Source organism: Methylorubrum populi, from assembly GCF_002355515.1.
In the GTDB taxonomy this organism is placed as follows: domain Bacteria; phylum Pseudomonadota; class Alphaproteobacteria; order Rhizobiales; family Beijerinckiaceae; genus Methylobacterium; species Methylobacterium populi_A.
Genome location: NZ_AP014809.1, coordinates 3377972 through 3433455, shown reverse-complemented (window position 1 = coordinate 3433455; position 55484 = coordinate 3377972). Strand labels below are relative to the sequence as shown.

General features: G+C 70.4%; 54 protein-coding genes and 1 pseudogene (1 of these 55 cut by a window edge). 27 read left to right on the top strand and 28 right to left on the bottom strand.

Translation table 11 applies throughout. From position 1 onward, the window contains the following. Positions 1 to 70 precede the first annotated feature (70 nt). Entirely contained in the window at positions 71 to 976 is a 906-nt protein-coding gene (locus MPPM_RS15760; RefSeq protein ID WP_096485852.1) for a cell wall hydrolase, read from the top strand. 36 nt (positions 977 to 1012) lie between these two features. On the opposite strand, the gene MPPM_RS15755 is transcribed toward MPPM_RS15760, so the two are convergent. The 3 genes from MPPM_RS15755 to MPPM_RS15745 form a co-directional block, all read right to left on the bottom strand. Next, positions 1013 to 2293, bottom strand: a complete 1281-nt coding sequence (locus MPPM_RS15755) for a hypothetical protein (protein WP_096485851.1) — start codon at positions 2291 to 2293, stop codon at positions 1013 to 1015. Then, positions 2290 to 3921: an alpha-D-glucose phosphate-specific phosphoglucomutase gene (locus tag MPPM_RS15750; RefSeq protein ID WP_096485850.1), complete on the bottom strand. Its 1632-nt coding sequence runs from the start codon at positions 3919 to 3921 to the stop codon at positions 2290 to 2292. The genes MPPM_RS15755 and MPPM_RS15750 overlap by 4 nt, the downstream gene beginning before the upstream one ends. A gap of 103 nt (positions 3922 to 4024) precedes the next feature. Continuing rightward, complete coding sequence (locus MPPM_RS15745) at positions 4025 to 4705, bottom strand: MgtC/SapB family protein (protein ID WP_096485849.1); 681 nt, start codon at positions 4703 to 4705, stop codon at positions 4025 to 4027. 153 nt (positions 4706 to 4858) lie between these two features. Between MPPM_RS15745 and lgt the strand changes: the two genes are divergently transcribed. The 5 genes from lgt (at position 4859) to MPPM_RS15720 (ending at position 9884) form a co-directional block, all read left to right on the top strand. Continuing rightward, positions 4859 to 5749 (top strand): prolipoprotein diacylglyceryl transferase, encoded by an 891-nt coding sequence (gene lgt / locus MPPM_RS15740; protein WP_096485848.1) that lies wholly within the window; start codon positions 4859 to 4861, stop codon positions 5747 to 5749. Between the two features lie 2 nt (positions 5750 to 5751). Continuing rightward, positions 5752 to 6837, top strand: a complete 1086-nt coding sequence (locus tag MPPM_RS15735; RefSeq protein ID WP_096485847.1) for a class I SAM-dependent methyltransferase — start codon at positions 5752 to 5754, stop codon at positions 6835 to 6837. A 27-nt stretch (positions 6838 to 6864) separates the two neighbouring features. Then, positions 6865 to 7632, top strand: coding sequence for a peptidoglycan editing factor PgeF (gene pgeF / locus MPPM_RS15730; protein ID WP_096485846.1), 768 nt, complete (start codon positions 6865 to 6867; stop codon positions 7630 to 7632). A gap of 396 nt (positions 7633 to 8028) precedes the next feature. Then, on the top strand, positions 8029 to 8919 hold the full coding sequence (locus tag MPPM_RS15725; RefSeq protein WP_096485845.1) for an outer membrane protein: 891 nt from the start codon (positions 8029 to 8031) through the stop codon (positions 8917 to 8919). 221 nt (positions 8920 to 9140) lie between these two features. Beyond that, on the top strand, positions 9141 to 9884 hold the full coding sequence (locus MPPM_RS15720) for a DUF2076 domain-containing protein (RefSeq protein WP_096485844.1): 744 nt from the start codon (positions 9141 to 9143) through the stop codon (positions 9882 to 9884). Positions 9885 to 9959: 75 nt separating this feature from the next. Here the strand turns inward: MPPM_RS15720 and MPPM_RS15715 are convergent, their stop codons facing one another. Then, positions 9960 to 10679, bottom strand: a complete 720-nt coding sequence (locus tag MPPM_RS15715) for a L,D-transpeptidase (RefSeq protein ID WP_096485843.1) — start codon at positions 10677 to 10679, stop codon at positions 9960 to 9962. Between the two features lie 228 nt (positions 10680 to 10907). On the opposite strand from MPPM_RS15715, the gene MPPM_RS15710 reads away from it, so the two are divergent. The 4 genes from MPPM_RS15710 to moaD all read left to right on the top strand — a co-directional run bounded on the left by MPPM_RS15710 (position 10908) and on the right by moaD (position 14741). Then, positions 10908 to 11633, top strand: a complete 726-nt coding sequence (locus MPPM_RS15710; protein WP_096485842.1) for a protein phosphatase CheZ — start codon at positions 10908 to 10910, stop codon at positions 11631 to 11633. Between the two features lie 56 nt (positions 11634 to 11689). Then, positions 11690 to 13747, top strand: coding sequence for an excinuclease ABC subunit UvrC (gene uvrC, locus MPPM_RS15705; RefSeq protein ID WP_096485841.1), 2058 nt, complete (start codon positions 11690 to 11692; stop codon positions 13745 to 13747). Positions 13748 to 13831: 84 nt separating this feature from the next. Next, positions 13832 to 14431, top strand: coding sequence for a CDP-diacylglycerol--glycerol-3-phosphate 3-phosphatidyltransferase (gene pgsA / locus MPPM_RS15700; protein WP_096487880.1), 600 nt, complete (start codon positions 13832 to 13834; stop codon positions 14429 to 14431). A gap of 58 nt (positions 14432 to 14489) precedes the next feature. Next, positions 14490 to 14741, top strand: a complete 252-nt coding sequence (moaD, locus tag MPPM_RS15695; RefSeq protein WP_096485840.1) for a molybdopterin converting factor subunit 1 — start codon at positions 14490 to 14492, stop codon at positions 14739 to 14741. A gap of 4 nt (positions 14742 to 14745) precedes the next feature. On the opposite strand, the gene MPPM_RS15690 is transcribed toward moaD, so the two are convergent. Then, complete coding sequence (locus tag MPPM_RS15690; protein ID WP_096485839.1) at positions 14746 to 15672, bottom strand: metal ABC transporter substrate-binding protein; 927 nt, start codon at positions 15670 to 15672, stop codon at positions 14746 to 14748. A 186-nt stretch (positions 15673 to 15858) separates the two neighbouring features. Between MPPM_RS15690 and MPPM_RS15685 the strand changes: the two genes are divergently transcribed. From MPPM_RS15685 to MPPM_RS15665, 5 genes are all read left to right on the top strand, one after another. After that, entirely contained in the window at positions 15859 to 16416 is a 558-nt protein-coding gene (locus tag MPPM_RS15685; RefSeq protein ID WP_244573324.1) for a Spy/CpxP family protein refolding chaperone, read from the top strand. Positions 16417 to 16508: 92 nt separating this feature from the next. Then, the gene (locus MPPM_RS15680; protein ID WP_096485837.1) at positions 16509 to 18299 is read left to right on the top strand and encodes an ABC transporter ATP-binding protein; all 1791 of its coding nucleotides are present in this window, start codon (positions 16509 to 16511) and stop codon (positions 18297 to 18299) included. A gap of 64 nt (positions 18300 to 18363) precedes the next feature. Then, positions 18364 to 19404: an aldose epimerase family protein gene (locus MPPM_RS15675; RefSeq protein WP_096485836.1), complete on the top strand. Its 1041-nt coding sequence runs from the start codon at positions 18364 to 18366 to the stop codon at positions 19402 to 19404. A gap of 52 nt (positions 19405 to 19456) precedes the next feature. Next, a complete protein-coding gene (locus MPPM_RS15670; RefSeq protein WP_096485835.1) occupies positions 19457 to 20017 on the top strand; it encodes a GbsR/MarR family transcriptional regulator in 561 nt (186 codons plus the stop codon). Positions 20018 to 20085: 68 nt separating this feature from the next. Then, the gene (locus MPPM_RS15665) at positions 20086 to 20784 is read left to right on the top strand and encodes a DUF4166 domain-containing protein (protein WP_096485834.1); all 699 of its coding nucleotides are present in this window, start codon (positions 20086 to 20088) and stop codon (positions 20782 to 20784) included. Positions 20785 to 20787: 3 nt separating this feature from the next. On the opposite strand, the gene rsfS is transcribed toward MPPM_RS15665, so the two are convergent. The 4 genes from rsfS to proB all read right to left on the bottom strand — a co-directional run bounded on the left by rsfS (position 20788) and on the right by proB (position 24464). Next, on the bottom strand, positions 20788 to 21204 hold the full coding sequence (rsfS, locus tag MPPM_RS15660) for a ribosome silencing factor (protein WP_432419819.1): 417 nt from the start codon (positions 21202 to 21204) through the stop codon (positions 20788 to 20790). A 72-nt stretch (positions 21205 to 21276) separates the two neighbouring features. Then, entirely contained in the window at positions 21277 to 21837 is a 561-nt protein-coding gene (locus MPPM_RS15655) for a nicotinate-nucleotide adenylyltransferase (protein WP_096487878.1), read from the bottom strand. A gap of 55 nt (positions 21838 to 21892) precedes the next feature. Further along, a complete protein-coding gene (locus MPPM_RS15650) occupies positions 21893 to 23191 on the bottom strand; it encodes a glutamate-5-semialdehyde dehydrogenase (protein WP_096485833.1) in 1299 nt (432 codons plus the stop codon). Positions 23192 to 23330: 139 nt separating this feature from the next. Continuing rightward, on the bottom strand, positions 23331 to 24464 hold the full coding sequence (gene proB / locus MPPM_RS15645; protein WP_096485832.1) for a glutamate 5-kinase: 1134 nt from the start codon (positions 24462 to 24464) through the stop codon (positions 23331 to 23333). Between the two features lie 270 nt (positions 24465 to 24734). Here proB and MPPM_RS15640 point away from each other — a divergent pair, with 270 nt between their 5' ends. Beyond that, the gene (locus MPPM_RS15640) at positions 24735 to 25109 is read left to right on the top strand and encodes a response regulator (RefSeq protein WP_096487877.1); all 375 of its coding nucleotides are present in this window, start codon (positions 24735 to 24737) and stop codon (positions 25107 to 25109) included. Between the two features lie 36 nt (positions 25110 to 25145). On the opposite strand, the gene MPPM_RS15635 is transcribed toward MPPM_RS15640, so the two are convergent. The 3 genes from MPPM_RS15635 to ftsE form a co-directional block, all read right to left on the bottom strand. Continuing rightward, on the bottom strand, positions 25146 to 25850 hold the full coding sequence (locus MPPM_RS15635) for a YdcF family protein (protein WP_096487876.1): 705 nt from the start codon (positions 25848 to 25850) through the stop codon (positions 25146 to 25148). Between the two features lie 238 nt (positions 25851 to 26088). Beyond that, complete coding sequence (locus MPPM_RS15630) at positions 26089 to 27066, bottom strand: cell division protein FtsX (RefSeq protein ID WP_096485831.1); 978 nt, start codon at positions 27064 to 27066, stop codon at positions 26089 to 26091. Continuing rightward, a complete protein-coding gene (gene ftsE / locus MPPM_RS15625; RefSeq protein ID WP_017486121.1) occupies positions 27063 to 27764 on the bottom strand; it encodes a cell division ATP-binding protein FtsE in 702 nt (233 codons plus the stop codon). Before ftsE ends, MPPM_RS15630 begins: the two co-directional genes overlap by 4 nt. A gap of 167 nt (positions 27765 to 27931) precedes the next feature. Here ftsE and MPPM_RS15620 point away from each other — a divergent pair, with 167 nt between their 5' ends. Continuing rightward, the gene (locus MPPM_RS15620) at positions 27932 to 28693 is read left to right on the top strand and encodes a zinc-ribbon domain-containing protein (protein ID WP_096485830.1); all 762 of its coding nucleotides are present in this window, start codon (positions 27932 to 27934) and stop codon (positions 28691 to 28693) included. A 15-nt stretch (positions 28694 to 28708) separates the two neighbouring features. Here MPPM_RS15620 and MPPM_RS15615 read toward each other — a convergent pair. Both MPPM_RS15615 and MPPM_RS15610 read right to left on the bottom strand, forming a co-directional pair. Then, positions 28709 to 29034: pseudogene (locus MPPM_RS15615) on the bottom strand (type II toxin-antitoxin system RelE/ParE family toxin). Further along, positions 29021 to 29311 (bottom strand): ribbon-helix-helix domain-containing protein, encoded by a 291-nt coding sequence (locus MPPM_RS15610; protein ID WP_096485829.1) that lies wholly within the window; start codon positions 29309 to 29311, stop codon positions 29021 to 29023. The pseudogene MPPM_RS15615 and the gene MPPM_RS15610 overlap by 14 nt, the downstream one beginning before the upstream one ends. A gap of 221 nt (positions 29312 to 29532) precedes the next feature. On the opposite strand from MPPM_RS15610, the gene hpt reads away from it, so the two are divergent. The 4 genes from hpt to MPPM_RS15590 all read left to right on the top strand — a co-directional run bounded on the left by hpt (position 29533) and on the right by MPPM_RS15590 (position 33577). Continuing rightward, entirely contained in the window at positions 29533 to 30102 is a 570-nt protein-coding gene (gene hpt, locus MPPM_RS15605; protein ID WP_096485828.1) for a hypoxanthine phosphoribosyltransferase, read from the top strand. Between the two features lie 162 nt (positions 30103 to 30264). Then, a complete protein-coding gene (locus MPPM_RS15600; RefSeq protein ID WP_003600588.1) occupies positions 30265 to 30630 on the top strand; it encodes a response regulator in 366 nt (121 codons plus the stop codon). A gap of 281 nt (positions 30631 to 30911) precedes the next feature. After that, positions 30912 to 32162 (top strand): phosphoglycerate dehydrogenase, encoded by a 1251-nt coding sequence (gene serA / locus MPPM_RS15595; protein WP_096485827.1) that lies wholly within the window; start codon positions 30912 to 30914, stop codon positions 32160 to 32162. Between the two features lie 17 nt (positions 32163 to 32179). Beyond that, positions 32180 to 33577 carry an FAD-binding oxidoreductase gene (locus MPPM_RS15590; protein ID WP_096485826.1) on the top strand — a complete coding sequence of 466 codons (1398 nt, stop codon included), beginning with the start codon at positions 32180 to 32182 and terminating at the stop codon, positions 33575 to 33577. 80 nt (positions 33578 to 33657) lie between these two features. Here MPPM_RS15590 and MPPM_RS15585 read toward each other — a convergent pair whose 3' ends face one another. Further along, complete coding sequence (locus tag MPPM_RS15585) at positions 33658 to 34173, bottom strand: TspO/MBR family protein (protein WP_096485825.1); 516 nt, start codon at positions 34171 to 34173, stop codon at positions 33658 to 33660. A 96-nt stretch (positions 34174 to 34269) separates the two neighbouring features. Here MPPM_RS15585 and MPPM_RS15580 point away from each other — a divergent pair, with 96 nt between their 5' ends. Both MPPM_RS15580 and MPPM_RS15575 read left to right on the top strand, forming a co-directional pair. After that, the gene (locus MPPM_RS15580; RefSeq protein ID WP_096485824.1) at positions 34270 to 35511 is read left to right on the top strand and encodes a trans-sulfuration enzyme family protein; all 1242 of its coding nucleotides are present in this window, start codon (positions 34270 to 34272) and stop codon (positions 35509 to 35511) included. A 92-nt stretch (positions 35512 to 35603) separates the two neighbouring features. Beyond that, positions 35604 to 36065 (top strand): hypothetical protein, encoded by a 462-nt coding sequence (locus tag MPPM_RS15575; RefSeq protein WP_096485823.1) that lies wholly within the window; start codon positions 35604 to 35606, stop codon positions 36063 to 36065. Between the two features lie 24 nt (positions 36066 to 36089). On the opposite strand, the gene mdoH is transcribed toward MPPM_RS15575, so the two are convergent. After that, positions 36090 to 38021, bottom strand: a complete 1932-nt coding sequence (mdoH, locus tag MPPM_RS15570) for a glucans biosynthesis glucosyltransferase MdoH (RefSeq protein WP_096487875.1) — start codon at positions 38019 to 38021, stop codon at positions 36090 to 36092. 34 nt (positions 38022 to 38055) lie between these two features. Between mdoH and MPPM_RS15565 the strand changes: the two genes are divergently transcribed. Together MPPM_RS15565 and MPPM_RS15560 are read left to right on the top strand one after the other, a co-directional pair. After that, a complete protein-coding gene (locus MPPM_RS15565) occupies positions 38056 to 39735 on the top strand; it encodes a glucan biosynthesis protein G (protein ID WP_096485822.1) in 1680 nt (559 codons plus the stop codon). A gap of 67 nt (positions 39736 to 39802) precedes the next feature. Further along, on the top strand, positions 39803 to 40447 hold the full coding sequence (locus tag MPPM_RS15560) for a PRC-barrel domain-containing protein (RefSeq protein ID WP_096485821.1): 645 nt from the start codon (positions 39803 to 39805) through the stop codon (positions 40445 to 40447). 102 nt (positions 40448 to 40549) lie between these two features. Here MPPM_RS15560 and MPPM_RS28545 read toward each other — a convergent pair whose 3' ends face one another. The 4 genes from MPPM_RS28545 to MPPM_RS15540 form a co-directional block, all read right to left on the bottom strand. Continuing rightward, positions 40550 to 40741, bottom strand: a complete 192-nt coding sequence (locus tag MPPM_RS28545) for a hypothetical protein (protein ID WP_173807918.1) — start codon at positions 40739 to 40741, stop codon at positions 40550 to 40552. 271 nt (positions 40742 to 41012) lie between these two features. Then, entirely contained in the window at positions 41013 to 41840 is an 828-nt protein-coding gene (locus MPPM_RS15550) for an ABC transporter substrate-binding protein (protein WP_096485819.1), read from the bottom strand. Next, entirely contained in the window at positions 41813 to 42529 is a 717-nt protein-coding gene (locus tag MPPM_RS15545; RefSeq protein WP_096485818.1) for an ABC transporter ATP-binding protein, read from the bottom strand. Before MPPM_RS15545 ends, MPPM_RS15550 begins: the two co-directional genes overlap by 28 nt. Next, positions 42526 to 43221 carry an ABC transporter permease gene (locus tag MPPM_RS15540; RefSeq protein ID WP_096485817.1) on the bottom strand — a complete coding sequence of 232 codons (696 nt, stop codon included), beginning with the start codon at positions 43219 to 43221 and terminating at the stop codon, positions 42526 to 42528. The genes MPPM_RS15545 and MPPM_RS15540 overlap by 4 nt, the downstream gene beginning before the upstream one ends. A gap of 107 nt (positions 43222 to 43328) precedes the next feature. On the opposite strand from MPPM_RS15540, the gene MPPM_RS15535 reads away from it, so the two are divergent. After that, entirely contained in the window at positions 43329 to 44339 is a 1011-nt protein-coding gene (locus tag MPPM_RS15535) for a substrate-binding domain-containing protein (RefSeq protein WP_244573322.1), read from the top strand. Between the two features lie 135 nt (positions 44340 to 44474). On the opposite strand, the gene MPPM_RS15530 is transcribed toward MPPM_RS15535, so the two are convergent. Genes MPPM_RS15530 through MPPM_RS15515 form a run of 4 tightly spaced genes read right to left on the bottom strand, consistent with a single transcriptional unit; the run spans position 44475 to position 49349 of the window. Next, the gene (locus MPPM_RS15530; RefSeq protein WP_096485815.1) at positions 44475 to 45725 is read right to left on the bottom strand and encodes a molybdopterin molybdotransferase MoeA; all 1251 of its coding nucleotides are present in this window, start codon (positions 45723 to 45725) and stop codon (positions 44475 to 44477) included. A 17-nt stretch (positions 45726 to 45742) separates the two neighbouring features. Further along, positions 45743 to 46279 carry a molybdopterin-guanine dinucleotide biosynthesis protein B gene (gene mobB, locus MPPM_RS15525; RefSeq protein ID WP_096485814.1) on the bottom strand — a complete coding sequence of 179 codons (537 nt, stop codon included), beginning with the start codon at positions 46277 to 46279 and terminating at the stop codon, positions 45743 to 45745. Next, the gene (locus MPPM_RS15520) at positions 46276 to 48252 is read right to left on the bottom strand and encodes a molybdopterin biosynthesis protein (RefSeq protein WP_096485813.1); all 1977 of its coding nucleotides are present in this window, start codon (positions 48250 to 48252) and stop codon (positions 46276 to 46278) included. Before MPPM_RS15520 ends, mobB begins: the two co-directional genes overlap by 4 nt. Next, complete coding sequence (locus tag MPPM_RS15515) at positions 48249 to 49349, bottom strand: molybdopterin-binding protein (RefSeq protein WP_096485812.1); 1101 nt, start codon at positions 49347 to 49349, stop codon at positions 48249 to 48251. Before MPPM_RS15515 ends, MPPM_RS15520 begins: the two co-directional genes overlap by 4 nt. A gap of 219 nt (positions 49350 to 49568) precedes the next feature. Between MPPM_RS15515 and MPPM_RS15510 the strand changes: the two genes are divergently transcribed. Then, positions 49569 to 50870: a c-type cytochrome gene (locus MPPM_RS15510; protein ID WP_096485811.1), complete on the top strand. Its 1302-nt coding sequence runs from the start codon at positions 49569 to 49571 to the stop codon at positions 50868 to 50870. A gap of 29 nt (positions 50871 to 50899) precedes the next feature. Here MPPM_RS15510 and MPPM_RS15505 read toward each other — a convergent pair whose 3' ends face one another. From MPPM_RS15505 to cheB, 4 genes are all read right to left on the bottom strand, one after another. Continuing rightward, on the bottom strand, positions 50900 to 51073 hold the full coding sequence (locus MPPM_RS15505) for a metallothionein (RefSeq protein WP_096485810.1): 174 nt from the start codon (positions 51071 to 51073) through the stop codon (positions 50900 to 50902). 176 nt (positions 51074 to 51249) lie between these two features. Next, the gene (locus tag MPPM_RS15500) at positions 51250 to 53118 is read right to left on the bottom strand and encodes a response regulator (protein WP_096485809.1); all 1869 of its coding nucleotides are present in this window, start codon (positions 53116 to 53118) and stop codon (positions 51250 to 51252) included. Further along, a complete protein-coding gene (locus MPPM_RS15495) occupies positions 53115 to 54851 on the bottom strand; it encodes a response regulator (RefSeq protein WP_096485808.1) in 1737 nt (578 codons plus the stop codon). Before MPPM_RS15495 ends, MPPM_RS15500 begins: the two co-directional genes overlap by 4 nt. Further along, positions 54848 to 55484 carry the 3' portion of a chemotaxis-specific protein-glutamate methyltransferase CheB gene (gene cheB / locus MPPM_RS15490; protein ID WP_096485807.1) on the bottom strand. Its footprint extends 449 nt past the window's final position, so only the last 637 of its 1086 coding nucleotides appear in the window; its start codon lies beyond the right edge, outside the window; it ends in the stop codon at positions 54848 to 54850. Before cheB ends, MPPM_RS15495 begins: the two co-directional genes overlap by 4 nt.

Genomic DNA, 55484 nt, shown 5'->3' with positions numbered 1-55484 from the left:
TTGAGGAACGGTCGCTCCCGCTTGGCTTAAGCTGGTGCTTCCGGCCGCTCGTGAGTGTGGAGTGTCGGCGTTGCGTACGAGGCGCGTGCGAGGCCTGGGGCTCGGCCCCCGCTGGATCGTCTCGGCCGTGGTGCCGTGGATGCTGGCAAGCGGCCTGCTGGTTTCCTTCACTGCCACCGCAGGAACCGACGCCACGCTCGGGCCCGAACGGCTTCTAACGCGCGATGTCGCAGTGACCGGCGCGCTGGCGAGTTCGACGGCGTGGAGCCCGGACGTCATCGAGGCCGGCCTCGTCGCGCCAGGCGCGCCTCATGAAGCCGAACCGGGCGAGGATGGTCTCCCTCCTCTCGCCGACTCCGACGGCGCCACCCCCGCCACGCCCCGCGCCGTGGCCCTTTCCTCGGTCACGCCGGCTCCCGCCGACGCGACGCCGATCGAAGTTGCCGCCTCGAATCTCGCCCTGCCAGGCTTCTCGGCCCGCCTCGACCGCAACCCGTCGGTGCTCGACCCGCAGATCTCGACGCCGGAAGGCAAGTCGCACTACGCCGACCTGATCAATCCGGATGCAATGGACCGCGAGCAGCGCTGCCTCGCCGAGGCCGTCTATTTCGAGGCCCGCAGCGAGCCCGAGGAGGGGCAGGCCGCCGTCGCGCAGGTCGTCCTGAATCGCGTCAAGAGCGGGCTCTACCCGTCCTCGGTCTGCGGTGTCGTCTACCAGAACCGCCATCGCTTCATGGGCTGCCAGTTCTCGTTCGCCTGCGAGGGCAAGTCGCTGCGCATCACCGACGCCGAATCCTGGCGCAGTGCGACTCGCGTCGCCAGCGCCGTGATCGAGGGCCGCACCTATGTCAGCGAGGTCGGCGGCGCGACCCACTACCATGCCGACTACGTCCGCCCCGGCTGGTCGCGCCGGCTCAAGCGCAAGGACATGATCGGCCGGCACATCTTCTATCAGCTCAAGCCCAATCAGACGTGAGGTCTGAGTCACGGTGTGGAAGGTCGGCGCGCCCGATCATTTCGCCTGCTTGAGGTAGTTCGCTCCGCCGATCACCAGAAGCTTGTCCGTGTCCCGGTCCGGTGCGAACAGGCTGAGCGACTCCGTCCCGCCCGCCTCGTCGCTCAGCGTGATCCGGAAACCTGAGACCGCGTAGCGCCCGCTTTGGAGAGGGCGGCGGCTGTGCCCCGCCACGGTGGTGCCGCCGTCGATCGACCCGCCGGTGGAGGAGAAGCCCGTGCTGCTCTCCCGAGTGAAGCGCCCGTCCGGGCTCAGGGTCAGCGTGCGCGTGCCGCCGACCGCCCCTGTCGGACCGCTCGATCCGAAGGTGTGGCTCCAGGTGCCGGAGAAGCGATGCCCTTCAGCGAAGGGCGGCATCGTCGCGTAGGTCTTATCGCCGATCCGGATGCCGTCCTTGGTGCGGGCGAAGGCCTCGCTTGAACGCTTCGCGAGGCCAAACGAGTTCTCGACCTCGACACGGTCGATGCGGTTGGCCGAGAGCCAGCCGCCTTTCAGCGCATAGGTGCCGCAGGTCGTCACCTCGGCGCGGCAATGGCCCGCGATATCGCCGTCGCGCGGCAGTTCGGTGGTGTAGAGCCCGCCCTTGTCGAACAGCAGAGTCGCCTGGTCGGCGATGAAATCCATGCCGCCGAAGGCATTGGGCATCAGCCGCGTCTCGGTGCGCGCATAAAGCCCGTCCATTCCTCCCTCACCGGGTTTCGGCGCGAGAACGAGGCCGCGGTCATCCTTCGACGGGCGGTAGGCTCGCACCAGCGCCTGGAACGCCTCGCGGACCGGCTTTTCGCTCTCGCGCTCGAGCTGGAGCGTGAGCAGCATCAGGTAATGCTCGCTGCCCCCGGCAGCGATCCCGACGAACCAGGCGTTCATCCGCAGCCCGTCGCTCGACCGGCAGCAGCGCTGCTCGATGCGGATGGGGTGTCCGTCGAGGGTTTCGCCCGCCTTCGCCGTGAGCGGCTTTCCCTCGCTCGGAACCTGCTTGATTCCGCGCACGAACTGCGTGAACGCCGTGTCGAAGGCACCGGAGGCAGGCTTCGGCTTGGCGACCAGAAGGATCGCCAGGCCCTTGCGCCCGCGCGGGCCCGACGGCTCGTAGACGCGCTGGAACAGGAGGCCGTCGCTCATCTCGCGCCGCGTCCAGTCCTCGAAGGCGGCGGGCAGGTCGAAGCGGGCGACGCCGAGCGCCGTCTCGGCGGGTCGGGCCGGCTGCGCAGTCGCGATCAGGACCGCGAGCGCGGCCCAGACGCCGCCCGCCCCCCGGCGCGAGGGGTAACCCGTCACGTCACGACGCTCGGCTCCGCCCGGCCGGTGAGCCGTTCGATGTCGGCCAGTTCCCGCGCCACCGCGACCACGGGGGCGAGAACCTCGGACACCGGCAGTTCCAGCCGGTCCGGGTCCGCCTCGTAGCGCTCGATATAGACCCGAAGCGTCGCCCCGGCGGTTCCGGTCCCCGAGAGCCGGTAGACGATGCGCGCATCCTCCGCGAAGGTGATCCGGACGCCCTGCGCTTCCGTCACCGACCCGTCCACCGGATCGACGTAGCGGAAATCGTCCGCCGCCTTCACGGTCAGGCCGCCGATCTCAGTCCCCGGCAGCGAGGCGAGCCGGGCCCGCAGGCCGTCCATCAGGCGGTTGGCGGCGGCGGAATCGATCTCCTCGTAATCGTGGCGGGTGTAGTAGTCGCGCCCGTACTCGGCCCAGTGCGCCCGTACGAGTTCCTGCGCCGGCCGACCGGTCGCGGCCAGGATGTTGAGCCAGAGCAGCACCGCCCACAGACCGTCCTTCTCGCGCACGTGGTTCGAGCCGGTGCCGGCACTCTCCTCGCCGCACAGGGTGATGCGGCCGGCATCGAGCAGGTTGCCGAAGAACTTCCAGCCGGTCGGGGTCTCGAACGCCTCGATCTCGAGGGCGGCGGCGACGCGATCGACCGCGCGGCTCGTCGGCATCGAGCGGGCGACGCCCGCGAGCCCCCCGGCATAGCCCGGCGCGCGATGGGCGTGCGCGGCGAGGATCGCGAGGCTGTCGCTCGGCGTGACGAACAGGCCGGGCGCCACGATCATGTTGCGGTCGCCGTCGCCGTCGGAGGCCGCGCCGAAATCCGGCGCGTCGGGACCGTGCATCAGGTCGAACAGCTCGTGGGCATGGACCGGATTCGGGTCGGGATGGTGCCCGCCGAAATCGGGTTTGGGCTCGCCGTTGACGACGGTGCCGGGCGAAGCGCCCAGGGCGCCTTCCAGGATCGCCTTGGCGTAGGGGCCGGTCACCGCCGAGAGGGCATCGAAGCGCATCCGGAAGCCGGAGGCGAACATCTTCGACAGCGCCTCGAAGTCGAACAGCGTACGCATCAGCTCGGCGTAGTCGGCGACCGGGTCGATCACTTCCACCGTCATCCCATCGATCTCGGTGGCGCCGATCCGGCCGAGGTCGAGATCGGGCGCATCGGAGATGCGGTAGTCGCCGATGGCCTTGGTGCGCTCGAAGATCGCGGCGGTGACGCTTTCCGGCGCCGGACCGCCATTGCTGCCGTTGAACTTGATGCCGAAATCGCCTTCCGGCCCGCCAGGATTGTGGCTCGCCGAGAGGACGATGCCGCCGACGGCCCCGTGCTTGCGGATGACGCAGGAGGCGGCCGGCGTCGACAGAAGGCCGTTCTGCCCGACCAGCACCCGCCCGAAGCCGTTGGCGGCGGCGATCTTGAGGGCGATCTGGACCACCTGCTCGTTGAAGAAGCGTCCGTCGCCGCCGATCACCAGGGTCGCGCCCTTGCGATCAGGGATGCAGTCGATGATCGCCTGGACGAAGTTCTGGACGTAGTGCGGCTGCCGGAAAACGGGCACTTTCTTGCGCAGGCCCGAGGTGCCGGGCTTCTGGTCCGGATAGGGACTGGTGGGAACCCGCTTCGCGGCCATGGTTCGCTCGATTCTCGCCAAGGATAAGGTTCGCACGTCGTAGTGCGCTGTGTCGGTTCGAGTAGGCCGGACTCGCGGATTTCGCCAGGGTCCGGCGGTGCCGTCACACCTCCGGGCCGAGACGGACGGTGAGAACCGATGGGTTCTGCCTCAGCCGCTCGGCGATCGCCGCGACGCTGGTCTGCGACAGCCGGACGAAGGCGATGGTGACATCCTCCACCCCCTCTTCCTCGCCCGGGCGCACCACGAACTGGCGCACCCGCGAGGCGCGCTCGCCGGTTACGTCCTGCAGGGTGTCGATCGACAGGCTGCCGGCTTTGACGGTGAGGTGGAGCGCGCGGCTGTGCAGCCGGTCGCGCCACCGCTCCTCGATCGGCTTCACCCCCGCGAGGATGCCGACGACAAGCACTGTGGCGGCGATCGCCGCGACGTAGAGGCCGCCACCGACGGCAAGCCCGATCGCCGCCACCGCCCACAGGCTCGCGGCGGTGGTGAGGCCCTTCACGGTCTCACCGCGCAGGAGGATCGTGCCCGCACCCAGGAAGCCGATGCCGGAGACGACCTGCGCGGCCACGCGCGAGGGATCGAGCACCACGTCCTTCTGCCCCAGCACGTCCGAGAAGCCGAAGGCCGAGACGATCATGAAAAGGCACGCGCCGACGCAGACCAGCATGTGCGTGCGCAGGCCCGCGGCCCAGAGCAGCCGCTCCCGCTCGAAGCCGATCACGCTGCCCATGGCGCCGGCGAGCACGAGGCGCGCCACCATCTCTCCGTTGCCGAGCATCGCTCCTCCCGCGCCCGTTCTTGCGGCCGAGATTGCGCCCGCTTCTCCCGTCGCGCAACGATGTCCCGCCCTGACGCCCCAACTTGACGCCCCGCCGGGCGCGGGTCCAATGCGGCGCGGATCCCAAATCCGTCAGCCGTTCGTGGGACGTCGATGCCGCCGCTTCTCGCCCTCCCCTTTCCGGCCATCGATCCGGTGGCGGTCTCGATCGGCCCCGTCGAGATCAAGTGGTACGCCCTGTCCTACATCGCCGGGCTCGTCGGCGGCTGGTTCTACGCGCGCCGCCTAGTCGCGGCGGATTCGCTCTGGGGCGTGGTCAAGCGCCCGACGCTCACCGACATCGACGATCTGATCGTCTGGGTCGCGCTCGGCGTCGTGCTCGGCGGGCGGATCGGCTACGTGCTGTTCTACAACCTGCCGCTCTACATGGAGCACCCGCTGGAGATCCTGGCGATCCGCAACGGCGGCATGTCGTTCCACGGCGGGTTCCTGGGCGCGATCCTGGCTCTGCTGCTCTTCGCTCGTGCGCGCGGCCTCAACGGCTACACCATGCTCGACATCGCCGCGGTGGTGGTGCCGGTCGGCCTGTTCTTCGGACGCATCGCCAATTTCGTGAACGGCGAGCTCTGGGGCCGCGCCGCGCCCGATTTCCCCTACGCCGTGGTCTTTCCCAGCGGGGGTGACGTGCCGCGCTACCCGAGCCAGCTGTTCGAGGCCGCCACGGAAGGCTTGCTGCTGTTCATCGTCATGGCGCTCGCCGTGCGCCGGTTCGGTTTCCGCAAGCCGGGCCTTCTCGGGGGCATCTTCGTACTGGGCTACGCGCTGGCGCGAACCTTCTGCGAATTCTTCCGCGAGCCGGACCGGCAGCTCGGCTTCCTGTTCGGTCAGGACGTCAATGCGCTCGGCGGCGGCGTGACCATGGGGATGCTGCTCTGCGTGCCGATGGCGCTGGTTGGCCTCGTCTACATCGTGCTTGCCGCCCGCGGGGTGACGCGTCCGCGACAGGCAGGTCCGGAGATCCAGGCCGAAGCGGGACAGATCTGAGCGTGACCGCCGAGGCGACGCCGCTCCTGCAAATCCTGGTGCGGGAGATCCGGGCGGACGGGCCGATCGGCCTCGACCGATACATGGCGCTCTGCCTCGGACATCCGCAGCACGGCTACTACGCCACGCGCGATCCCCTCGGCCGGAGCGGCGACTTCGTCACCGCGCCGGAGATCAGTCAGATGTTCGGCGAGTTGATCGGGGCGTGGGCGGCGGCCGTGTTGTCGATGATGGCGACACCGGGCGATCGGCCCTGCCTCGTCGAACTCGGCCCGGGCCGCGGCACGCTGATGGCCGACGCCCTGCGGGCCCTGCGCGCGGCGGGCGCCGACTTCGATCTTCACCTCGTCGAAACCAGCCCGGTGCTGCGCCGGATTCAGGCGGATCGGCTCGCCGGTATCGCGCCGACCTTCCACGATTCCGTGGCGAGCCTGCCGGATGCACCGCTCCTCGTGATCGCCAACGAGTTCTTCGATGCCCTGCCGGCCCGCCAGTTCGTGCGGACGGAGCGTGGATGGTGCGAGCGCCGGGTCGGCCTGACGGCCGAAGGCGACGCCCTCGCCTTCGGACTCGACCCTGAACCCGATCCGCGTCTCACGGCGCCGGGGCCGGTGGGCGCGGTGCTGACCCTGCCGAGCCAGGGGCTGGCGGTCATGCGCGATCTCGGCCGCCGCCTCGCCGCGAAGGGGGGCGCCCTTCTCGCCATCGATTACGGCGGCGATCAGCCGGGCTTCGGCGACACCTTCCAGGCGGTAGCGGGCCATCGCTACGCCGATCCACTGAACCAGCCCGGCGAGGCGGACCTGACGCTGCACGTCGATTTCGGCGCGCTCGCCCGCGCGGCCCGCGCGGAGGGCTTGGCCGTGCTCGGACCGACGACGCAGCACGACTTCCTGCTCGGGCTCGGCCTCGCGGCCCGCGCCGAGCGGCTGAAGGCCCGCGCCACGCCGGATCAGGCGCGGGCGATCGAGGCCGCCGCCGAGCGCCTGACCGATCCGGATCCGCGCGGCATGGGCGCCTTGTTCAAGGTGCTCTGCGCCTGCCACCCCGCCCTTCCGCCGCTGCCGGCGCTCCCACCCCCTGCCTGAGCCATCCAGTCGAGAGTCCGCGAGACCATGTTCATCGAAGCGCCCGAGCTGAGCTCGCACTCTTATATACGGCACGCCTTCTTCACCCGGAGGGGCGGCGTCTCCGAGGGCCTTTACGCGTCGCTGAACGGCGGGATCGGCTCCAGCGACGAGCCGGCGCGGGTTGAAGAGAACCGGGCGCGGATGTGCGCGCAGCTCGGACTGCCGAGCGGCAACCTCGTCAGCCTCTACCAAGTGCACTCGGCCGAGGTGGTGACCGTCGAGGCACCCTTCCCCCTGGCCGAACGCCCGAAGGCCGACGCCATGGTGACCCGCGTGCCCGGCTTGGCGCTCGGCATCGCGACGGCCGATTGCGGCCCGATCCTGTTCGCCGATCCGGAAAACCGCGTCGTCGGCGCGGCCCATGCGGGCTGGAAGGGTGCACTCGGTGGTGTCATCGCCGCCACGGTGGCCGCCATGGAGGCGCTCGGCGCCGAGCGCGAGCGCATCGTCGCCGTGCTCGGACCGACGATCTCGCAAGCCTCCTACGAAGTCGGCTCCGAGTTCGTTGAGCGTTTTCGTGCAGACGTGCCCGGAAGCGAGAAGTTTTTCGCCGAAGGGCGGCCCGGACATGCCCAGTTCGATCTGCCGGCTTTCATTCTCAAAAGACTGGCGGAAGCCGGCATCGGAGAGGCCGCTTCTGTGAACTTGTGCACCTATGCGGATCCGGAGCGATTCTACAGCTTTCGGCGCACGACGCACCGCAACGAACCGGATTACGGCCGACTGATATCGGCGATTGCACTCACCCCGTGACTATATTCTTACGGTACTCACAAAAGTCGTTGTATCCGTGCAACGCCCGCCGCAAGGGTGCCCACGGCCAGGCTTTTGTGCGCTGAAGCACTCGCATGTCGCGCCGCATCCATCGTAAGCCTTGCGGCGTCGCGGAACGCCGTGGTTGCATCCCTGCGACAATCTGTCCGGAACCATCACCAAAAAAAGCTCGGCCGTAAGTGAACCTTGGCCGTTCGGTGGCGTTTCCCGGTTGGAACGACGGCAGACCAAGACCACTGCCACAAAGGGGCCGCCTTCGGGACGGTCGGCGTGGTCAAGCCGCAACAGCATCTTCCGGGATGCTGGCATAGATACGGGGCACCGTGCCGCCTCGCTTCCCTGGAAGCACCGGCACAGTCAGAGAGGACCAGAGTAATGAAATCCTTCCTTCGCGCCGGTACGGCCATCGCCGGCATCGCCTTCGCCGGTTCGGCTCTCGCCGCCGACCTGCCGCGCCGCGCCGCGCCGCCGCCGGTGTTCCAGCCGGTGCCGGTCTTCACCTGGACGGGCTTCTACGCCGGTTTCAACGCGGGTTACGGCTTCGGCACCGGTGACGACAACAACGTTCCGACCGTGATCGGCGTCGGCCCCGCCAGCGGCCTCGTCGGCGCCGGCACCGCTGCCATCGCCTTCAACAACCGTCGCAGCGACGAAGGCTTCGTCGGCGGTGGTCAGATCGGCTACAACTACCAGTTCACCCCGGGCTCCGGTGTCGTGATCGGTATCGAGGCCGACGCTCAGTACGTCGACTTCGGCCGTGACCGGAACCGCTTCTCGGTCGCTCCGGGCTCCTCGCCGTTCCTGGCCGGCAGCCAGATCTTCAACCCGAACGGTCTGTCGGGCCTCGACTTCTTCGGCACCGTCCGCGGTCGCCTCGGCTACGCCTTCGACCGCACCCTCGTGTACGGCACCGGCGGCTTCGCCTACGGCTCCGGCGGCGGCTCCGACTTCGGCCTGCCGAACGGCTCCTCCGACGACTTCAAGACCGGCTGGGCCGCCGGTGGTGGTATCGAGTACGCTCTCCCGACCGACTCGTTCCTGAACTTCTTCAAGTCTTCGGCCGTCACGCTGAAGGTCGAAGGTCTCTACGTGAACCTCGACCGCGGCAACCGCCTGAACGGCGCCTTCGGTGCCACCCCGGCCGGCAACCTGGTCTTCACGAACAGCCCGGGCGTCGTGCTCGCCTCCGGCAGCCTCGCCCGTCAGCGCGAGACCGAGTTCGCCGTCGTCCGCGCCGGCCTGAACTACAAGTTCGGCTCGTACTAAGATCCGAAGCCTCGGCGGTCCCTCACCGGATCGCCGGACTTCCTCGGAAAAGCCCGGCCTCGTGCCGGGCTTTTTCTTTGTCCTGTGCTGGAGCGCACCGGTTCGCGCGCCCGGCCGATGCGGACAATCGACGCCGGCCCCCTGACAAAAGCTCGACCGGTCCCCATCTCCTAGCCGCCGTGCGGTGACGAGGCCGTCGGCGCCTTCAGGAGGACGTCTCCATGAACAGCGAAGAACGCGACATCATCAACGGCATCTTCCAGCGCCTCGAGCAGGCCTCCGGACAGCCCAGGGACGCTGATGCCGAACGTTTCATCGCCGAGAAGCTGCGCAGCCAGCCCTATGCTCCCTACGCGATGGCTCAGCTGATCTACGTGCAGGAGGAGGCGATCAAGAGCCTCAACCAGCAGCTCGAGCAGGCCCGCACCCAGGCACAGTCCCAGCCCTCCGGCGGCGGCGGCTTCCTGTCGAGCATCTTCGGCGGCGGTCAGCGCTCCGAGCCGCAGCGTCCGGCCGGTCAGGCCTGGGGCCAGCAGGGCGGGTATGGTCAGCAGGGTGGCTACGGTGGTCCGCAGGGCGGGCCTCAGCCCGGCTACGGCCAGCAGCCGGGTTACGGCGGTCCTCCGCAGGGCGGACCCTGGGGCGGTCAGGCCCAGCAGCCGGCCCGCGGCGGCGGCTTCCTCGCCACGGCGCTTCCGATGGCGGCCGGTGCGGCGGGCGGCATGCTGCTCGGCAGCGCCCTCTCCAATGCCTTCGCGGGCGGACATTCCTCGCTCGGCAGCGCTCAGGCTGCGGGCCTGAGCGGCGGTGACGCGGGTGGCGGCATGTTCGGCGGCGGCGGCGACCAGGATCTCGGTTCGGCGCTCGGCGGCGGTGACGGCGGCTTCCAGGACGCCTCGTTCGGCGGTGGCGGCGACGATTTCGGCGGCGACCTCGGCGATGGCGGGGATGACGACTGGGCCTGATCGGGCCTGATCGAGTAGAGAAAAAGAGCCTGGTGCCGGTCCCCCGGCACCGGGCTTTCTCTTGGGTCGGATGGGTCAGATCACTTCGACGCGGGTCCCGACCGGCGTGCGCTCGTAGAGGTCGATCACGTCCTCGTTCATCATCCGGATGCAGCCCGAAGACACGTTCTGCCCGATCGTGTGCGGCTCGTTGGTGCCGTGGATGCGGTAGAGCGAGGTGCCGAGATACATCGCCCGGGCGCCGAGCGGGTTCTCCGGCCCGCCCACCATGTGCCGCGGCAGGTCGGGACGGCGGCGCAGCATCTCGGCGGGCGGCGTCCAGTCGGGCCATTCCCGCTTGGCGGTGATCGTCTTCGCGCCGGTCCAGACGAAGCCCGGGCGCCCGACGCCGATGCCGTATCGGATCGCCTGTCCGCCCGTCTGGATCAGGTAGAGATACTTCGCGTTGGTGTCGATCACGATCTGACCGGCCCGGCCGGGCCCGTCATAGGCGATGACCTGGCGAGCGTAGCGCGGGTCGATCGCCCTGGCGACGGCGCTCTCCTCGGCGGCCGGCCCGGTCGGCAGCGCCGCGAAACGCGCGCGCGGCTGCGGTGCAATGGCGGCTTGGCGCGGCTCGCCGAGCGCACCGTAGCCGTCGACGGCGGGGCGCCGGGTCGGGCCGTGCGCGTCGCCGGTCATCAGAAATTCGATGAAGCCGCCGCCGTAGCGGCCCGGCCCCGTCTGCGCCATGGCCGGCCCGCACGCTCCGGCAATGGCGAGCGCTGCCAGCGCCACGCTCCATTTCGCCCGCATCCCACACTCCCGCCCTGCACACGCGATGCGGAAAGCTTTTCGGTATTTGCCCTGCGGGCGATGAATGAACGTGGTGAATCACCCGCTCCGGCGGGCGGGCCCCCGCAAACCGCGAGTCGTCGTCAACGGGCGGTAAATGACTCCGATCGCCTGAAAACTTTCAGCAAATCGAAACCACTGCGCCGGATTGTGTCGGACGAGATCCGTCCCCGAAGGCCCGTCCGACCGATGATCACCAAGCGCTACCGCATCGAGGAAAGCCTGGGCTTGCCCGTTCCGGCGGCCGGCATCTCTGCGGCCGCTCCGGAGGCGCTGCCGAATCCGCGCCTCGAAGAGATCCTCACCGCGATCAACGACCTGCGCCGCATCACCCAGGCGAGCGCCGGCGAGACCATCGAGGCCTGCCGCCGCGAACTCGGCGAGGCATTCGCCATGCGCCACGAACTCGAAGTGATGAAGGAGGCGATCACCCGCACAAAGTCGGAGATCGCCAGCCTTCACCGCTCCGAGAGCACCGGCAAGGGCATGCGGCGCGTCGCGGGCGAGCTCGACGCGGTGGTCGAGTCGACCGAGCAGGCCACCTCGACGATTCTTGGCAGCATCGAGAAGATCGAAACCAATGCCAACATGATGCGCGGCATGCGGCTGACGAAGGCCGCGCAGGAGAATGTCGACGGCATTCTCGACCACGTCATCGCCGCCTACGAAGCCTGCAACTTCCAGGATCTCACCGGCCAGCGCATCAGCAAGATCGTCAGCGTGCTCAAGTTCGTCGAGGAGCATCTCGACCGCGTGATCGAGGCCTGGAGCAGCCTTGAGGGCTTCCGCGATCTGCTCGCCGTCGAGACCGCCGCGGTCGACGAGAACGACGAGAGCTCGCTTCTCAACGGGCCGAAGCTTCAGGACGATCCCGGCCACGTCGATCAGTCGGACATCGACGCCCTGTTCGATTAACGGCCCGCGGCGCCGCGGCTCTTCCAACCGGAATCGCCGCGGCCTACATCGGGGCCATGAACCGCGCGACCCGATCCGCCTTCGACGACGTCCCGCCCGACGGGTTCGACGAGGACGAGAACGAGGCGCCCTCCCTCGACGAGGCGCCCGAGATCGACTTCGATTTCGAGGCCGGGGCCGTCAAGGCCGGCACCGAGATCATCCGCCGCTTCTGGACGACCCTGCCGACCTCGCCGGGCGTCTACCGGATGTTCGACCACAAGGGCGACGTCCTCTACGTCGGCAAGGCCAAGAATTTGAAGGCCCGCGTCGGCTCCTATGCCCGCGGCCAGGCCCATTCCAACCGCATCGCCCGCATGATCGCGCAGACGGCGGCGATGGAATTCGTCACCACGGCGACCGAGACGGAAGCGCTGCTGCTGGAGGCCAACCTCATCAAGCAGTTGAAGCCGCGCTTCAACGTGCTGATGCGCGACGACAAGTCATTCCCCTACATCCTGCTGACCAGCGACGGGCCTGCGCCTCAGATCGTCAAGCACCGCGGCGCCCGCCGCCGCAAGGGCAACTATTACGGCCCCTTCGCCAATGTCTGGGCGGTCAACCGCACGGTCAACGCGCTCCAGCGCGCCTTCCTGATGCGGACTTGCTCCGACAGCTACTACGAGAACCGTACCCGGCCCTGCCTGCTCTACCAGATCAAGCGCTGCTCCGGCCCCTGCACCGGCGAGATCGCCCTGGAGGATTACAACGGGCTCGCCGACAGCGCCCGCGCCTTCCTCTCCGGCAAGTCCAACGCCGTGAAGGACCGGATGCGCGAGGAGATGGAGCGCGCCTCCGAGGCGCTGGAGTTCGAGCGCGCGGCGCGCTTCCGCGACCGGATCGCCGCGCTCTCAGCGATCCAGGGCACGCAAGGGGTGAACACGCAAGGGGTCGAGGAGGCCGACGTCTTCGCCCTCGACGAGCAGGCGGGTCAGTTCTGCATCGAGGTGTTCTTCTTCCGCAACTTCCAGAACTGGGGCAACCGCGCCTACTTCCCCAAGGCCGACCGCTCCATGAGCGCCGACGAGGTGCTCGCCTCGTTCATCTCGCAGTTCTACGACGACAAGCCCGCGCCGCGCCTCGTGCTGGTGAGTCACACGATCGAGGATGCCGAACTCGTGGCCGCGGCCCTGTCGAGCCGGGTCGAGCACCGGGTCGAGATCCATCGGCCGCAGCGGGGCGAGCGCAAGAACCTCGTCGATTACGCCCAGCGCAACGCCAAGGAGGCCCTGGGCCGCCGCCTCGCCGACACCGCCTCGCAGGGCAAGCTGCTGACCGCGCTGGGACAGGCTTTCGGCCTCGACAAGCCGCCGCGCCGCGTCGAGGTCTACGACAACTCGCACATCTCCGGTACGGCCGCCGTCGGCGGCATGATCGTCGCCGGCCCGACCGGTTTCATGAAGACGCATTACCGCACCTTCAACATCAAGTCGGAGGAGCTGACCCCCGGCGACGATTTCGGGATGATGCGCGAGGTGCTGACCCGCCGCTTCAAGCGGCTGGCCAAGGAGGCGCCGCGCACGCCGCGGGAGGCGGAGGTCGGTGAGCCGCAGGCCGCGGCGGAGTGCCAGGCCGTGCCGGCCGCGACCGAGACGGTGATCGATGATCCCGACGCCTTCCCGGCTTGGCCCGACCTCGTGCTGATCGATGGCGGCGCCGGGCAGCTCGAGGCCGCCCGCGCCTCGCTCGCCGAGATCGGCGTGATCGACGTGCCGCTCGTCGGCGTCGCCAAGGGGCGGGACCGGGATGCCGGCCGCGAGACCTTCTTCGTGCCCGGCCGGACCCCGTTCAAGCTGCCGCCGCGCGATCCCGTTCTCTACTTCGTGCAGCGCCTGCGCGACGAGGCGCACCGCTTCGCCATCGGCACCCACCGGGCCCGGCGCAAGCGCGAGATGACCAGGAACCCGCTGGACGAGATCGCCGGCATCGGCCCCACTCGCAAGCGCGCGCTGCTGCACCATTTCGGCACCGTGAAGGCCATCCAGCGGGCCGCCTTGGAGGATCTCGCCAAGGCGCCGGGCGTGAACGCCGCCACCGCGCGGGCGGTCTACGATTTCTTCCACGCCAACGCTTGAGCCGAGCCCGTGTCGACAGAGCCTGCGCCCGACGCGATCCCGACGCGGTTGACGCCCCACGCGGCCCGTGATTTCACCCCGGCGATGAACGCCGTCCTCCCCCGACGCCGGTCGCAGGCCTGGACGCTCGCGAACTGCCTCACCTACGGCCGCCTCGTCGCGGTGCCGGTCGTCGTCGTCCTGCTGTTCTGGCCCGACGAGATCGCCGCGCGCTGGGCCGCCTTCGGCGTGTTCGTGGTGGCCGCGATCACCGACTATCTCGACGGCTACGTGGCGCGGGCCTGGGCGCAGAGTTCCGCGCTCGGGCGGATGCTCGATCCGATCGCCGACAAGCTCCTCGTCGCGGCGCTCCTGCTGATGCTGGCTGCCGACCGCACCATCGCCGGCGTGTCGCTCTGGGCGGCCATCGTCATCCTCTGCCGCGAGGTGCTGGTCTCCGGCCTGCGCGAGTATCTGGCGGAACTGAAGGTCGGCCTGCCGGTCAGCCGGATCGCCAAGTGGAAGACGACGGTGCAGCTCGTCGCCCTCGGCGTGCTCGTGGCCGGCCCGGCCGGCGAGAGCGTCATTCCCGGCAGCCTCACGGCCGGGATCGTCCTGCTCTGGCTCGCCGCTGCCCTGACGCTCTATACCGGCTGGGACTACATGAGGGCCGGGATCCGGCACGTGATCGACGATCCGCGCTGACGCGTCCGTCCTTGCTTCGGCTGCGCCCCGCGAGGACGGCTATGGAAGTGAGTGTGTGATGAAGCTCGTCTATTTCGCCTGGGTGCGCGAGCGCGTCGGCAAGCCCGACGAGACCGTGAGCCTGCCCGAGGGTGTCGCCACCGTGGCCGACCTGATCGGCTGGCTGAAGACGCGCGGCGAGGAATACGCCTATGCCTTCGAGAACGAAGGCGTGGTGCGCACGGCGATCGACCGGGTCCACGCCAAGCCCGGCAGCGCCATCGCCGGGGCTCGGGAGATCGCGTTCTTCCCCCCGATGACGGGCGGCTGAAGCCTCAGCTCAGCGCCTCGCGAAACGCGCTGAGGTTCGCGCGCATCATCTCCAGATAGCCCGCGGCCGGGCCGCCCGGCGCGCTCAGCGCGTCGGAATAGATCCGGCCGCCGACCTTGGCGCCGCTCTCTCGGGCGATCTGTTGCATGAGCCGCGGGTCGGCGATCGATTCCACGAACACCGCGGGCACCTTGTCCCGGCGGATCTGGCGGATGATGCGGGCGACGTCCCGCGGACCGGCCTCGCTGTCCGTCGAGATGCCCTGCGGCGCCAGGAAGCGCATGCCGTAGGCGGCGCTGAAATAGCCGAAGGAATCGTGGGTGGTGATGATGCGCCGCCGCTCTTCCGGGATCGCGGCCAGAGCGGTGCGAATCTCCGCATCGAGCGCGTCGAGCTTCTGCGTGTAGGCGGCCGCGTTGGCAGCGTAGAGGTCGGCATGCGCCGGATCGGCGGCGCTGAGGCCGTCGCGGATATTGGCGACATAGAGCTTCACGTTCGCCACGTTCTGCCACGCATGCGGGTCTGCGTGGTCCCCCTCCCCGTGATCATGTCCATGGTCGTCGTGGTCATGGCTGCCGGCGATGGTCTTCACGCCCTTGGAGGCCACGACCACCGGCGCCTTGGTGCCGGACGCCTTGATCAGCCTCTCCAGCCAACCCTCGAAGCCGAGGCCGTTGACGACGACGAGGTCGGCCTCCGCCACCCGCCGGGCGTCGCCCGGCGCCGGGGAATAGCCGTGCGCGTCCGCATCCGGCCCGACGAGGCTCGTCACGGCGACCCGGTCGCCTCCGACCTGCGCCACGAGGTCGGCCAGGATCGAGAAGGTCGCGACCGCCTTCAGCCGCGCCTCCTGCGCCGCGGCAATCGTCGGCGCGAGGCCGGCGATCAGCAGAATCGCGGCCGCGAACCCGCGCCCCATGAACCGTCTCATCCCGAAACTCCTCCGTTCGGCCGCGGTAATAATGTAACATTATCACATCGCCAAGATGGTTATCCGAACATGGACAAGCTTTCATGTTGCAGACACACGCCGGAGACGACCGGACACACGCCAGAGACGAAACGGACGCATCGTCGCCGGATCGGGGCAGACGCCCCTGTCTGACGGAGATGTCCCATGATCAGGAAACGCGCGACGGGTCTCGCGATGGCGGGGCTGGCGCTGTTCGGCGCGGCCAGCATCGGCGCCGTGGCGGTCCATGCCGGCGAGCGCGGTGGGCCTTTCGCGGACGGACCGCACGGCCATCGGCACGGGCGCTGGTCGGCGCTCTCGGCCGAGGATCGGGCGGCCTTCGCCGATGCCCGCATCGCCGGTCTGCATGCCGGGCTGAAGCTGAACCCGGAGCAGGAGAAGCTCTGGCCACCGGTCGAGGCGGCCATGCGCGATCTCTTCAAGCAGCGGGCCGCCCAGCGCGAGGCCCGGCGCGAGCGCGGCCGGATGGTCGATGACGCGCCCGGTGCACTTCGCGCCATGGCCGACGCGGCGACCGCCCGGGGCGAGGCCCTGCGCAAGCTCGCCGATGCCAGCACGCCGCTCTTCGCGACGCTCGATGACGGCCAGAAGCGCCGCGCCATGCTCCTCGCCCGGCCGATGCGCCCGTTCGGTGGGCCGCACAAGGCCTGGCATCGCCACGGCCCCGGCGGACCGGGCGGTCGGGACGGCGGCGACGAGTAGCATCGGGTCCGCCGCTTGATCCGCGAGCCGCGCGGCGGCAAACACCGCGGGCCCCGGCGTTCCGGCCGGGGTCAGCACAGACACGGTACAACATGGCGCGCCGGCCGCTCCTGACGGGCGACACCCTCCCCCTGCTCGGGCGGCTCTGGCGCGAATGGCTCTCGCCCCACCGTGCGACGCTGGCGGTGGTGCTCGTGCTCATCACCATCGTTGGCGCGGCGACCGGGCTCTATCCCGCCCTGATCAAGGCTGCCTTCGATGCCTTCGATCACAAGGACATGGGAGCGCTGGCCTACGGGCCGCTCATCGTCATTGCCGTCACCTCGGCCCGCGGCTTCGCCCTGTTCGGCCAGACCGTGCTCACCAACCGGGTCGTCACCCGGGTCGAGGCCGACATGCAGGCCGCGCTCTACGCCCATCTGATCGATGCCGACCTCGCCCAGCTTGGCCGCGAGAGTCCGGCGGCCTTCACCCAGCGCTTCACCACCGATTTCGCCTTCATCAAGGAGGCGCTGACCCGCATCTCGACGGTTCTGCTGCGCGACGTCGCCATGCTGACCGCCCTGGTGATCGCGCTGATCTGGATGGATCCGCTGCTGACGCTCGCCGCCGCGGTCACGGCGCCGCTCGTGGCCGGCCCGGTCAACCGCATCGGCAAGCGGCTGCGGCAGGTCTCCACCACGACGCAGGAGCAGATGGGCGCGACCGCCAGCCTCATCACCGAGAGCCTGCAGGGCGCCCGCGTCGCCAAGACCTATGCCCTCGAAGGTTACCTCAAAGGTCGTGCCGCGGAGGCGCTGGACGAGGTGCGCCGGCTCAAGATGAAGGCGGCCAATGCCCGCGGCCGGCTCGACCCGCTGATGGAGATCGGCGGCGGCCTCGCGGTGGCCGGCGTGCTGGTGCTGGTCGGCCAGCGGGTGATGTCGGGCGACCGCACCGTCGGCGACTTCACCGGCTACGTCGCCGCCCTGCTGCTCGCCGCGCAGCCGGCGCGGGCGCTCGGCACCCTCAACGCGATCCTGCAGGAGGCGGCCGCCGCGCTCTCCCGCTACTTTGCCCTGATGGACGAGCCGCCGACGATCCGCGAGGCGCCCTCTGCCCGACCGCTGACGGTGACGCAGGGTGAGATCCGCTTCGAGGCCGTGCATTTCCGCTACCGCGCCGACGCGCCGGCGCTGGAGGGGGTCGACCTCGTGGTGCCGGCCGGCTCGACCACGGCGCTGGTCGGACGCTCGGGCTCGGGCAAATCGTCTCTGCTCAACCTCGTGCCGCGCCTTCAGGACGTGACGTCGGGCCGTGTCCTCATCGACGGTACCGACATCCGCGACGTCACGATCCCATCGCTGCGGGCGGCGATCGCGGTGGTGTCGCAGGAGGTCGTGCTGTTCGACGACACCGTTGCGGCCAATATCGGCTTCGGCCGCCCCGGCGCGTCGCAGGACGAGATCGAGGCGGCGGCGAAGGCCGCGGCGGCGCACGGCTTCATCTCGCGGCTGAGCGAGGGCTATTCCTTCCGGGTCGGGCCGGGCGGCGGGCGGCTCTCGGGGGGTGAGCGCCAGCGCATCTCCCTGGCCCGCGCCTTCCTCAAGAATGCGCCGATCCTGCTCCTCGACGAGGCGACCTCCGCCCTCGACTCGGAATCCGAACACCTCGTGCAGGAGGCGCTCGAACGGCTGATGCGGGGGCGCACCACGCTGGTCATCGCCCACCGCCTCTCGACCGTGCGCGAGGCCGACCGCATCGCCGTGCTCGAGGCGGGCCGGGTGATCGAACGCGGCCGGCACGATGAACTGGTCGCGGCGGGGGGCACCTATGCGCGACTGCACCGGCTGCAATTGTCCGACGACACCGGTGCCGCCAAGCCCGAGGCCGCCTCCGCCTAACGGTCCGGAGGCCGTGAGAACGTTCCCGGACTTCGCGCGTCTACGCTGAGCAGGAGGGCGAGGAATGGCGGCCGATCGGTTCGGGACGACGCGGGCGGGCGAAGCCGTCCTCCGACACACCCTCAGCCGTGACGACTTGCGGGTGCAGGTGATCGATTACGGCGCGGTCGTTACGGCTATCGAAGTGCCGGACCGGGAGGGCCGCCGCGCCAACGTCGTCCTCGCCCTCGACACCCTGAAGGGCTACGAGACCGTGAGCCCGCATTTCGGGGCGATCGCCGGCCGATACGCCAACCGTATCGCAAGGGGCCGCTTCACCCTCGACGGGACGACCTACGCGCTGCCGATCAACGAGCCGCCCAACACCATGCATGGTGGCCTCAAAGGCTTCGCCAAGCGTCTCTGGCAGGTGGCGGAGGTGGGCGAGACGCATCTCACGCTGAGGCGGCGCAGCCCCGATGGCGAGGAGGGCTTTCCGGGCACGCTCGACGTGGAGGTCGTCTACAGCCTGCCCGAACCCGGCACGTTGCGCATCGACTATCGTGCCGTAACGGACCGTCCGACCGTCCTGAACCTCACCAATCACAGCTACTTCAATCTCGCCGGCGAGGGCGCGGGCGACGTGATGGATCACGTCGTGCAGGTATTCTCGGATGCCTACGCGCCCACGGACGCGACCCAGATCCCGACGGGCATTCTCGCCCCGATCGCCGGCACGCCGTTCGACTTCCGCGAGCCCACGCCGCTCGGGGCGCGCATCCGGCAGGGCCACGAGCAGCTCGTCCTGGCCGGCGGCTACGATCACACCTTCGCCCTGCGCGGATCCGCCGGCATGCTGCGCCCGGCGGCTTCCTGCCTCTGCCCGGCGCGTGGGCGGCGGCTCGATGTTGCCACGACCCAGCCGGCCCTGCAGCTCTACAGCGGCAACAATCTCGACGGCTCGCTCGTCGGTCCCTCGGGGCACACCTACCGTTCCGGGGATGGTGTCTGCTTCGAGACGCAAGGCTTCCCCGACGCACCGAACCACCCGAACTTTCCAAGCACCGTCCTGCGGCCGGAGGAGACGTTCACGTCGAGCACCACCTTCCGCTTCTCGGTGATCTGAGGCGCGGGCACGGCCGCTTGACTTTCATCTCGTTTCGTCTGAAATTTCTGTCATGACAGAAATTTCAGACCAGTCGCAAAAGCTCGCCCCGGCAGTGGAGCGCTTCATTCTGCACTGGGGCGATCTCGGCGGACAGTGGGGCGTGAACCGCTCCGTCGCGCAGATCCACGCCCTGCTCTACCTCTCCGACAAGCCGCTCGCGGCGGAGGACATCGCCGGCACCCTCGGCATTGCCCGCTCCAACGTGTCGAACTCGCTGAAGGAGCTCGCGGCCTGGAACCTGATCCGGCGGGTGCCGGTGATGGGCGAGCGGCGCGACTTCTTCGTCGCCGAGACCGACCTGTGGGAGATGGTCACCCGCATCGCCGCCGGCCGCAAGGAGCGGGAGATCGACCCTGCCCTCAAGGCGCTGCGCGAATGCGTGGCCGAAGCCGAGGGGGACCCACGGGTCGGGGCCGTGGCGTCGCGGCGCCTCAAGGCGATGCTCGACTTCACCCAGACGCTCGACGGCTGGTACGCGCAGATGCTGAACGTGCCTCACAACACCCTGGCCAAGCTGATCCGACTCGGTGGCCGGATCGTCCGCTACCTGCCCGTGAAGTCCGAGACCTGACCTGCCACGCCCCGGCGGAATCGCCGCCCGGACGAATGGCATGGGAGGATGTTTGAGGAGGCTTCTCCATGCGCAATGCCGCGGAACGGGCTGCCCCGGCCCAAGCTCCGGTCCGCCCGGCCGAACTGTTCGACCTGCGCTTTCGCGCCCTCGTCCCGGAGGCGGATTGGGCGCGGCTGCCGCCGGCGGTGCGCCGTCGCTTCACCAAGCGGCTCGGCGCGGGCGAGAGTGCGGTCTATGCCGGCCGAGTCGTCGAGACGCATCTCACCGTGCTCGGCTGGCTGCTGGCACAGGGCCTGCGCCTCGTTGGTGCGCCGCTGCCCACCGCTCGCATCGCCAATGTTCCGAGCGTGGTCGCCGTCACCCAGGACCGCGGCGGCAGCGGACAGATCTGGACGCGGCTCTACGCCCGCAGCGCCGGCTTTCCCCAGGCGATCCACTCGGCCAAGCGTTTCCGGGGCCCGACCGGCCTCGAGGAGCGGGTCGGCGCCGGGCTCGGGATGAGCCTGCGGGTTCTGGTGGAGGATCGGGCGCTCGTCTTCCGCAGTGAGCGCTACTTCATCGACCTGCCGGGCTTCCGACTGATGCTGCCGCGCTGGCTCACGCCGGGGATCCTGACCGTCAGCCACTGCGCGACCGGCACCCGCAGTTTCCGCTTCGTGCTGGAAATCCGCCACGCTTGGCTCGGTCGTCTGCTGCGCCAAGAGGCGGAGTTCACTGATCAGGTCGAAGCGTGCGACGAGATCAGCGACGTCCCGGCCCCGTGAGGCTCAGACAACGAGGCGGGCGCCGGTCGGACGGTCGACGCCCCAGATCTTCTCGAGATTGTAGAAGCCGCGCACCTCGGGTCGGAAGATGTGGACGAGGATGTCGCCCGCATCGATCAGCACCCAGTCGCAGGCCGGCATACCCTCGACTCGGGCATTGCCGAATCCCTTCGCCTTCATCTCCTGAATGATCTTGTCGGCGATCGAGCCGACATGGCGCTGAGAGCGGCCGGATGCGATGATCATCGTGTCGGCGAGCGACGTCTTGCCCGCGAGGTCGATCTCGACGGTTTCCTCGGCCTTCATCTCGTCGAGGCATCCGAGGGCCAGGGCCTTCAGGGCGTCGGAGGAGGCGGTCTCGGTGTCGGAGCCGGCGGCTCCCGGCTGAAGGTGTGCGGACAGGGTCTCGGTTCCCGGCAATCGGTTTGTGGCGACGCCGCCACCGCCTGAAATTGGCGGCTTTCGTCCCGCTTTTCAAGCGGGCCGAACGCCCTAGGCACCCGTCCGCAACGCCGTCGAGGACAGTTCCGAGCGCGGACCGTGCAGGAAGGACCAAGCCGGCGGGCGCCGGGCCGCGAGCGTCACCGCCTCGGTCTCCGGAATCCGCGCCGAAGCGAAGGCCTGCGCCGCCCGTGCCGCCGGTGCCGCCAGGGTGTGACCGGGCCGGTCGATCACCGCGACCGGCATCAGCGTCAGGATCTCCTCGAAGCGGCGCCAGCGATGAAGCGAGCCGAGGGAATCTGCCCCCATGATCCACACGAAGCGCAGGGTCGGCCGGCGGCGGACGAGCCAGCGCAGGGTCTCGACGGTGTAGCGGCTGCCGATTTCCGCCTCGAAGCCGGTGACGGCGATGCGCGGGTCGGCAGCGAGCGCCCGCGCCTGCGCCACCCGCTCCTCCAGCGGCGCGAGCAGGCCACGGTCCTTCAGCGGGTTGCCGGGCGTGACGAGCCACCAGACCCGGTCGAGCCGCAGCCGCCGCAGGGCGGTGCGGCTGACATGCAGGTGACCCGCATGCGCCGGGTTGAACGAACCGCCGTAGAGGCCGATCCGCAGGCCGGGTGCGGCCGGCGGGAGTCCGAGTGCGCGCAGAGGAGCCGCCGTTAGCGCGTCAGGGCCGGGTCTGGCCGCTGCCGTGGACCCGGTACTTGAAGGTGGTGAGCTGCTCGACGCCGACCGGACCGCGGGCATGCATCCGGCCGGTGGCGATGCCGATCTCGGCGCCGAAGCCGAACTCGCCGCCGTCGGCGAACTGCGTCGAGGCGTTATGGGTCACGATTGCCGAATCGACCTCGTTGAGGAAGCGGGCGGCCGCCTCGGCGTCGTCGGTGATGATCGCGTCGGTGTGGTGCGAGCCGTTGGCCTCGATATGGGCGATGGCCGCGTCGAGCCCGTCGACCACCTTCGCCGAGATGATCGCGTCGAGATACTCGGTGCGCCAATCCGCTTCGTCGGCGGGCGTCACCCGCGGATCGACCCCTTGCGTCTCCGCGTCGCCGCGCACGGCGCAGCCGGATTCGAGCAGCGCCTCGACCAGCGGCTTGAGGTGGGTTTTGGCCACCGCCGCATCGACCAGCAGCGTCTCGGCGGCGCCGCAGATGCCGGTCCGGCGCATCTTGCTGTTGAGGAGCACCGTGCGGGCCATGCCGAGATCGGCGCCCTCGGCCACGTAGACATGGCAGATGCCGTCGAGATGGGCGAAGACCGGCACCTTGGCCTCGGCCTGGACCCGCTCGACGAGGCTGCGCCCGCCGCGGGGCACGATGACGTCGACGCAGCCGCCGAGGCCCGTCAGCATCAGCCCGACCGCCGCCCGGTCGCGGGTCGGCACGAGCTGGATCGCGTCCGCCGGCAGGCCGGTGCGGGCGAGACCCTCGCTCATCGCCGCGGCGATGGCGGTGGCGGTGCGGTGCGAATCCGAGCCCGCGCGCAGGATCGCGGCATTGCCGGCCTTGAGGCAGAGCGCGCCGGCATCCGCCGTCACATTGGGGCGGCTCTCGAAGATGACGCCGACGACGCCGAGCGGCACCGAGATGCGCTCGATCAGCAGACCGTTCGGCCGCTCGAAGGCGGCGAGCTGGCGTCCGACCGGATCGGGCAGGCCGGCGACCTTCTCCACCGCCTCGGCGATGGCCGCGACGCGGCCCTCGTCCAGGGTCAGCCGATCGATGATCGCCTTGGTCTGGCCCGCGGCCTGTGCCGCGGCAACGTCCCGCGCGTTCTCGCGCAGGATCGCCGGGGCGCTGGCGCGGATCTGCTCGGCGATGGCGCGCAGCGCCAGATCCTTGGTCTGCGCCGACGCGAGTGCCATCGCCCGGCCAGCGGCGCGCGCGCGCCGGCCGATCCCGGCCATCAGCGTTTCGAGGTCGTCGGCGTCCGCAAAATCGGACTTGAGGTTCAGGACAGGCACGTTCCCGCTTCCCGTCTGGCGCCGATCGAGCGGCGCGTTTGAGCATTTGAGTGCATATGCACCCTCCAGCGCCCCTTTGCACATCGCCCTGGGGTTGAACAAGCGTCGATGTTAACTTGTCTGACCCGAACGGGGCGCCTCAGGTTCCGATCATCGCGAGATCGTCGCGGTGGATCATCTCCGTGCGTCCGGCCTGAACCGACGCGGCGGCGATCTCGCGGCTGGAGCGGCCGATGATCGCGGCGGCGTCGGCACTGTCGTAGGCGACCAGGCCCCGGCCGAGGATGCGTCCCTCGGGGCCGCGGATCAGCACGGTATCACCCTTGGCGAAGCTGCCCTCGATGGCCACCACGCCCACCGGCAGCAGGCTCGCCCCGCCTTGGAGCGCACGGGCGGCGCCGGCATCGACGACGAGGGTGCCGGAGGCTTCCAGCGACCCGGCGATCCAGGTCTTGCGCGCGGCGGTCGGGGTCGAGCCCGACAGGAACCACGTGCAGCGCCCGCCCTCGCGCACAACGCGCAGCGGGTTCTTTCCGCGCCCATCGGCGATGACCATGTGGGTGCCGCCGCTCGCGGCAATCTTGGCGGCCTCGACCTTGGTGCGCATGCCGCCGCGGGACAGCTCCGAGGCGGGGCCGCCGGCCATCGCCTCGATCTCCGGTGTCACCCGCTCCACCACCGGAAGGTGGCGCGCCTGCGGATCGGTATGGGGCGGGGCGGTGTAGAGGCCGTCGATATCGGAGAACAGCACCAGGACGTCGGCGCCGATCATCGTGGCGACGCGCGCGGCCAGCCGGTCGTTGTCGCCGTAGCGGATCTCGGCGGTGGCGACCGTGTCGTTCTCGTTGACGACCGGCACCGCGCGCACCTCCAGCAGCTTCTGCACGGTGGCACGGGCATTGAGGTAGCGGCGGCGCTCCTCGGTGTCCTTCGGCGTCACCAGCACCTGACCTGCGACGATGTCGTGATGTCCGAGGGCCTCGGTCCAGTACCGGGCCAGCGCGATCTGTCCGACGGCCGCCGAGGCTTGGCTCTCCTCGAGGCGCAACGCGCCGGGAGGCAGTCCCAGCACCGTGCGCCCGAGGGCGATGGCACCGGAGGAGACGACCACCACATCGACGCCGCGGCCGTGCAGGTCGGCGATGTCCTCTGCGAGCGCGGCGAGCCACGCGTGGCGCAGGCGCCCGCGCGCACGATCGACGAGGAGGGCCGAGCCCACCTTGACGACGACGCGGCGGAAATCTTCGAGAGCGGGAGGACGGACCTGGGTCATGCGACAGTCGTGACGGGAGCGCGGCGGACAGGAAGACGAAGCCGCCTCCTGTGCATGAACCGTCCGTCCTTGGCCAGCACCTCGGCGCGTGCGGGGCACCGCCCCGCCTCCGAGGCATGCAATCTGCGCGTGCCGGCCTCGCAACTGGATCAAGCGCGATGAACGGCGGTTCCGCTCTTATCGCCCGCATTTGATTGGCGTTCCCGAAAAATCGTGCGCATGCACGAACGGGCCGCCTCGCGGCGGACTCGGATCTCCTGGGGTGCCAAGTTGTCCGACCGTGCCCTCCTCGGTCGCAGCGTCCTGATCGCCGAGGACGACTACTTCTGGGCCGACGAGCTTCGATGCGGCGCGCGCAGCGCCGGAGCGAATGTCCTCGGCCCCTTCGCGACGGTCGGGGACGCCTTGAAGCTCGTGGAATCGGCGGCGGTCGTGGACGGCGCGATCCTCAACATCGATCTCAGGGGCGAGCACGCCTATGCCGTCGCCGACCGGCTGATCGAGCAGGCTGTGCCCGTCCTGATCGTGACCGGATACGACGAGGCCGCACTGCCCGTTCGTTACGCGGGCGTGCGACGGCTCGAGAAGCCGGTCGGCATCGAGGCGGTGATAATGGCGATGCGCTCGCTTCTGACTCGTTCTTGACCGGCCGGCGTCAGGCGATGATGGCGGGTCGCGCGATCAGTGCATCTCGCGCAGGAGCCGCTCCGCAACGACCTTGACCGGCGGACGGCGGCTGATCAGCACCGCGAAGCGCGACTGCTCCGGATCCGACTCCACCTGGGTGCGCGCCCAGGCGACGAGGAACTTGAGATACTCGGCCCCGAGAAGGCGCGTGACCGCCGGGTCCGCCCACCAGCGTCCGACATCGAGGCCGTCGGCGACGACCGGGTAGGGAATCAGCGTCTCGCCGTCGCGAAGGGCGTGCCGCAGCTCCACGAGCGTGCGAGGCATGTGGTAGCTCGACGTCACGACCGCGACGGTCTCGAAGCGGTGGCGCCGCATCCAGCGCCGGGTCTCGATGGCGTTGCCGATGGTGTTGCGCGCCCGGTAATCGAGATCGACGCAGCAGGTGATCCACTGCTCCTGGGCCGGGTTGAGACGAACGATCTCGTCGCGGGTCGTGCGCTCGTTGACCCCGGAGATCAGGAGCCGCCGGCCGTGGCCGGCCGCGAGGAGATCGATGGCGTCGCCGACCCGCTGCGAGCCTCCGGTCATGGCGACGATGCCGTCGACGCCGTCCAGGCTCGGCCGCTCGGCCTGCTCGACCACCGCGACGAAGGCGAGGAACCCGCCCGCCAGCGCCAGCAGGCCGAGAACCGCGAGGCCGACGACAGCCTGGAACAGACGCAGGCCGCGGGTGGGACGCGCGCGTTCGTCAGTCATCCGGGCGGCAAAGGTCGGCGTCGCTCCACGGTCCGACATCACGGCCCAGGGCCATCCGAGCGCCTCGTATGCGGGATCGCAGGAGGAGCGGATCGGGAGCCGGCCGGGGCCGGCCGCCTGTCGGCGTGGCGCTCGCGGAAACATCTCGGACGGAACTGGGGCTCATGACGGTGTCGTAGCCGGGACTCTCGGTTCCGAATGGTTGTCGAAAGGTTAACAGGTTCACGCCAACCGAACCCTATCGGAGGAAGCGGCGCACCGTGAACCGCGACACGGCCGCGGTGACGAGGGAGGCGATCACGCCGATCAGCACGATGATCGCGTAACCCTGCCAGCCGATCTGGAAGGTGCCGAACAGTGCCTCGATCTCCTCGCCAGCCGGCCCCGAGCGCCACATCCGGGCCGCGAGGCCGGCGAGGGCGCAGGTCACCAGCGCGGCGCCCGCACCGAGCACCCCGCCCCTCAAGCCCAAGCGGAAGAAGCGGCTCTGGAACGCCTTGGCGATGTAGTCGTCGTCGGCGCCCACGAAATGCAGCACCTCCACCACCTCCCGGTTGCCCGCCATGGCGCCGCGGGTCGCGAAGACCACGGCCAGACCGGTGGCGAACAGCACCAGAAGGACGACGCCGATACCGATGCCGGCGAAGGTGTTGGCCATGGTCGAGAGACGCTGGAGCCACAGGGCATGATCGTCGAGGCTCGCCACCCCCGGCAGCGCCGTGGTGAGCGCGCTGCGCAGGGCGGGAAGGTCGGCGGGGCGATCGCCCGCGAGCGTCAGCGCGATCAGGCGCGGAACCGGCAGATCCGACAGGTCGAGGCCGCTCCCGAGCCAGGGCTCCAGCAGCCGCTCGGATTCCGCCTTCGAGAAGATGCGCGCACCGGCGATACCGGGGGCGGCCCGCGCGAGGCTTTCCGCCTGCCGCACGTCCGCCTCGATGTCGCGCCCGGCGCTCGGACGGACCTGCACCGTGACTTCCTGCGCGACGCTGCCCTGCCACTGGCCGGCGCTCGAAACGGCGATTTCCGCGGCGCCGGCGCAGAGGGCGGCGAGGAACGTGAGGATGGCGATGACCGCCGCCAGCGCCCGGCTCGCGGCGGAGTCGGTGGGCACCAGGGGTGCGTTGCGGCGCAGATTGGCCGGAAGCGCCGGCTCGGGGGGCGACGCCGTCCGGGCCGGGCCCGCGTCGTTGCGGGCGTGAGCGCGTACCTCGCTCATGGCCCCTCCACCCGCAGGCGGCCCTCGGCCAGCACCATGCGGCGCGCCTCGACGAGATCCATCAATCCGTAATCGTGGGTGGCGATCACCACTGAGGTGCCGAGCCGGTTCAACTCCATGAACAGCCGCAGCAGGCGCCGGGCGAGGCTCGGATCGACGTTGCCGGTGGGCTCGTCGGCCAGAAGCAGCTCCGGCCGTGCGATCAGCGCCCGCGCGATCGCCGCGCGCTGCTTCTCGCCGCCCGACAGCAGCGGCGGCAGGACGTGCATTCGCTCACCCAGGCCGACCCAGCGCAGCAGCTCGACGACCTCCGCCCGGTAGCTCGCCTCCGCCCGCTCCTGGACCCGCAGGGGCAGCGCCACGTTCTCGTAGGTGGTGAGATGATCGAGCAGGCGGAAATCCTGGAACACCACGCCCATGCGGCGGCGCAAGCCCGTGAGCGCGTCGTTCGAGATGCCGCTCACCTCCTTGCCGAAGATTGAGACGAGGCCGCGGGTCGGACGCACCGAAAGCAGGATCAGGCGCAGCAGCGTGGTTTTGCCAGCGCCCGAGGGCCCGGTGAGGAACTGGAACGAGTGCGGCGCGATCTCGAAGCTGACATCCGATAGCACCTCCGGCCCGAGGCCGTAGCGCATGCCGACGCTCTCGAACCGGACGACGGGCTCCTCCGCGCCGGACAGGAGGCTGCCCGTTTTCATCCCAGCCGACAAGGCCCGCTCACTCCACGCTTTGCGCCCGACACAGGATCCCTGTGCCGTACTCGACTTCACGTCCGGTTAACCACACTCGGGGACAACGTTTGTGTCCTTTTCGTGCGCGCGGCAACCCGCTGCCGGGACCTGAAACCGACGCGGCCCCCATCGCCATGCTGATCGTCTGCCCGGCCTGCGCCAGCGAGTATCGCATCGATGCCGAACGCGTCGGTACCAGCGGCCGCTCGGTGCGCTGCGCGGCCTGTCGCGAGACGTGGTTCATCTCGGCCGACGAGGTCGTCGCCGCGATGTTCGACGAGATGTCGGTGGAGGAAGAATCCGTTCCTCCTCCCCCGCCAATGCCGGAACCGGCGGGTGCCGGCGAGGCCGACGCGCCCGTTGACGGCTCCGCGCGGCGCTCCCGTCCGGCGGCTGCGAAGGAGGGCCGGCGCGGCAAGCCGAAGCCCAAGGCCGGGCGGCTCTCGCCGGCGCTCGCCGCCAGCCTCTTCCTCGCTGCCGCCCTGCCACTCGTGCTTCTCGGCCGGGCCAGCGTCGTGCGGGCGATGCCGCAGACCGCCGGGCTGTTCGCGCGCGTCGGCCTTCCGGTGAATCTGCGCGGCATCGATCTGGCCGACGTCGCCGCCTTCCAGGTGCCGGCCGAGGGGAGCAACCCCGCGCGGCTCGTCGTCGAAGGCGATCTCGTTGCCGTCGCCCGAGAGCGCGTCGTCGTACCGCCGATCGAAGTCGAGGTGCGCGACGCCGAGGGACAGCCGCTCTACCGCTGGAGTGTAGCGGGTCCGCGCTCCGCACTGGAGCCCGGCGAGCGGGCGCGATTCAAGGCGAGCCTGTCGGCTCCGCCCGAGAAGGGGCGGCAGATCGAGGTACGCTTCTCGGACGCTGCCCCCGCGGAAACGGGCGGCGGCGAGAGCCGCTGAGGGCTATCGGCACGATCAATCGTCGTCCGGTGAGTGTCCGCGATACAGGGCCTCGAAGTCCCGGCCGCCGTAGAAGACGTTGACGATGCGCACACGGTCCGCCTCGACCCGATAGGCGATGACGGCCGCGCGCTCGAACGGCACGGTGCGCAGACCGGGTGCGAGATCGTCGCGCGGTCGCCCGCCATGCGGCGCATCGCCGATACGGTCACACCGTTCGAGGATTCGATCCGGAAGCGACCCGCTACCTCGGGGTTACGGCTGGCCTCGTAGACCGAGCGGTAGATCTGCAGCAGATCGGCGTCGGCCTCGGGCCGGTAGGTGACCTTAAGGCGCTTCATCCCGATGCGCCGTCATGGACTCGGCATGCAGCGCCGGGACACGTGCCCGCACGTCCTCTCCGGAGAGATCCGGGCGCGGATCGTCCAGAGAGTGGCGGATGCGGGCGCGAATGAGGTTCAGGCGCTCGGCATCCTCCTGGCGCTGGCGCTGCCAGAGACGCACCGCGTCGCGCAGGACCTCGCTGGTCGAGGCATACTCGCCCGCGGCGACGCTCTCGCGCACCGCCCGGAGTTGCTCGGGCGTCATGGTGACGCTGATCTTCTCGGCCAACGGCATCGAGTACTCCTCAGCGACTCCTGTGCGGAGAGTAGCATAAAATCCGACTGGAAGCGTTGGGCTGTCGTGTGTGTCCCGGCGATCCATCAACGGGTGTTCCGGCTCCGGCTGCGCGCAGCGCTGGCGGAGGCGCCCGCCCATGGTATGGTGGGGGACGGGGCGGCTAAGGGCGGCCCGTGCCGTTGCAGATCCAGCGAAGCCAACAAGAGCCCCAAGAGCCAATGAGCACCGCATCGAAACGCGTCCGCGTCCTGTTCGACGAGGCAGCGATCGCCAAGCGCAACGAAGAGCTGGCCGCCGAGATCGTCGCGGCCAAGCCCGAGAATCTGCTCGTCGTCGCGGTGCTCAAGGGCAGCTTCATGTTCGCTGCCGACCTGCTGCGCGCGCTCCACCGCGCCGGGCTCTCTCCGCAGGTCGAGTTCGTTCATCTGTCGAGCTACCGCACCTCGACCGTCTCCTCGGGGCAGGTCGAGATCCTGCGCGACGTCCAGAGCGAGGTGCGCGGACGCGACGTGCTCCTGATCGACGATATCCTCGAATCCGGCCGCACCGTCGTTTTCGCCAAGGATCTGCTGATGGCCCGTGGTGCCAAGCGCGTGCTCACCGCCGTGCTCTTGGAGAAGCCGGGCAAGCGCGCCGTCACGATCGACGCGGATTTCGTCGGCTTCACCTGCCCGGACGTGTTCGTGGTCGGCTACGGCATGGATGCCGCCCACGCCTTCCGCCAACTCCCCTTCGTCGGCCTCGTCGATTACGACAGCAGCGATGCGGACCTGTTCGGCGGTACCTGAGCGGAAATCCCGGTCCGGCAAATTCCTGATAAATTCGCGACACTTGCCGGAATTCAGCCGCCGATGGAACTCTGTCGGCGCGTGAGGCTTGACAGGCTACGCTTCCGCGCGGTCACTCGGGCGCAACGATCCAGATCGAAGGAATGGTGAGGACGCCCGACCATGGCGCGCATCCTGCTCGTGGATGACGAGGATACGGTTCGCGGCTTCCTCAAGCGCGGGCTCGAACTCGACGGTCACACCGTCGTCACGGCCATCGACGGCAGCGACGGTCTCGACCGTCTCTCCGAGGCCGGCGGCGGCTTCGACCTGATGCTGACCGATATCCGCATGCCGCTGATGGACGGCATCGCGCTCTCGCTGGCGGCCAAGCGCGACTATCCCGATCTGACGATCCTGCTGATGACCGGCTTCGCCGACCAGCGCGAGCGTGCCCGCGGCCTCGATGCGATCGTCACCGATGTGCTGACCAAGCCGTTTTCCCTGGCCGATCTGCGCTCGACGGTGACGCGGGCGCTGGCGGCGTAGGAAGGCCTCGCCACGGCTGCCGCTCAGCGCGATCCCGAGCCCGCCGCGTTCGATCCGGCCTGATCCGCGCCGCTTCTCTACGCGTTTGCCGACTATCTCGCCGCCTCGATTCCCTCTACGCCGAGAGCGGAAGGCCGAAGAACATCGTTTATTTCCAAGCCTTTATCGCAAATCGCGTCACGAAACCTGCCGGGTGTCGCCCAAGGCGAGCCGCCTGGGCTTATCGCACCGCAATATTGATGTATGGCGGGCGCTCAACGACGCGAGGCGCAGGCGAAACCATGCCGGGCACGGACAGCTTCACCCTCCAGGATCAGGTCAACATCGTCCTCGCCGAGAACATCGCCCCCTCGGCGGTGGAGGTCCTCGCGCGGGCGGGCATTCGCGACGTGCGGCGTCTGCCGCGCTCGGTCGGCTCGGCGGATGCCGCCGCGCTCGCCGACGTGCATGTCCTCGGCATCCGGTCGCGCACGCAGGTGACGATCGGCCTGCTCGACGCCGCCCCGGCCCTCGTCGCGGTCGGCTGCTTCAGCGTGGGCACCAACCAGGTCGATCTCGACGCCGCCCGGGCGCGCGGCATCCCGGTCTTCAACGCCCCATTCTCCAACACCCGCAGCGTCGCCGAACTGACCATCGGCGAGATCGTGATGCTGCTGCGCCGCATCACGCCGCGCTCTGCCGCGGCGCATGAAGGCGGTTGGGACAAGTCGGCGGAGAATTCCTACGAGGTCCGCGGCAAGACACTCGGCATCGTCGGCTACGGCAATATCGGCGCGCAGCTCTCGAACCTCGCCGAGGCCATGGGCATGCGGGTGATCTTCTTCGATCTCACCGACAAGCTGCGCCACGGCAACACTGAGCCCGCCGAGAGCCTCGACGAACTGCTCGCCGCCAGCGACGTGGTGAGCCTGCACGTGCCGGAAACCCCGCTCACCCAGGGGTTCATGAACGCCGAGCGCATCGGCCGGATGAAGCCCGGCGCCTACCTCATCAACAACAGCCGCGGCACCGTAGTCGATCTCGACGCGCTGGCCGTCGCCCTCAAGGAGGGCCGCCTGCGTGGTGCAGCGGTCGACGTGTTCCCCGTCGAGCCGCGCTCCAACGACGAGCGCTTCGTCTCGCCGCTCCAGGGCATCCCGAACGTCATCCTCACCCCGCATATCGGCGGCTCCACCGAGGAGGCGCAGGACCGCATCGGTTCGGAGGTCGCGCGCAAGCTCGTGGACTATTTCGAGACCGGCTCGACGCTGGGCGCGGTGAACTTCCCGCAGGTGCAGATCCCGCCGCGCGTCGGCGGCGTGCGCTTCCTTCACGTGCACCGGAACGTCCCCGGCGTGCTCGGCCACATCAATCAGGCGTTTGCCCGCCGCGACGTCAACATCGCGTCCCAGTACCTTCAGACCGAGGGGGAGTTGGGCTACGTGGTGGTGGAGGCCGACGCCGCTCCCGCCGACCGGGCCAGCATCCTGACTGAGCTCAACGCGATCGAGGGCACGGTGCGCACCCGCCTGATCCAGGCCCGGATCGCCTGAAGGATCCTTTGCAAGCCATGAGCGCGACCGGCCTGCCGTCCGACCTTCTCGCCCGGCTCGAAGCCCAGCTGGGACCGGGCGGCCTCCTGACGGACGAGGCTGATTGCGCGCCCTTCGGCATCGACTGGCGCCGCCTGTTTCCCGGCCGGCCCGCCGCCGTCGCGCGGCCGTCGAGCACGGAGCAGGTTGGTTCCGTGGTCAGGCTGTGCCGCGAGGCCGGCATCGCCCTGGTGCCGCAGGGCGGCCATACCGGGCTGGCTGGCGGGGCTACGCCCGACGCATCGGGCCGCCAGATCGTGCTTTCGCTGGCGCGGATGAATGCGGTGCGCGCGGTCGATCCGGTCGGACTCACCATGGAGGTCGAGGCGGGCTGCGTGGTGCAGGCGGCGCAAGCCGCGGCGGAGGCCGCCGGGCGGCTGTTTCCGGTGAGCTACGGCGCGGAAGGCTCGGCCATGGTCGGCGGCATGATCGCCACCAATGCCGGCGGCATCAACGTGCTGCGCTACGGCATGACCCGAAGCCTCGTGCTCGGTCTCGAGGTCGTGCTCGCCGACGGCAGCATCGTCGATGGCCTGCGCTCGCTGCGCAAGGACAATGCGGGCTACGACTGGAAGCAGCTCTTCATCGGCAGCGAGGGTACGCTCGGCATCGTCACGGCGGCGGTGCTCCGCCTCGTGCCGCGGCCGCGCTACACCGAAACCGCCCTGCTGGCGGTGCCGGACCCGGAGGCGGCTTTGCGCATCCTGTCCGCCGCGCAGGACGGCCTCGGCGATACGATCCAGGCCTTCGAGCTGATCTCGCGCTGCTCCTTCGATCTCTTGGAGCGCTATGCCGGCCTGACGGGCCCGCTGCCCCCCTCCCCCTGGTGCGTCTTGCTCGAGGCGGGGTCGAGCCTTGCGGGTCTGCGGGACGCGGTCGAGGGGACGCTCGGCGAGGCTCTGGAGCGGGGCGATGCCGTGGACGGCGTGCTTGCCGAATCGAAGGCGCAGGCCGCCGGCCTATGGTCCCTGCGCGAGCGCATCACCGAGTGCGAGGCGCATCAGGGCAAGTCGGTCAAGCACGACGTCTCTGTGCCGATCCCGGCGATCCCCGCCTTCCTGGAGGCCGCCGACCGGGCGCTCGCCGAGGGGGCACCCGGCACCGTTCCGAACGTGTTCGGGCACATGGGCGACGGCAACCTGCACTACAACGTGTTGGTCGGGCCGGAGCATGACGGCGCCGCGATCAACCGCCTCGTGCACGACGTGGTCGACCGCTTCGCGGGCAGCATCTCCGCCGAGCACGGCATCGGCCAGTACCGCGTGGAAGAGCTGGCGCGCCGCCGCCGGCCCGAAGAGATGGCTCTGGCCTATCGTCTGAAGCGCGCGCTCGATCCCGAGGGCTTGCTCAACCCAGGCAAGGTTCTGCGGGTCTGAACCCGTTTCAAGGACGGATCTCCGACCTTTTCGATCGGACGATCGCGTCTTCCGACGAACGGTCGGGCGCGCCCCGAGCCTCAGTTCATCTGCCAGATCGTGCCATTGAGCAGGCAGGCGAAGGCGACCCAGGCGGCGTAGGGCACAAGTAGCCACGCCGCGGCGCGGTCGAAGCGCCAGGACAGGCGAATCGTCCACAGGATCATGATCAGCATCGCCAGCGCGACGATCAGCGCGAGGCCGAGCTGGTGGGCGGCGAAGAAGACCGGCGTCCAGGCGGCGTTGAGGATGAGCTGGGCGGCAAACGCCGCGAGCGCCAGCCACCACGCCTTCCGCGCCGGCCCCGGCACCGGGCGGGCGCCGAGCAGGCGCCAGAGCGAGATCGCGATCAGCGTGTAGAGAAGCGTCCAGGCCAGCGGGAACACCCAGTTCGGCGGGTTGAAGGCCGGCTTGCGGATCGTCGTGTACCACTCCTCGATGTTCGAGCCGGTGGACAGCGTGCCCACCGCCGTCACCAGCGCGACCGGGAGGATCGCGGCGGCGAGCCGCGGGATCGGCGGCAGGGCCGGCCGTTCGGGAATGTCCAGGGCGCTCATGCGCTGCGCTACGCTCCGTCGCTCGTTTCACCGCCTTGCCCGGTCCGGCGGATTCGCTCAAGTCGGCATCCGAACGGATCTTGAGCGAGGAAACCGATGAGCCGGTCCAACGCGCCTCACGGCCAATCCGATGCAGCCGCACCGCACGGGGCCTCGCCCGAACTCTCGCCCGAGGCATGGAGCCCGCGCACGCTCGCCGCGCAGGCGCTCGGCCGGATCGAGCCGGTGACGCGGGCGGTGGTGCCGCCGCTCCATCTGTCGACCACCTATCTGCGTGATCCCGACAACGCCTACCGCTCCGGCTTTTCCTACGCCCGTCCCGACAACGCGACGACGCGGGAGGCGGAGGACGTCATCGCGGCCCTCGAACGGGCGGAGGCCGGCGCGATGCTGTTCGGCTCCGGCATGGCGGCGGCGGCGGCGGTGTTCTGCGCCCTGGAGCGCGGCGAACACGTGATCGCGCCGCAGGTCATGTACTGGGGCCTGCGCCGCTGGTTGCGGCAGGAGGCGCCGCGCCTCGACCTCGCCGTCGATTTCGTCGCGATGGAGGATCCGGAGGCGGTGCGCGCCGCGATCCGGCCCGGCAAGACCCGGCTCGTCTGGATCGAGACGCCGGGCAACCCGCTCTGCACGGTCACCGACATCGCTCGCGTCGCCGAGATCGCCCGCGCCGCCGGAGCCCGCGTCGCGGTCGATTCCACCGCGGCGAGCCCGATCCTGACCCGGCCGCTGACGCTCGGGGCCGACATCGTGATGCACTCGGCCACCAAGATCCTGAACGGCCATTCCGACGTGGTGGCGGGCGTCCTGGCCGGCGCGCGGCAGGATGCGTTCTGGGACCGCCTCACGGCGATCCGCGGTGGCTGGGGCGCGATCCTCGGGCCGTTCGAGGCCTATCTGCTGATGCGGGGCCTGCGCACGCTGCCGCTGCGCGCCGCCGCCCAGAGCGCGGGAGCGCTGCGCCTCGCCGAGCGCCTGTCGCGGCACCCGCGGGTGAGCGCCGTGCTCTATCCAGGCCTGCCCGACCATCCGGGCCACGCGGTGGCCGCGCGCCAGATGGAGGGCGGATTCGGCTACATGCTGTCGATCCGCGTGGCCGGCGGCGAGGCGGCGGCGATCGAGACGGCTGCCCGCGTGAAGCTCTGGAAGCGGGCGACCTCGCTCGGCGGCGTGGAGAGCCTGATCGAGCACCGCGCCTCGGTGGAGGGGCCGGGAACCCCCTGCCCGCCCGACCTGCTGCGCCTCTCCACCGGGATCGAGGACCCGGACGACCTGTTCCGCGACCTCGACGCGGCCCTGGCGGGCGCGCACGGGGAGAGCGATCACCGGAGCGCCTGACGCCTTCAGATTTTTTGTGGATAGAGTGTGCGCGGTTACGGGCGCCGCGCGTTGTCGGGTCGAAAAGCCTCGAACCCGCGACGCGACCCGCCATGCTCAACCGCACGCTCCTTCTGCCCGCGTTCGCGCTCTGCCTCGCCGCCGGCGCGGCCCGGGCCGCCGACGGGCCGCCCAAACTCGACGTCGAGGCGACCTGCAAGTCGGCGGAGCGGGTTCAGAAGACCCTCAGCGACAACCCCAGCAAGGATGCCTGCCTCAATTCCGAGCGCGGCGCCGAGGCGGATCTGAGGAAGCGCTGGAGCCAGTTTCCGACCTCCGCCAAGTCGCAGTGTACGCAGCAATTCGAGGCCGGCGGCTTCCCGTCCTATGTGGAGTTGCTGACCTGCCTTGAACTCGCCAGCGGCACGGTACCGACGCAGCCGTCCTCGGACCAGCCCGCCACCTCCGATGTCGGCGGGGCGTCGGGCGGCGGGCGAAAGACCGGGAGCAGCCTCACCCGCGAGCCGGCGCCGACTCAGCGCACCAACCCGATCGAAGTGCTGGAGGGCAAGTAGCGGGCCGGCCCGGCGGGCCGGGGCTCAGCGCAGCGTCGGCGCACCGGCCTCGTCGATGGCGACGGACAGCCACGGCGAGGGCGCGCCGGCGATCGCCGCCGGCTCGGTGCCGGCCGTGCGGCCGTGGTGCAGTTCGAGCAGTTCAGGCGCGGGGCGCGTGTCGTCCTCGGTCAGGAACAGGCCGCGCGCCTTCGAGCCGAGGCCGAGGCGGGTGCTGCTGGTGAGCACGCTCTGAACCGGGCTCGTCAGCAGGGCGAAGGCGATCGGGGCCATCCAGAGGGCGAGCCAGGGGCTGCCGAAGGCGAGCAGCACCGCCAGCGCGCCGCCCGCGGCCACCGCGTCGCTCTGCAGGCGGAAAGCCTCGCCCCACGGCACGCTGCGGTCGTCGCGGGATTGCGCGTCCCAGCGCACCACCCGGCCGAACAGGGTCGTGACCACGGCGCCGGCCGCGAACAGCGCCATCACCGGCCAGAGCAGAACCCAGATCGCCTGTTCGAGCGCCGCGCTGACGATGAGCGAGCGGGTGCCGCCGAAATCCGCCCGGCGCCGGGGCGAGGCGAGGACGTAACCGAGGCTCAAGAGCTTCGGCAGCGCCATGGTCGCGATCACGAGCGCGGCCAGTGCCCAGGCGGCGGCATTGTCGCCATCAAGGCCGTAGCCGATCAGTCCGAGCTCGCCGGAGCGCACCGCCTGCCACGTGCCGAGCGCCAGGAAGGCGATCCAGAGCGGGTAGACGCAGTAGCCGAGGATGCCGACGCCGAGATGCCAGCGGCTCGCGCCCGGCAGGCCCTTCCACGGCAGCACGCGGATATGCTGAAGGTTGCCCTGGCACCAGCGCCGCTCACGCCCGAGCAGATCGATGAGGTTGGTCGGCATCTCCTCCCACGTGCCGCCCATCTCCGGCAGCAGGCGCACCTCCCAGCCGGCCCGGCGCAGCAGCGCCCCCTCGACGATGTCATGACAGAGGATCTCGCCCCCGAGCGGCGGCTTGCCCGAGAGCACGGGCAGTTCGGCATTGTTGGCGAAGGCTTCGATGCGCAGGATCGCGTTGTGGCCCCAGTAGGAGCCGTCCGGACCCTGCCACGTCTCCAGGCAGCGCAGGGAGAGCGGCGCGTAGAGGCGCACGGCGAATTGCTGGATCCGCGCGAACAGGGTGTCCCGGCCGGCGGCGTAGGAGACCGTCTGGATCAGGCCGGTGCGCGGGTTCTCCTCCATCAGCCGGGCGAGCCGGCGCATGGCGGCGCCGGTCATCAGGCTGTCGGCGTCGAGCACGATCATGAAGTCGTATTCATGCCCGTAGGTCCGGCAGAACTCAGCGATGTTGCCGGCTTTGCGGCCCGTGTTCTCGGTCCGACGGCGGTAGCGGATGCGGGGCATGCCGCGGCCCTCGCGCCGGCTCCACGCCTCGATGCGGGCGAATTCGTGCTCCTCGACGGCGCTGATCGCGCCCTCGCGCGTGTCGGAAAGGACGAAGATGTCGATGTCCGAGCCGTCGCCGCCCTCGCGCTGGAGCGAGCGGGCCATGACCCGGATCGCCGAGAACACCGCGATCGGATCCTCGGCGTGGATCGCCACCACCGCGGCCGTGCGGCTGAGGCCCGTGGGGCGGGTGGAGATCGTCGCGGCGCGCCGCTCCAGCGGCGAGAGGGCGCGGTCGCCCATCAGCGCGGCGATCAGTCCGTAGAGATACTGCCAGGCGGTGAAGGACTGCCACGCCATCAGCACCACGAAGAGGCCGAGCACCGTGCGGCCGAGCCACGTCTCCGGCAGGCCGTAGGCGGCGATCGCCAGGGCGGCGATGGCGGCGGCGGTGGCGAGCGTCGGGCCGGCAAGGGCAAGGCGGCGCAACCGGAACGACGTCGGCCGCGGTGCGGGGCCCACACCCCTCGGGTGGGTTTCACCCCCGGCCCCCGTCTCGACGGAGCGTTCCGCCTGCGGCAAGTCTGGGCTGGACATGATCGACGTCGACACTCGCGGGAGGGATGGACGGATGGCTGGACCGTCGGACGCTGAGAACGAGGCGCCCGAGGCGAACGGCGTTTCGCGGCGCGCCCTCGTGCGGGGCGCTGTTCGTGGTGCTCTTGCCGGTTCGGCCGGCTTGAGCGTTTCTGGCCTTTTCGACCTGAATACAGCCAGAACGATGGCTCAAACCACGGAAAGCGCCTCCTCGCCGGGCAGCTCCGAGCTGCGCCCGATCACGTTCGAGGCGTTGGCACAGCGGGCCGAGCGGCTGGCGGCCGAGCCCTACCGCCTGCCCGGCAGCGATCTGCCGCAGGAGCTGGCCGCCCTCGACTACGACGCCTTCCAGGCGATCCACTTCCGGCCCGAGGCGACGGTCCCGCTCGGGTCCCGCTTCTCGCTGCAGCCGTTTCACCGCGGCAACCTGCACGCCAAACGGGTGGAGATCTTCCTGCAGTCGCCGGACCGGGTGCGTCCCTTTGCCTACGACCCGGATCTGTTCGACCTCGGGCCCGCGCTGAAGGGCCGCCGTTACCCGGCCTCACTCGGATATGCCGGCTTCCGTATCGCCCACGGCTTCGACACGCGCCGGCCGCAGGCCCACGAGGAGTTTCTGGTCTTCCTCGGCGCCTCCTATTTCCGCATCCGCGGCCGGGATCAGGTCTACGGCCTCTCGGCCCGGGGCATCGCGGTGAATACCGGACTGCCGCAGGGAGAGGAGTTTCCGGATTTCACCAGCTTCTGGATCGAGGAGCCGGGCGGCGCTTCGGCGTCGATCACGATCCTCGCGCTCCTCGACGGTCCGAGCCTTGCGGGCGCCTACCGCTTCGTCGTCACGCCGGGGGTGGTCTCGACGGTCGCCGTGGAGACCGCCCTTTTTCCGCGCCGCGCCATCGAGGCGCTCGGGATCGCGCCGCTCACCAGCATGTTCCTGTTCGGCGAGAACGGGCCGGGCGTGCGCGGTGCCGAGCCCTCCGACGACTTCCGCCCGCAGGTCCACGACTCGGATGGGCTCGCGGTGCAGTCGCCCGGGGACCGTCTGTGGCGGCCGCTCGTCAATGGCCGGGCCGCGCCGCAGATCTCGTCGTTTCGCGCCCGTCCGCTCGAAGGCTTCGGATTGCTGCAGCGGGAGCGCCGCTTCCCCGCCTATCTCGACGTGCAGGCGCGCCACGAGGACCGGCCGGGCCTGTGGGTGACGCCCGCCAGTGACGGCTTCGGTGTCGGCGCGGTGCGGCTGTTCGAGATCCCTTCGCGCACCGAGGCGACCGACAACATCGTCGCCGCCTTCGTGCCGGAGGTGCCCGTCGAGGCCGGCAGGCCGCTTCGGCTCACCTACGGCCTCGCCACGGTCGGCGCCGAACCGTCATCGGCCATGGCCCCGACCCTCGCCCGCGTCGTCTCGACCCGCGTCGGATCGGCCGAGCGCCTGCGCCCGACTAACCCGCCCTCGCCGCAGCGACGCCTCTACGTCATCGATTTCGAGGGACCGGGCCTGCCCGATGACCCGAGGGCGGACATCAAGGTGTCGCTCTCGGCGAGTGCGGGCACCCTGGTCGAACCCTATGCCGAGCGGGTGCCGCAGACTGGTGGCTGGCGGCTCTACGCTGAGTTTCGCCCGCCGAATCCGTGGCCGGCGGGGGATACGGTGCTGCGCGCGCGCCTCTCCCATGCCGGGCGGGTCATCACCGAGACGTGGAACGCCGTGGCCTGAGGCCGGTGAACTGGGCGGTCTGCCGGCCGTTATCGGGGCAACGTCACGTCCGAACCCGGAGCCAGGGATGCGTCCCCACATGTCCAGCGTCCCGCGATCCGCGCTGGCCGCCCTTGTCCTGCAATTCGCGCTCGCCCCGGCTCCGGTTCTCGCCGAAGCGGCGCCGGCCCCTTCGGCCGCGCCGCGCTTCATCGAGCAGCCCGAGACCGGCACGATGCGCGGTTCCAAGGTGATCGGCGTCAGCGTCGTCGGGGCGGATCACGTCCGCGTCGGCAAGATCGAGGATGTGCTCGTGGATGGGAGCGGTCGCATCCAGGCGGTGGTGATCGGCGTCGGCGGCTTCCTCGGTGTCGGCGAGAAATACGTCGCCGTGTCGTTCGATCAGCTGGCCTGGAACTTCGACGACGTCTCGCTCACCTCCGGCGCAAGCTCGGTGGTCACGGCCGACGACGCTCCGGGCGGGAAGGCCGCCGACAAGGCGAGCCCGGAAAAGATGCCGGGTTCGCAGGTTTCCCCCGACGTGCTGGGCGCCGTGCAGAACCAGCACAGTGGCCGCGTCACCGAGGCGACCGGCTCGGTCGAGCCGCAGAAGCCGGATGCGAAGTCCGCGACGGTGCTCGCCGGCCATGATCTGATCCACGCCGAGCTCCGCCTGACCAGGGCGCAGCTCAACGATGCGCCGGCCTTCCGGTTCGAGAGGGCGAAGCGCTGACCGTCCGCGTATCGGAGCGGCCGTAGACCGGAGTTCACATCGAATGAGATACGCCGCCCTCACCCTTATCCTGTGGCTGTCCGGCCTCCAGGCGTCGCTCGCTCAGGCGACGAATCCGGCGCCCCCGATCTCCGAAACCGGCCCTTCGGGCTCCAGTTCGGCGCCGGCGACGGCGGCGGCGACGGACTTCAACTGGGTCTGGGCCAGCGTGCTGATCGCGCTCGCGGTGCTGGCCCTGTGGATGTTTGCCCGCAGGCGCCAGTCCGGACCGCCGCGGTAGCGACGTCGCTCCACCGATCTCGGAATCCCTCGACCCGTTCCTTCGAAGGCGGCGCGAAGCATCACCCTCGAAGGAGCTTCCCGTGACCGCGCCTGCGCCGGACGATCCTCCGCCGCTGTGCGGCAGCTCAGGATGAGGACGTCGACGGGAGAGCGAGAGGCGCCACAGTCGTTAGAGCATCATCCCGAAAGGTGGTTTGCGGCTTTCGGGAAAAGATGATGCAAAAACAAAAGCCTAGCGCATCGTGCTGGATCCGATATTCAGCACGATGCGCTAGCCCTTCCGTTAGCCCTTCTTCGCGCTCGGGAAGAACAGCTGCTCGCCGTTGATCTTGTAATCGGCGATGGCTTTCTGGCCCTCGGGCGAGACCAGCCAGTCGATGAAGGCCTGGCCCTCCTTCACCTTCACGGTCGGGTGCTTGTCCGGGTTCACCAGCATCACGCCGTAGGGGTTGAACAGGCGGGGATCACCCTCGACCAGAATGGTCAGGTCGCCCCTGTTCTTGAACGAGAGCCACGTGCCGCGGTCGGCCAGGATGTAGGCGCCGAGCGACGAGGCGGTGTTGAGCGCCGGGCCCATGCCCTGGCCGACGTCGCGGTACCAATCGCCGCGCACCGCCGCGAGATCGACGCCGGCCTCCTTCCAGCTCCGCAACTCGGCGCTGTGCGTGCCCGAGCGGTCGCCGCGCGAGACGAAGGGCGCCTTGGCCGCCGCGACCTTCCGGAAGGCTTCCTCGACCCCCTTGCCGCGGATGCCCGCCGGGTCGTCCTTCGGGCCGATCAGCACGAAGTCGTTGTACATCACGTCCTGCCGGCCCTTGGCGAAGCCCTCGGCGACGAACTTGTCCTCGGCCGGCCGGTCGTGGACGAGCACGACGTCGGCATCGCCCCGCCGCGCCGCGTCCAGGGCTTGGCCGGTGCCCAGTGCCACGACCTTCACCTCAATGCCGGTCTTCTGCTTGAACAGCGGCAGGATATGCTTGAACAGGCCTGACTGCTCGGTCGAGGTCGTGGAGGCGACGACGATCGAGGCCGGCTCGGCCGAGACCGGCGAGACGGCGCCGAGGGCGGCGAGGAGCGAGAGGGTCAGGAAGCCGCGGCGAAGGAAGTCCAAGGCAGTTCTCCGGTGAGGTAGGCCCGCGCCTCAGCGGTGCGGGGTGAGAAGAGGACGGATCGGGTCGGGCCCCGCTCGACGGCGCGGCCGCTCGCCAGCACGATGGTCTCATCGGCGAGCCGGGCGACCTGCCCGAGATTGTGCGAGACGAGGAGCACGGCGGTGCCGGCCCGCGCCATCTCGAGGATCAGGCTCTCGATGGTCTCGGTCGCGGCCGGATCGAGGCTCGCGGTCGGCTCGTCGAGGAGCAGGAGGTCGGGCCGCGTCGCCCAGGCGCGGGCGAGCACGAGGCGCTGCTGCTCGCCGCCCGAGAAGCGCGTCGCCGCATCGTCCGCCCGCTCCGACAGGCCGACGCGGGCGAGCGCCGCCTGGATCCGCTCGGCGCGCTCGCGGCGGGAGAGCTTCAGCGGAATCAGCCCGAGGGCGAGGTTGGCGGCGGCGCTGGCACGGACCAGGGCCGGACGCTGGAAGACGAAGGCGCGCCGGGCGCGCGCGAGGCGCACGATGCCGGAATCGGGCTGCAGCAGTCCGTCGATCACCCGCAGCGTCACGCTCTTGCCGGCCCCGTTGGCGCCGATCAGGGCGGTGATGCCGGAAGCGGCGACGTCGAAGCTCAGTCGATCGAGGATCGGCCGCCCGCCGAGCGTCAGGCTCACCTCTTCGAGATGGACGGCGGGGTCCGCGCTCATCCGTAGGCCTTCACGGCATGGCCGCGCAGGAGCGCGGCGGCGGCGTTCACGGCGAGTACCAGACTCATCAGCACGGCGCCGAGGGCCAGGGCGAGGCTGAGGTCGCCCTTCTGCGTTTCGAGCGAGATCGCCGTCGTCATCGTGCGGGTATGCCCGTCGATGTTGCCGCCGACGACGAGCACCGCGCCGATCTCCGAGATCGCTCGGCCGAAGGCGGCGAGTGCCGCGGTGAACAGCGAGAAGCGGGCATCGTAGATCAGCACCCCGGCGCGCCGCGGCGCGCCGAGACGCAGGGATCGCAACTGCTCGCCGAGATGCGCCTCGGCGTCGGCGATGACCTGACGCGTGAGAGCCGCCACCAGGGGCGTTGCCAGCACGGCCTGCGCCGCCACCATGGCGGTGGGGGTGAAGAGCAGCCCGAACGACCCGAGCGGGCCGGAGCGCGACAGAGCAAGATAGAGGATCAGTCCGACGATCACCGGCGGCAGACCCATGAAGGTGTTGAGCAGTCCGACCAGGGCGTCGCGGCCCGGAAAGCGCGCGACGGCGATCAGCGCCCCGAGCGGAACGCCGAGCAAGAGGCCGATGCCGACGGCCGTGAGGCTGACGCGCAGCGACAGCCACGCGATCGCCAGGACATCCCGGTCGAGCGTCCACAGGCGGGAGAACGTCTCCTGAAGGGTTTGGCTCAAGCGGCGGGCTCGCGGGGCTGCGCGGGACAGGCGGGGATGATACGCCGAGAGGCGCAAGATCAATAGGAAAGGCCTTGCATATGTCCTTCGAGGGTGGGTCCCCTCCGTTGCCCGCTTCATCGGAGCCGGCCCGGCTCGGCGTGCGTCTCCATGTCGAGGGCCGCTGCGAGGGCACGGCCGCCTTCGCGCTGCGCGGCGCCCACGCGCTCCTCGATGCGCTCGGCCGATCGGGATCGCTGCAGGGGGCCGCCGAGCAGCTCTCGGTCTCCTACCGCTCCGCCTGGGGACAACTCGACGCGCTCGAACAGGCGCTCGGACGGCCGGTCGTCGTGAAGACCAAGGGACACGGCAGCGATCTCACCTCCTTCGGCACGGCGCTGCTCGCACTGCTCACGGCCTCGCAGACCCGCCTCGCGCCGGCGCTCGCGGCGGAGGAACTGGCGCTCACGGACGGCCTGCGCCGTCTGCTCGATCCGGCGGAGGCCCGCCTCCGTTTGGCCGCGAGCCATGATCCCCTGCTGCTGGAAGTCATCGAGACACGGCGGGACGTCGACCTGATGGTCGCCGGCAGCCTCGACGCCCTGGCGCGGCTGCGGGATGGCACCGTCGATGCGGCGGGCTTCCATTACGGGTCGGACGGCTCACCCCCGCCGCCGTTCGACACCGTCTTCGCGAGCCGCGATCTGAGGGTCGTCCCGCTGTTTCGCCGGGAACAGGGCCTGATGTTGGCGGCCGGCAACCCGCTCAAGCTGGAAACCATCGCCGACGTTGCGGCTCGGCAGGCCCGCTTCGTCAACCGTCAGCGCGGCGCCGGCACCCGGATCTGGTTCGAGCGGCTCTGCGCGGAGGCCGGCCTCGCGCCGGAGGCCATCGTCGGTCATCACACGGAGGAGTTCACCCATCAGGCGGTGGCGGCGCTGATCGCCACGGGCGCGGCCGATGTCGGCATGGGCACGCGCGCCGTCGCCGAGCGCTTCTCCCTCGATTACCGCCCGCTGGGCTGGGAGATCTACTTCATCGCGATCGGCGCGAGGGTCGGCGTCGAACGGCTCGACGCCTTCCGCCGAGACCTGTCCGACCGTGCCGGACAAGCCTCGGGCTATGCGCCACCCGCGTGATCGAGTCGGTCCTTCGACGTCATCGCTTCGCTGACGCGCGCGATGATCCGGTGACCGCGATCCGAAGCGTTCCGCCGGAGACGGTATGATCCTGTGCGGCGGCGCATTCTCGCGCCGGGCAACCGGATCGTCCGATCACCACAGCAGCGCGTGCGGGTAATAGGCCAGTGTGTCGCCGGGCACGGTGCCGGTCGCGTCGTCAGGCATCTCGACGAGGCCGTCGCTCTCGGTGAGCGAGGTCAGGACGCCCGCGCCGTCGCGCGGGAATTTATGCGCCTCCAGACCGCCATCGGCCGCCCGAGCGAGGCTGACGCGGACGAATTCGCGCCGTCCTGCTTTCTTGCGGTAGGCGAAGCCCGCTCTCACCGGCCAGGGCAGCGGCGGCTCGTAGAGCGCGCCGCCGAGACGGGCCAGGAGCGGACGGACCACGAAGAGCAGCGTGACGTAGACCGCGACCGGATTGCCTGGCAGGCCGATGAACGGTGTGCCCGCCACCAGTCCCGCCGCGACCGGGCGGCCGGGCTTGATCGCGAGGCGCCAGAGCATCAGCCGCCCTTGCGCCTCGACGGCGGCCTTCACGTGGTCCTCCTCTCCGGTCGAGACGCCGCCGGAGGTCAGGATCAGGTCGTGGTCCCGCGCCGCCGCCGCGAGGTGGCCCGGTAGGGTCGCCGGGTCGTCGCGCAGGATCCCGAGATCGTCCACGATGACTCCGAGCCGTGACAGCAGCGTCGCGAGCAGCATCCGGTTCGAGTCGTGAATCGCGCCGGGGCGCAGGGGAGCGCCGGGCTCGGTCAGCTCGTCGCCGGTGGAGAACAGGGCCACGCGCAGCCGCCGCCGCACGGCGATCCGCCCGTGACCGGTGGCGGCGGCGAGCGCGAGATCCTGCGGGCGCAGGCGTCGCCCGGCAGGGATCGCGAGGCCGCCCTGGCCGAGATCCTCGCCGGCCGGCCGCGCATTCGCCCCGCGCTTCAGACCCGCGGGAAGGGTGAGGCGGTCGCCCTCGCGGCGCACGTCCTCCTGCATGAACACGGTGTCGGCGCCCGGCGGCATCGGTGCCCCGGTGAAGATGCGGATCGCCGTCCCTTCCGGCAGCGCCCCGGCGGCGGCACCGGCCGCCAGCCGTCCACTCACCGGCAGGACCGTCTCGCCCTCCGCAACGAGGTCGGCGAAGCGCACGGCGTAGCCGTCGACCGCGGTGTTGGCGAAGGGCGGCAGATCGTGCGCTGCGAAGACATCCTCCGCCGCGATGCGTCCGTCGGCGAGCCCGAGCGGCACCGTCTCGGTGCCGGCGATTACGGGGAAGCGCTCGGCGATCGAGGCCACCGCCTCCTCGATCCGCATCAGCTTGCCCCCGAAGGCAAAGCAATCGTCGGTGAGCTGTGCCATCGCTCAGGATCTTCCGCTCAGGATCGTTCCAGCCGGGCGAGCACCGTTTTAAGGGCCTCGGCGCGTTCGAGGACGAGGCCGGCGATGGCCTCGACATCGTCGAGCCCGACCACCGGCACGCCGGCTTGCGGGAAGGGCACGTCGCTGGCAATGCCGACGATGTGCGCGTCGTCCCCGTGCAGCGGCGGACGGCCGTTGGCCGCGCGGAACACTTCGAGTTTCGGATGTGCCTCGCGCTTGAAACCCTCGACCAGGGCGAGCCCGCTCGGCGTCAGCCGTCGCAGCAATTCGGGCAGCGTAGCTTCCGCGCCCTCCTCGACCTCGCGGATCTGCGCCCAGCGCCGGGCCGAGGAGACGATGACCTCACTCGCGCCGGCTCGCCGATGGACGAAGGAATCCTTTCCCGGATGATCGATGTCGAAGGCGTGGTGGGCGTGTTTCAGTGTCGCGACCCGCACGCCGCGCGCGACGAGCACGGGGATGAGGCGTGCGAGCAGCGTCGTCTTGCCCGCCCCGCTCCATCCGGCGAGGCCGATGACGCGCAGGTCGCTCATGGGTCGCCTCCACCGGGTTCGAATCCGAGTTCGGTCAGGGCCGCGTCGGCCTCACGGGTGCCGAGCAGCGCCAGGAAGGCGGCGAGTGCGGGCTTCTCGCGCTCCGCCTCGCGGTAGGCGAAATCGTAATGCTCCTGCGCCAGCGGCAGGAAGCCGAGGCCGTAGGCCTCCGCGACACTCGAAATCGCCACGCCCCAATCGGCCCGCCCTTGCGCCACCGCGGCCGCGACGGCGTTGTGCGAGCGCGGCTGATTCCAGAAGCCCGCGGGCCGGGTGGCGCCGATCAGCCCGTCCACGAGGAGGCGCGTGCCGGAGCCGGCATTGCGGTTGACCATGACCGCATCCGGATCAGCGAGGGCGGCGCTCACCGCCTCGGCGGCGCTGCGGCCCTCGAAGCGGGCATCCCCACCCCGGAAGACCACGCCCTGCAGACGGCGCCAGCCCGGGGCCAGCGCCATGCCGGGTTCGAGGAAGGGCGCGTTGTAGCGGCCGGTCTCGGGGTCGAGCAGGTGCATGGCGGCGAGGTCGCACTCGCCGCGTCGCAGGGCAGCGAGCCCCCCCGCCGATCCGACCCAGACGGTGCGGGCGCGAAACCCCTGCTCGGCAAGCAGCCCGACCACGCGGTCGAGGCCGACGCAGTGGCTGCCGATGACGGTGAGATCCGGTGGCCGCACGCCGGCGCCGAGGCGCACCACCGAGACCATCTCGCCCGCCTCCATCCCGGAGCGTGCGGCGGGCACGGCGAAGAAGCCGTCGGCCTGGGAGAAGGCGGTGACGGAGCCCGATCCTTTCGGCAGCGGAAGGGCCACGGCGCCGTCTGCTCCCTGCGCGAGCGAAGCCATCACGAATTCGGTACGGCCGAGTTCGGAGGTCAGGCGCTGCGGCAGGCGCGCCCGGACGGCCTCCTCCTCCCGCGGCGGCAGGCCCGCGAGCGCGCGCACCAGCGGCACCACGAACTCATGGAAGGTGAACATCGCCGAGGTCGGAAAGCCCGGCAGCACCACCACCGCCTTGCCCTCGGCGACGGCGAGGCAGAGCGGCTTGCCGGGTTTCAAGGCCACGCCGTGGACGAGGATCCCGGGGCTGCCCAGCCGCGACAGGACGCGGTGGGAGACGTCGCCCGCCCCCTTCGACGTGCCGCCGGAGAGCACCACGAGATCGCCGCGCGCCAGGGCGTCGCGCAGCGCCCCTTCGAGGGCCGCCTCGTCGTCGCGGACGATGCCGAGCGGCACCGGCTCGCCGCCGTTCTCCGCGACGGAGGCCGCGACGATGGCGCCGTTGGAGTCGTAGATCGCACCCGGCCGCAAGTCCTTGCCCGGCGCCACCAGTTCGTCACCCGTGGAGAGCACCGCCACCCGTGGCCGGCGCACGACGGCGATCTCGTCCAACCCGCAGGCGGCGAGCATCCCGATCTCGCGGGCGGTCACCACCGTGCCCTTGCGCAGAACCGTCTCGCCGAATGCCATGTCGGCGCCGGCATAGCCGACGAACTGCCCCGGCCGGACCGGAGCCGTCACGTCGACGGCGAGGGCGTCTTCGAGGAATTCGGTCTGCTCGACCATCACAACGGCGTCGGCGCCGCGTGGAACGACGCCGCCGGTGGCGATCGGCGTCGCGGTTCCGGCGGCGACGGTCCGCGTCGGGGCGACGCCGCAGGCCAGGATCTCGCGGTTGAGTGTGAGGCGGCGGGGCCGCGCGGTGTTGGCGCCCTCCGTGTCAGCGGCGCGCAGGGCGAAGCCGTCTACCAGGGCGCGATCGAAGGGCGGCACGTCGATGGGCGAGGCGACGTCCCGCGCGAGCACTCGGCCGAGGGATTCCGCCAACGGCAGGGTTTCGGCAGGGAGCGCCGTGTGGGGTATCGCCGCACAAAAGGCATCGAGTGCCTCCTCCCGGCTCATCACCGTCAGAAACTGTTCCTGCCGGGCCGCCGCGGCGAGACGCCGGGCGAACTCCCTCTCGCGCTCCGCGCTCACAGCGGCACCACCTCGACCTCGCTGCCGGCGGGATAGCCCTCCCGCTCCGGCGGCACCAGCACGGCCCCTTCCGCCTCGATCAACCGCCGCAACGGCAGTTCGGCCCCACCGAGCGGCTCGATTTCCGAGCCGTGGCATCGGACGAACACGATCTCGGCGAGACCGACCGTGGAGGTGATCTTGCGCCGGAGCGCGCCGGTTCGAGGAGCCGGCTCGGCGGTGCCGGCGAAGGCGGCAATGAGGGGACGGCCGAGCGCCAGGAAGGCGGCGAGCGCGGCGTCAGGACGCCCAGGCAGGAGCAGCACAGGCCGTCCTCCCGCCTCGCCGATCGCCGCCGTCTCGCCGGGCCGGAGGGCGAGGCCGTGCGCGAGCAGGCGGCCGGCTTCGGCCAGCCCTTCCGCGCTGCGGTCGTTGGGGCCGAAGCCGGAGCCGCCGAGAATGAACGTCGCGGCGGCCCGGTCGTCCCCTTCGTCCGTGAGGGCTCGGGCGATCGCAACAGGATCATCGGGCACCGTGACCGTCTCGGCGGTGCCGCCCAAGCGCGTGATCAGGGCCGCGAGCATCGGCGAGAGCACCTCAGGATCGGACATGCCCGTCGCGACGAGTCGGATCCGGACGGCGCGGATCGCGACTTCGCGAAAACCCGCAGCGGCCAGTGCGAGGAGATGATGCGGCGCGATCCTCTCGCCCGCCGCCAGAAGGACGTCGCCCTCGGCCAGGTCTTCCCCCGCCGCGCGGGTACCCTCGCCCGCGCCGATCTCGGCGACGGCGTTGCGGCCCTCCAGCCCCTCGGCGGGCAGCACCGCGTCGGTGCCGGCGGGCATCGGATTGCCGGCCTCGACTCGCACAGGCGGATGCAGCAGCAAAATCGGCGCGTAGGGCGACGCGCCGCCGACATCGGCAGCCGACACGGCAAAACCGTCGTGAAGGGCGGTGAGATCGGGCGGCACGGGGCGGGGGGCGGTGACCGCTGCCGCGGCGATCCGGCCGCAGGCCTCAGTCAAGGGGACGGTTCGCGGCGTCACCGGCGCCGCACGGTTGCGCAGCCATGCGAGCGCCTCGGCCAGCGGCATCAGGGCGGCGGAGGGCGCACGCATCGCTCAGCCGGCCGCGCACGCAGACGATGCGGTGCGCTGAACGGCGACGATGTGCGGGCTGCCATCCTGTCTCATCGTCGTGAGCGATGCGCCATCGCTCGTCGCGGATCAAGGTTCGGCGTCGCGCGGGCTCGCAGCCTGAGACAGAAACTCTCACCCGCGCGGGCGGACACGGCCCCGGCCTCTCGCCTATGGTCCGTCGCGACCGGGTGGAGTGGGATGACGATGCGGGTGAGGCGGATTCTCGGGACGGTCGCCGCCCTGCTGCTCGCGCTGCCGGCGATGGCGCAGATGCGCGGTCACGGCGGGCCGGTGCGGGCGCTGGCGATCACCGGCGACGGCCGCCTGGCGGTGTCCGGCGGTTTCGACCAGGCGGCGATCATCTGGGGGCTCGACACGGGTGCCGCGCTGAGCGTCCTGCGTTTCCACGACGGTGCGGTGAACGCGGTGGCCGCCCTGCCCGACGGTCGTTTCGCCAGTGCCTCGGAGGATGGGCGCATCGCCCTGTGGCGGCTTGGACAAGCCGAGCCGGAACGGATCCTCGAAGGGCATGCCGGCCCGGTCGCCGCCCTCGCCGTGTCGCCGGACGGCTCGGTGCTCGCCTCCGCCGCCTGGGACGGCACCGCGCGGATCTGGCCGCTCGCCGGCGGTCCGGCCCGTGTTCTCGAAGGACACAAGGGCAACGTCAACGCGATCGCCTTCCTGCCCGATGGAGGGCTCGTCACGGCCGGAGCCGATGCGAGCGTCCGGATCTGGACCAGCGACGGCGGAACGGCCGCGACCACGACCCTGCCGAGCGCGCTCAGCGCCCTGGCCGTCACCGGCGACGGCGAGATCGCCGTCGCCGGCGCGGATGCAACGGTGCGGTTTCTCGGACGCGACGGGAGCGGACGCGGACAGGTCGAACTCGGCCCGGCGCCGGTGATCGCGCTCGCGCCCTCTCCCGATGGCACCCGGATTGCCGCAGCCAGCGCCGGCGGGACCGTCGCGATGATCGACCGGGCCAGCAGGACGGTCCTGTTCAACCTCGTCGGACCGGGCCTGCCGGTCTGGTCGGTGGCGTGGCGGCCGGACAGGAGCGAACTCGTCACCGGCGGCGGCGACCGCCTCGTGCGGCGCTGGAAGGCCGGCAGCGGCGAGCCGATCGGCCCGCTCGCCATGCCCCGCCCGGCGGATGCGCTGGCGGCCTTCCACGGCGAGCGCGGCGCGGAGGTGTTTCGCGCCTGCGTCGCCTGCCATACCCTGACACCGGACGAAGCCCCCCGCGCCGGCCCCACGCTCGCCGGGATCTTCGGCCGGCGCATCGCCGCGGTTCCGGGCTACCGTTACTCGGAGGCGCTGAAGGGCATGGACATCGTCTGGACGCCCGAGACGGTCGCCCGCCTGTTCGAGGTTGGACCGGCGCGCTACACGCCGGGCACGCGGATGCCCGAGCAGACGATCAACAGCGCCGAGGACCGCGACGCGCTGATGCGCTTCCTCGCCAAGGCGACGGATCCGCATCCGACCACACCGAACTGAGCCGCGCTCGCCCTCGGATTCGAGAGGGATCAGCCGTGGCAGGTGCAGCCGGCATGGTCGCAGCCGGCATGATCCGGATGGCCGTCGGCGCACTCGTCGCAGCAGAAAGCCTTGTCGTCCCGCGTCACCGCCTTGGACAGGGAGACGACGCAGACGCAGTCCGGGCAGGCGCACTTCACCATCTCGACATCGACGCTGGCCATCGCGGGCATCCTTCGGTGGGGAAGATCCTTTTGCGCCAGCGAAGGGCGGCGCAGGATCATCCTCCTCCGGCCGCCGTCACGACGCAACCCACACGCGCGCACGGCTTTGGCGAATAGGTGTGGGGCATCGCATCGAACGCGACGCGGCCGGCCGCGCGGCGATCCCGTGACGGCCGTCAGGCCGTCGCTTCGAGAAGCTGCGACACCCGGGCCGCGAGTTCGGCGGAGGCGAAGGGCTTCGTCATCACCGGCAGATCGTCCGGGATCTGCACGGCCTCCGCGTGGCCGGTCAGCAGCAGCACGGGCACGCCGGCGAAGCGTTGACGGATCGTGGTGGCGAGCTCGACGCCGGTCATGCCCGGCATGGCGAGATCCGCCACGACGAGGTCGAAGCTGTGGCCCTGCTCCATCAGCGCGAGCGCGCTCCGGCCGTCGGACGCTTCCGTCTCGGAGTAGCCGAAATCATTGAGGAAGGAGGCAGTAACATGCCGGACCTCGGGGTCGTCGTCGACCACGAGGATGCGCGCCGGGCTCGCCGCCGTCGCCACCGTAGGGACGACTTCGGTTTCGGTACCCTCGGCCGTGCCGTCGGCGCGCGGCAGGGCGAGCTCGATTCGGGTACCCTGCCCGACCTCGCTGGTGATGCGCAGGCGCCCGCCCGCCTGCTGGGCGAGGCCGAACACCATGGCGAGGCCGAGCCCCGTTCCCTGCCCCACCGCCTTGGTGGTGAAGAACGGTTCGCAGACCCGCTCCAGGATCTCGGGCGGAATGCCGGTGCCTTCGTCGGCGACCGTGACGACGGCGTAGGTGCCCGGTTTCAGGTCGGGATCGTCGTGAATCTCGGCGCGGCGCGTCGAGATCGTGACGGTGCCGCCCTCGGGCATGGCATCGCGGGCGTTGATGCAGAGGTTGAGCACCGCCAGTTCGAGCTGGTCCGGATCGACCATGGCGAAGGGCATGTCGGGCTCGAGGTCCCGCACGACCCGCACGAGGCTGCCGAGGCTCGAACCGAACAGCGCGCTCATCCCCTCGATCAGCGCGTTCGGATCGACGGGCCGGGCATGGGCGTCGTTGGAGCGGCTGAAGCTCAGGAGGCGCTTGGTCAGGGCAGAGCCGCGCTGCGCCGCACCGGTGGCATTGTCCACGAGGCGCTTGACCCGTGGCTGATCGGCGATCTTCGGGCCCACCAGTTCCAGGCTGCCAAGGATCGCCGTGAGCAGGTTGTTGAAGTCGTGGGCGATGCCGCCGGCCAGCGTGCCGAGGGCCTGCATCTTGTCGGATTGGCGCAGGCGCGCCTCCAGGCTCTTCTGCTCGGTGACGTCCCGCTCGATCGTCGCGAGATGCGTGATCTCGCCGGCGCCCCCACGGATCGGCACGCGGATGACGTGCGACCAGCGCTCGGCGCCCAGAGCGCCGCGGGCGATCACCGTCGAGCCCGCCTCCCCGGCCGCGATCGCGCGCCGGTCCACGGCCTCCGCCTCGCGGGTCTCGGCCGTGTCGGCGACCTCGACCTCGGTGCGGCCGAGGCATGCCTCGACCGTGCTGCCGACGAGGCCGGCCTTGCGCGCGTTGAGGCGGACGAACCGGCCTCGAGCGTCCTTGAAGGAGATCGCCTCCTCGGCGTGATCGAGGAGGCCGCGCAGCAGGGCGCGCTCGGTGGCAAGGTCGCGGCCCAGGCGGTGGCGCTCGTAGGCATTGCGCACCGTGGCGCGCAGGAGCGTCGGGTCCCAGGGCTTGGCGACGTAGCCGATGATGCCGCCGCGATTGAGCGCCGCGATCACCGCCGAGATATCGGCGTAGCCGGTGAGCAGGATCGCCTGCGCCTCGTGGAAGCCTCTTGCCTGGGCGAGGAGGGCGTCGCCGGTCATGCCGGGCATGCGCTGGTCGGAGACCACGACGGCGATGTCGGGCTCGGCGCGCAGGATGTCGAGCGCTTCCTCGGGCTTGGCCGAGGTGAGCACCCGGTACTCGTCCTCGAACAGATCCTCCAGAGCGATCAGGATGTCCGGCTCGTCATCGACGGCCAGGATCGTGCCTTTGCTCATACCGGTGCCGGTTGCCTCGGAATGCCGATGACGAAGCTCGCGCCGCCGCCCGGCGCCGTCTCCACGGTCAGCGAGCCGCTATGCGCCTGAACGACGCTGTACGCAATCGCCAAGCCGAGTCCGGTCCCCGATCCGACGGGCTTCGTCGTGAAGAACGGCTCGAAGATCTTTTCGCGTAGATCCTCGGGAATACCCGGTCCCGTGTCGCTGATACGGATCATGTCGGTCTCCGCATCCGAATAGGTCGAGACCGTGATGGTGCCCTCGCCGTGGATCGCGTCCGCCGCATTGCCCAGGATGTTCATCACGACCTGATTGAGCAGCGCCGGCGTGCACGAAATCTCCGCGCGGCCGGAGAAATCGCGCTCCACGTGGATACGCGTGCCGAGCTTGTGCTGGATCAGCGCCAGCACCGTCTCGATCGCCTCGGGCACGTTGACGAGGCCGCGCTCGCCTTCGTCGAGCCGCGAGAACTTGCGCAGGTTGAGAACGAGCTCCTGAATGCGGGTGAGGCCGAGCCGCATCGAGCCGACCCGGTCGCGCGCCTTCGTCAGGGCGCGCCGTCCCTCCGGCGCCTCCGGCGGCTGGAGTTCGCCGAGAAGGCGTTCCACCGTGCCCTGATGCGCCAGGATGAAGGCGAGCGGATTGTTGATTTCGTGGGCAATGCCGGCGACGAGCTCGCCGAGCGAGGCCATCTTGGCGGCCTGGACGAGCTTGGCCTGAGCCTCCGTCAGCTTGCGGTTGGCATCCTCCAGATCGCGGTTGGCCTGCTCAAGCGCGTCGGCGAGGGCGGCGCGGGCGGCGGCCGCCTCGGCCTCGGCGCGGGCGCGCTCGACCGCCCGCTCGCGGTCGCCGAACTCGCCGGAGATGCGGCGGTTATCCTCCTCCAGCAGGCGGCGGCGGACGAGGCCGCGCACCCGCATCGCCAGCACCTCGCCGTCGGCCTTCGACACCACGTCGTCGGCGCCCGCGGCGAAGGCGGCGACGAGCAGGCTCTTGTCCGGCTTGTCCCCGGCCATGCCGACGAGGGGAAAGGCGTTGCCGCCTCCCTCCGGCGCCATCATGCGGCGCTCGGCGATCTCGGTGCACAGAGCGATGCCGTCATAGGCGCTGCCGACGAGGTCGAGGGTCACGCAGTCGAACCCGGCTCCGGGCTCGTCCAGGGCGGCGAGCGCCGCCGAGCGGTCGGCCGCGGCGACGACGGTATGACCCTCCTGGGTCAGCAGGCCGGTGAAGAAGGCCCGGTACGTGGCGCTGCCGTCGACGACGAGCACCCGGCCCCGGCGGAAGGCGGCACCCGATGGCCCTTCCGTCGCGCTGCTCTTGCGCTCGCGCAGGAGGGCGCGGATGCGCAGCACGAGCAGGTCGCGGTCGGCCGATTTCTCGACATAGGCGTCGGCCCCGCTCTCGAAGCCGTGGCGCTCGCCGTTGCGGGCGCTCGTGAGCATCACAACCGGCAGCGCGCGCGTGCGCAGCGACAGACGCATCTGCCGGGTAAACTCGTCGCCGTTCATGCCGGGCAGGTGGTGGTCGGCGACGACGAGATCGGGAAGATCGGTGTTGAGCAGATCGAGCGCGGCTTCCGCGGTGGCGCAGCGTTGTACGGCAAAGCCCTGCGCCTCGAGCTGCAGGCGCAGTTCGAGCGCCTGGGTCTCGGAATCCTCCACCAGCAGCAGCCGGTGACCCGGCGGTGTGGCGGGTGATGCCTGTGAGGGCGCTGCGCGCGCGGTCATGACGGCTTCCTCTGCGCGAGCCGCACCAGATGGGGCGCCACTTGATCGACGGGCAGGACGCGGGAGGCCGCGTTGAGGCGTACCGCCGCGGCGGGCATGCCGTAGACGACGGCGCTGCTCTCGTGCTCGGCCACCGTGGCCGCACCGGCCTTGCGCATATCGAGCAGTCCTTGCGCGCCGTCCTCGCCCATGCCGGTGAGGAGTACGCCGATGCCCTGGGCGCCGGCCTGCCGGGCGACGGAGCGGAACAGCACGGTCGCCGCCGGGCGCTGGCCCCCGACGGGGGCCGCGTCGCTGACCCGAAGTGTGCCGTTTGGACCGAGTTCGAGATGGCGGTCGCCCGGCGCGACGTAGACGTGACCCGCCTGAATGGTCTGCCCGTCGCGGGCCAAGTCGACGGAGAGCGTCACCACGCCGTCGAGCCATTTCGCGAAGCCGTCCATGAAGGCGGCGCCCATGTGCTGGACGAGGAGCACGGGCAGCGGAAAATCCGCCGCGAGGCCGCCGATCACCTTGGCGAGCGCGGGCGGCCCGCCGGTCGAGGCGGCGACCGCGAGCACGGTCGGCGCCGCATCGGTGTCCGAGAGGAGCGGCAGTTCAGGTGCGGGCGCGGTCTTGCGGGCGCTCCATTCC

Excerpts from the sequence above, each read along its gene's own strand:
- MPPM_RS15750 (WP_096485850.1), bottom strand. The coding sequence starts at position 3,921 with ATGGCCGCGAAGCGGGTTCCCACCAGTCCCTATCCGGACCAGAAGCCC.
- MPPM_RS15745 (WP_096485849.1), bottom strand. The coding sequence starts at position 4,705 with ATGCTCGGCAACGGAGAGATGGTGGCGCGCCTCGTGCTCGCCGGCGCC.
- lgt (WP_096485848.1), top strand. The coding sequence starts at position 4,859 with ATGCCGCCGCTTCTCGCCCTCCCCTTTCCGGCCATCGATCCGGTGGCG.
- pgeF (WP_096485846.1), top strand. The coding sequence starts at position 6,865 with ATGTTCATCGAAGCGCCCGAGCTGAGCTCGCACTCTTATATACGGCAC.
- MPPM_RS15725 (WP_096485845.1), top strand. The coding sequence starts at position 8,029 with ATGAAATCCTTCCTTCGCGCCGGTACGGCCATCGCCGGCATCGCCTTC.
- MPPM_RS15720 (WP_096485844.1), top strand. The coding sequence starts at position 9,141 with ATGAACAGCGAAGAACGCGACATCATCAACGGCATCTTCCAGCGCCTC.
- MPPM_RS15715 (WP_096485843.1), bottom strand. The coding sequence starts at position 10,679 with ATGCGGGCGAAATGGAGCGTGGCGCTGGCAGCGCTCGCCATTGCCGGA.
- MPPM_RS15710 (WP_096485842.1), top strand. The coding sequence starts at position 10,908 with ATGATCACCAAGCGCTACCGCATCGAGGAAAGCCTGGGCTTGCCCGTT.
- uvrC (WP_096485841.1), top strand. The coding sequence starts at position 11,690 with ATGAACCGCGCGACCCGATCCGCCTTCGACGACGTCCCGCCCGACGGG.
- pgsA (WP_096487880.1), top strand. The coding sequence starts at position 13,832 with ATGAACGCCGTCCTCCCCCGACGCCGGTCGCAGGCCTGGACGCTCGCG.
- moaD (WP_096485840.1), top strand. The coding sequence starts at position 14,490 with ATGAAGCTCGTCTATTTCGCCTGGGTGCGCGAGCGCGTCGGCAAGCCC.
- MPPM_RS15690 (WP_096485839.1), bottom strand. The coding sequence starts at position 15,672 with ATGAGACGGTTCATGGGGCGCGGGTTCGCGGCCGCGATTCTGCTGATC.
- MPPM_RS15685 (WP_244573324.1), top strand. The coding sequence starts at position 15,859 with ATGATCAGGAAACGCGCGACGGGTCTCGCGATGGCGGGGCTGGCGCTG.
- MPPM_RS15680 (WP_096485837.1), top strand. The coding sequence starts at position 16,509 with ATGGCGCGCCGGCCGCTCCTGACGGGCGACACCCTCCCCCTGCTCGGG.
- MPPM_RS15675 (WP_096485836.1), top strand. The coding sequence starts at position 18,364 with ATGGCGGCCGATCGGTTCGGGACGACGCGGGCGGGCGAAGCCGTCCTC.
- MPPM_RS15670 (WP_096485835.1), top strand. The coding sequence starts at position 19,457 with ATGACAGAAATTTCAGACCAGTCGCAAAAGCTCGCCCCGGCAGTGGAG.
- MPPM_RS15665 (WP_096485834.1), top strand. The coding sequence starts at position 20,086 with ATGCGCAATGCCGCGGAACGGGCTGCCCCGGCCCAAGCTCCGGTCCGC.
- proB (WP_096485832.1), bottom strand. The coding sequence starts at position 24,464 with ATGACCCAGGTCCGTCCTCCCGCTCTCGAAGATTTCCGCCGCGTCGTC.
- MPPM_RS15635 (WP_096487876.1), bottom strand. The coding sequence starts at position 25,850 with ATGACTGACGAACGCGCGCGTCCCACCCGCGGCCTGCGTCTGTTCCAG.
- MPPM_RS15630 (WP_096485831.1), bottom strand. The coding sequence starts at position 27,066 with ATGAGCGAGGTACGCGCTCACGCCCGCAACGACGCGGGCCCGGCCCGG.
- ftsE (WP_017486121.1), bottom strand. The coding sequence starts at position 27,764 with ATGAAAACGGGCAGCCTCCTGTCCGGCGCGGAGGAGCCCGTCGTCCGG.
- MPPM_RS15620 (WP_096485830.1), top strand. The coding sequence starts at position 27,932 with ATGCTGATCGTCTGCCCGGCCTGCGCCAGCGAGTATCGCATCGATGCC.
- MPPM_RS15610 (WP_096485829.1), bottom strand. The coding sequence starts at position 29,311 with ATGCCGTTGGCCGAGAAGATCAGCGTCACCATGACGCCCGAGCAACTC.
- hpt (WP_096485828.1), top strand. The coding sequence starts at position 29,533 with ATGAGCACCGCATCGAAACGCGTCCGCGTCCTGTTCGACGAGGCAGCG.
- MPPM_RS15600 (WP_003600588.1), top strand. The coding sequence starts at position 30,265 with ATGGCGCGCATCCTGCTCGTGGATGACGAGGATACGGTTCGCGGCTTC.
- serA (WP_096485827.1), top strand. The coding sequence starts at position 30,912 with ATGCCGGGCACGGACAGCTTCACCCTCCAGGATCAGGTCAACATCGTC.
- MPPM_RS15590 (WP_096485826.1), top strand. The coding sequence starts at position 32,180 with ATGAGCGCGACCGGCCTGCCGTCCGACCTTCTCGCCCGGCTCGAAGCC.
- MPPM_RS15585 (WP_096485825.1), bottom strand. The coding sequence starts at position 34,173 with ATGAGCGCCCTGGACATTCCCGAACGGCCGGCCCTGCCGCCGATCCCG.
- MPPM_RS15580 (WP_096485824.1), top strand. The coding sequence starts at position 34,270 with ATGAGCCGGTCCAACGCGCCTCACGGCCAATCCGATGCAGCCGCACCG.
- MPPM_RS15575 (WP_096485823.1), top strand. The coding sequence starts at position 35,604 with ATGCTCAACCGCACGCTCCTTCTGCCCGCGTTCGCGCTCTGCCTCGCC.
- mdoH (WP_096487875.1), bottom strand. The coding sequence starts at position 38,021 with ATGTCCAGCCCAGACTTGCCGCAGGCGGAACGCTCCGTCGAGACGGGG.
- MPPM_RS15565 (WP_096485822.1), top strand. The coding sequence starts at position 38,056 with ATGGCTGGACCGTCGGACGCTGAGAACGAGGCGCCCGAGGCGAACGGC.
- MPPM_RS15560 (WP_096485821.1), top strand. The coding sequence starts at position 39,803 with ATGCGTCCCCACATGTCCAGCGTCCCGCGATCCGCGCTGGCCGCCCTT.
- MPPM_RS15545 (WP_096485818.1), bottom strand. The coding sequence starts at position 42,529 with ATGAGCGCGGACCCCGCCGTCCATCTCGAAGAGGTGAGCCTGACGCTC.
- MPPM_RS15530 (WP_096485815.1), bottom strand. The coding sequence starts at position 45,725 with ATGGCACAGCTCACCGACGATTGCTTTGCCTTCGGGGGCAAGCTGATG.
- mobB (WP_096485814.1), bottom strand. The coding sequence starts at position 46,279 with ATGAGCGACCTGCGCGTCATCGGCCTCGCCGGATGGAGCGGGGCGGGC.
- MPPM_RS15515 (WP_096485812.1), bottom strand. The coding sequence starts at position 49,349 with ATGCGTGCGCCCTCCGCCGCCCTGATGCCGCTGGCCGAGGCGCTCGCA.
- MPPM_RS15510 (WP_096485811.1), top strand. The coding sequence starts at position 49,569 with ATGACGATGCGGGTGAGGCGGATTCTCGGGACGGTCGCCGCCCTGCTG.
- MPPM_RS15505 (WP_096485810.1), bottom strand. The coding sequence starts at position 51,073 with ATGGCCAGCGTCGATGTCGAGATGGTGAAGTGCGCCTGCCCGGACTGC.
- MPPM_RS15500 (WP_096485809.1), bottom strand. The coding sequence starts at position 53,118 with ATGAGCAAAGGCACGATCCTGGCCGTCGATGACGAGCCGGACATCCTG.
- MPPM_RS15495 (WP_096485808.1), bottom strand. The coding sequence starts at position 54,851 with ATGACCGCGCGCGCAGCGCCCTCACAGGCATCACCCGCCACACCGCCG.